This is a genomic window from Dictyoglomus sp. NZ13-RE01 (assembly GCA_002878375.1).
Taxonomy (GTDB): Bacteria; Dictyoglomota; Dictyoglomia; order Dictyoglomales; family Dictyoglomaceae; genus NZ13-RE01.
Window position 1 is genome coordinate 57672 of record NIRF01000005.1, and the last position, 43071, is coordinate 100742.

41 protein-coding genes, 3 tRNA genes, 1 rRNA gene, 2 other RNA genes, 1 pseudogene and 1 CRISPR repeat array (1 of these 49 cut by a window edge) are annotated in these 43071 nt (G+C 30.9%); all 48 genes and pseudogenes read left to right on the forward strand.

Translation table 11 applies throughout. The features are described from left to right. Positions 1-27 (forward strand) — tRNA-Met (locus tag CBR30_05195) (it extends 48 nt beyond the left edge of the window). 19 nt (positions 28-46) lie between these two features. After that, positions 47-121: transfer RNA gene (locus tag CBR30_05200), tRNA-Val, on the forward strand. 102 nt (positions 122-223) lie between these two features. Further along, the gene (locus CBR30_05205) at positions 224-943 is read left to right on the forward strand and encodes a hypothetical protein (GenBank protein PMQ01582.1); all 720 of its coding nucleotides are present in this window, start codon (positions 224-226) and stop codon (positions 941-943) included. A 290-nt stretch (positions 944-1233) separates the two neighbouring features. Then, positions 1234-1594, forward strand: an RNA gene (gene rnpB, locus CBR30_05210) — RNase P RNA component class A. Between the two features lie 99 nt (positions 1595-1693). Next, the gene (mraZ, locus tag CBR30_05215) at positions 1694-2131 is read left to right on the forward strand and encodes a division/cell wall cluster transcriptional repressor MraZ (GenBank protein ID PMQ01623.1); all 438 of its coding nucleotides are present in this window, start codon (positions 1694-1696) and stop codon (positions 2129-2131) included. Then, on the forward strand, positions 2122-3003 hold the full coding sequence (locus tag CBR30_05220; GenBank protein PMQ01583.1) for a 16S rRNA (cytosine(1402)-N(4))-methyltransferase: 882 nt from the start codon (positions 2122-2124) through the stop codon (positions 3001-3003). The genes mraZ and CBR30_05220 overlap by 10 nt, the downstream gene beginning before the upstream one ends. Beyond that, complete coding sequence (locus CBR30_05225) at positions 3000-3296, forward strand: hypothetical protein (protein PMQ01584.1); 297 nt, start codon at positions 3000-3002, stop codon at positions 3294-3296. Before CBR30_05220 ends, CBR30_05225 begins: the two co-directional genes overlap by 4 nt. Next, positions 3289-4869, forward strand: coding sequence for a penicillin-binding protein (locus tag CBR30_05230; GenBank protein PMQ01585.1), 1581 nt, complete (start codon positions 3289-3291; stop codon positions 4867-4869). Before CBR30_05225 ends, CBR30_05230 begins: the two co-directional genes overlap by 8 nt. Next, a complete protein-coding gene (locus tag CBR30_05235) occupies positions 4856-6346 on the forward strand; it encodes a UDP-N-acetylmuramoyl-L-alanyl-D-glutamate--2,6-diaminopimelate ligase (GenBank protein PMQ01586.1) in 1491 nt (496 codons plus the stop codon). The genes CBR30_05230 and CBR30_05235 overlap by 14 nt, the downstream gene beginning before the upstream one ends. Beyond that, positions 6330-7715, forward strand: coding sequence for a UDP-N-acetylmuramoyl-tripeptide--D-alanyl-D-alanine ligase (locus CBR30_05240; GenBank protein ID PMQ01587.1), 1386 nt, complete (start codon positions 6330-6332; stop codon positions 7713-7715). The genes CBR30_05235 and CBR30_05240 overlap by 17 nt, the downstream gene beginning before the upstream one ends. Continuing rightward, positions 7708-8631: a phospho-N-acetylmuramoyl-pentapeptide-transferase gene (mraY, locus tag CBR30_05245; GenBank protein ID PMQ01588.1), complete on the forward strand. Its 924-nt coding sequence runs from the start codon at positions 7708-7710 to the stop codon at positions 8629-8631. The genes CBR30_05240 and mraY overlap by 8 nt, the downstream gene beginning before the upstream one ends. After that, positions 8616-9986, forward strand: a complete 1371-nt coding sequence (gene murD / locus CBR30_05250; GenBank protein ID PMQ01589.1) for a UDP-N-acetylmuramoyl-L-alanine--D-glutamate ligase — start codon at positions 8616-8618, stop codon at positions 9984-9986. The genes mraY and murD overlap by 16 nt, the downstream gene beginning before the upstream one ends. Further along, the gene (locus tag CBR30_05255; GenBank protein PMQ01590.1) at positions 9973-11052 is read left to right on the forward strand and encodes a cell division protein FtsW; all 1080 of its coding nucleotides are present in this window, start codon (positions 9973-9975) and stop codon (positions 11050-11052) included. Before murD ends, CBR30_05255 begins: the two co-directional genes overlap by 14 nt. Continuing rightward, positions 11049-12101: a UDP-N-acetylglucosamine--N-acetylmuramyl-(pentapeptide) pyrophosphoryl-undecaprenol N-acetylglucosamine transferase gene (locus CBR30_05260; protein ID PMQ01591.1), complete on the forward strand. Its 1053-nt coding sequence runs from the start codon at positions 11049-11051 to the stop codon at positions 12099-12101. The genes CBR30_05255 and CBR30_05260 overlap by 4 nt, the downstream gene beginning before the upstream one ends. 1 nt (position 12102) lies before the next feature. Then, a complete protein-coding gene (locus tag CBR30_05265; protein ID PMQ01592.1) occupies positions 12103-13494 on the forward strand; it encodes a UDP-N-acetylmuramate--L-alanine ligase in 1392 nt (463 codons plus the stop codon). Continuing rightward, positions 13472-14362, forward strand: coding sequence for a UDP-N-acetylenolpyruvoylglucosamine reductase (locus CBR30_05270; protein PMQ01593.1), 891 nt, complete (start codon positions 13472-13474; stop codon positions 14360-14362). Before CBR30_05265 ends, CBR30_05270 begins: the two co-directional genes overlap by 23 nt. Before the next feature lie 6 nt (positions 14363-14368). Further along, entirely contained in the window at positions 14369-14950 is a 582-nt protein-coding gene (locus CBR30_05275) for a hypothetical protein (protein ID PMQ01594.1), read from the forward strand. A gap of 5 nt (positions 14951-14955) precedes the next feature. Then, positions 14956-16164: a cell division protein FtsA gene (gene ftsA / locus CBR30_05280; GenBank protein ID PMQ01595.1), complete on the forward strand. Its 1209-nt coding sequence runs from the start codon at positions 14956-14958 to the stop codon at positions 16162-16164. A gap of 62 nt (positions 16165-16226) precedes the next feature. After that, the gene (locus CBR30_05285; protein PMQ01624.1) at positions 16227-17279 is read left to right on the forward strand and encodes a cell division protein FtsZ; all 1053 of its coding nucleotides are present in this window, start codon (positions 16227-16229) and stop codon (positions 17277-17279) included. After that, complete coding sequence (locus CBR30_05290) at positions 17276-18955, forward strand: radical SAM protein (GenBank protein PMQ01596.1); 1680 nt, start codon at positions 17276-17278, stop codon at positions 18953-18955. The genes CBR30_05285 and CBR30_05290 overlap by 4 nt, the downstream gene beginning before the upstream one ends. Beyond that, positions 18949-19680 carry a hypothetical protein gene (locus CBR30_05295; GenBank protein ID PMQ01597.1) on the forward strand — a complete coding sequence of 244 codons (732 nt, stop codon included), beginning with the start codon at positions 18949-18951 and terminating at the stop codon, positions 19678-19680. Before CBR30_05290 ends, CBR30_05295 begins: the two co-directional genes overlap by 7 nt. A gap of 163 nt (positions 19681-19843) precedes the next feature. After that, entirely contained in the window at positions 19844-20080 is a 237-nt protein-coding gene (locus tag CBR30_05300; GenBank protein ID PMQ01598.1) for a hypothetical protein, read from the forward strand. Positions 20081-20246: 166 nt separating this feature from the next. After that, a complete protein-coding gene (locus CBR30_05305; GenBank protein PMQ01599.1) occupies positions 20247-20531 on the forward strand; it encodes a hypothetical protein in 285 nt (94 codons plus the stop codon). A gap of 268 nt (positions 20532-20799) precedes the next feature. Continuing rightward, on the forward strand, positions 20800-21510 hold the full coding sequence (locus CBR30_05310) for a YggS family pyridoxal phosphate-dependent enzyme (protein PMQ01600.1): 711 nt from the start codon (positions 20800-20802) through the stop codon (positions 21508-21510). Continuing rightward, positions 21507-22205 carry a DNA-binding response regulator gene (locus CBR30_05315; protein ID PMQ01601.1) on the forward strand — a complete coding sequence of 233 codons (699 nt, stop codon included), beginning with the start codon at positions 21507-21509 and terminating at the stop codon, positions 22203-22205. The genes CBR30_05310 and CBR30_05315 overlap by 4 nt, the downstream gene beginning before the upstream one ends. Then, complete coding sequence (locus CBR30_05320) at positions 22192-23220, forward strand: histidine kinase (protein PMQ01602.1); 1029 nt, start codon at positions 22192-22194, stop codon at positions 23218-23220. The genes CBR30_05315 and CBR30_05320 overlap by 14 nt, the downstream gene beginning before the upstream one ends. Before the next feature lie 3 nt (positions 23221-23223). Continuing rightward, positions 23224-24444: a hypothetical protein gene (locus tag CBR30_05325; protein PMQ01603.1), complete on the forward strand. Its 1221-nt coding sequence runs from the start codon at positions 23224-23226 to the stop codon at positions 24442-24444. Continuing rightward, positions 24441-25526, forward strand: a complete 1086-nt coding sequence (locus CBR30_05330; protein ID PMQ01604.1) for a rod shape-determining protein RodA — start codon at positions 24441-24443, stop codon at positions 25524-25526. Before CBR30_05325 ends, CBR30_05330 begins: the two co-directional genes overlap by 4 nt. Positions 25527-25528: 2 nt before the next feature. Beyond that, positions 25529-27310: a B12-binding domain-containing radical SAM protein gene (locus tag CBR30_05335; protein ID PMQ01605.1), complete on the forward strand. Its 1782-nt coding sequence runs from the start codon at positions 25529-25531 to the stop codon at positions 27308-27310. Beyond that, the gene (locus tag CBR30_05340) at positions 27303-27932 is read left to right on the forward strand and encodes a radical SAM protein (protein ID PMQ01606.1); all 630 of its coding nucleotides are present in this window, start codon (positions 27303-27305) and stop codon (positions 27930-27932) included. Before CBR30_05335 ends, CBR30_05340 begins: the two co-directional genes overlap by 8 nt. Next, a complete protein-coding gene (locus CBR30_05345) occupies positions 27922-28683 on the forward strand; it encodes a phosphatase (GenBank protein ID PMQ01607.1) in 762 nt (253 codons plus the stop codon). The genes CBR30_05340 and CBR30_05345 overlap by 11 nt, the downstream gene beginning before the upstream one ends. After that, positions 28680-28988: a divalent-cation tolerance protein CutA gene (locus CBR30_05350; protein PMQ01608.1), complete on the forward strand. Its 309-nt coding sequence runs from the start codon at positions 28680-28682 to the stop codon at positions 28986-28988. The genes CBR30_05345 and CBR30_05350 overlap by 4 nt, the downstream gene beginning before the upstream one ends. 11 nt (positions 28989-28999) lie before the next feature. Further along, positions 29000-29446 carry a tRNA-specific adenosine deaminase gene (locus tag CBR30_05355; GenBank protein PMQ01609.1) on the forward strand — a complete coding sequence of 149 codons (447 nt, stop codon included), beginning with the start codon at positions 29000-29002 and terminating at the stop codon, positions 29444-29446. A 21-nt stretch (positions 29447-29467) separates the two neighbouring features. Further along, positions 29468-29559 (forward strand) — tRNA-Ser (locus CBR30_05360). 20 nt (positions 29560-29579) lie between these two features. After that, positions 29580-29807: an ABC transporter permease gene (locus tag CBR30_05365; GenBank protein ID PMQ01610.1), complete on the forward strand. Its 228-nt coding sequence runs from the start codon at positions 29580-29582 to the stop codon at positions 29805-29807. Positions 29808-29819: 12 nt separating this feature from the next. Further along, positions 29820-30085: signal recognition particle sRNA large type (gene ffs, locus CBR30_05370), an RNA gene on the forward strand. Positions 30086-30108: 23 nt separating this feature from the next. Then, entirely contained in the window at positions 30109-30879 is a 771-nt protein-coding gene (locus CBR30_05375) for a hydrolase TatD (GenBank protein ID PMQ01625.1), read from the forward strand. After that, complete coding sequence (locus CBR30_05380) at positions 30876-31478, forward strand: radical SAM protein (protein PMQ01611.1); 603 nt, start codon at positions 30876-30878, stop codon at positions 31476-31478. Before CBR30_05375 ends, CBR30_05380 begins: the two co-directional genes overlap by 4 nt. Next, a complete protein-coding gene (locus CBR30_05385) occupies positions 31475-32383 on the forward strand; it encodes a radical SAM protein (GenBank protein ID PMQ01612.1) in 909 nt (302 codons plus the stop codon). The genes CBR30_05380 and CBR30_05385 overlap by 4 nt, the downstream gene beginning before the upstream one ends. After that, entirely contained in the window at positions 32373-34367 is a 1995-nt protein-coding gene (locus CBR30_05390) for a protein kinase (GenBank protein ID PMQ01613.1), read from the forward strand. The genes CBR30_05385 and CBR30_05390 overlap by 11 nt, the downstream gene beginning before the upstream one ends. A 115-nt stretch (positions 34368-34482) precedes the next feature. Next, positions 34483-35172: a CRISPR direct-repeat array (repeat unit 30 nt; unit sequence GTTTGTAGCTCGCCTATAAGGGATTGAAAC). Positions 35173-35328: 156 nt separating this feature from the next. Next, entirely contained in the window at positions 35329-35646 is a 318-nt protein-coding gene (gene csx3 / locus CBR30_05395) for a CRISPR-associated protein Csx3 (GenBank protein ID PMQ01614.1), read from the forward strand. Beyond that, the gene (gene cas10 / locus CBR30_05400) at positions 35639-38026 is read left to right on the forward strand and encodes a type III-A CRISPR-associated protein Cas10/Csm1 (GenBank protein ID PMQ01615.1); all 2388 of its coding nucleotides are present in this window, start codon (positions 35639-35641) and stop codon (positions 38024-38026) included. Before csx3 ends, cas10 begins: the two co-directional genes overlap by 8 nt. Then, entirely contained in the window at positions 37998-38444 is a 447-nt protein-coding gene (gene csm2, locus CBR30_05405; protein PMQ01616.1) for a type III-A CRISPR-associated protein Csm2, read from the forward strand. Before cas10 ends, csm2 begins: the two co-directional genes overlap by 29 nt. A 19-nt stretch (positions 38445-38463) precedes the next feature. After that, entirely contained in the window at positions 38464-39216 is a 753-nt protein-coding gene (gene csm3, locus CBR30_05410; protein ID PMQ01617.1) for a type III-A CRISPR-associated RAMP protein Csm3, read from the forward strand. After that, on the forward strand, positions 39213-40214 hold the full coding sequence (csm4, locus tag CBR30_05415) for a type III-A CRISPR-associated RAMP protein Csm4 (protein PMQ01618.1): 1002 nt from the start codon (positions 39213-39215) through the stop codon (positions 40212-40214). The genes csm3 and csm4 overlap by 4 nt, the downstream gene beginning before the upstream one ends. 19 nt (positions 40215-40233) lie before the next feature. Continuing rightward, positions 40234-41299, forward strand: a pseudogene (csm5, locus tag CBR30_05420) (type III-A CRISPR-associated RAMP protein Csm5). Then, a complete protein-coding gene (locus CBR30_05425; GenBank protein ID PMQ01619.1) occupies positions 41292-42584 on the forward strand; it encodes a hypothetical protein in 1293 nt (430 codons plus the stop codon). The pseudogene csm5 and the gene CBR30_05425 overlap by 8 nt, the downstream one beginning before the upstream one ends. A gap of 401 nt (positions 42585-42985) precedes the next feature. Then, positions 42986-43071, forward strand: a 16S ribosomal RNA gene (locus CBR30_05430); the annotation flags it as partial.

Genomic DNA, 43071 nt, shown 5'->3' on the forward strand with positions numbered 1-43071 from the left:
TAGGTTCGAATCCTGGCGGGCCCACCATATTTTTGAGGGGGTATGTGGGCGGATGGCTCAGTGGTAGAGCACCTGTTTCACATACAGGGGGTCGTAGGTTCGAATCCTGCTCCGCCCACCAATTTTAAATTTTATTTTTATAAACCTCATATTAACCTTTGTTGACTAATTTTTGAACCCGCATTAAAATGATACCGAAAAGTTTGAATTTGGAGAGTGTAATATGAGAGTTTCTAGTATTCCAAAACTTTTGAATATTCAAGATCAACTTCTAAAATTAAAAGAATTGGAAAAGATTTTAAAGAGTAAAGAAGATGAATTAAAAAGCTTTAGAGAAGGTGAAACCAAAAAGATAAGTAGTTTAGAAGAAGAAATCAGGTCATTAGAGAAAGAGATAAAAAACATTAAAGATTCTCAAAAAGAAAAGGAAGATAAGCTATCTTTATTGAAAGAGAAGGTTTCTCAAGAGGAGAAGAGGGCTTTATATATTAAAAATCCTAAAGAAGTACTTCATTTGGAAAAAGAAATTAATCAGCTTAAAGAGCAAATAAATAATTTAGAAGATAGTATTCTTGAGCTAATGATAACTCTTGATGAAAAAAATAATGTTCTTACGATTAAGCTAAAAGAATTAGAAGAGATTAAAAAGGAATACAGTAAGAAAGAAGAGGAGATGTTAAAAGAGGTAGAGGATTATAAAAATCAGATTCTTTTATTACTCAATCAGATTGAAGAAAACAAAAAGGATATTGAGCCCGATGATCTAATGGAGTTTGAAAATCTAAGTAAACAAAAATTAAATAGGGCAATTGCAAGAGTAGTAAACAAAGAGGTTTGTGATGGATGTAAACTTACAGTGCCTAAGTTATATCTTGATAGATTAAAGAGAGGGGAAGTTGTTTTTTGTCCAAATTGTGGTAGAATTTTATGGATGGAAAAATGAATTTAATTATTTTTTTAGTAGTAGGCATAATTTTTGTTTATTTAGTTGATAGAGTTTTAAAGTATTTTACCACTCCAAGATGTCCGAAGTGTGGGAAAGTATTATTAACAAGATATAGACTAATAAAGCCACCAACACCTACCGAAGATGGAAAAGAAGAAAAAACTTTATATTGTGAATGTGGATATGAAAAGAAAGTTGAATATAATGTACCTTATTGGAAAATAGTAAGAAAAGAAGGATTTAGAGGTTTTGAAATCATACCTTGGGTAGATCTATATAAGAAGGAGGAAGTGGACCGGGCAACCGCGGAATCCTCGAAAGAGGATTCTGAGGAAAGTCCGAACACCACAGGGCAGGGTGCTGGGTAACACCCAGTCAGGGTGACCTGAAGGAAAGTGCCACAGAAAACATACCGCCTAAGCTGAAAAGCTTAGGTAAGGGTGAAAAGGTGAGGTAAGAGCTCACCAGCAGATGGGTGACCATCTGGCTTGGTAAACCCCACCCGGTGCAAGGCCAAATAGGAGGGGTTGAGGTGGCCCGCCGACCCTCGGGTTGGCCGCTTAAGGTAATGAGTAATCATTACCTCAGATAGATGGTTGCCACTCCAATATTGGAGTACAGAATTCGGCTTATAGGTCCACTTCCTCCTTTTTTATTCTAAAAAATCCCCTATTTAATTCCATCTATAATAGTGCTATAATCAAAGGTGGAAATTGGTGGAAATGGGTGGAAGATAAAGGGGATTTTATGTTTATTGGGGAATATATTCACTCTTTGGATGAAAAAGGAAGATTAACCATCCCTAATGTATTTAGGCAAGAATTAGGTGATAAATTTTATATTACCCGTGGTTTTAATAAATGTCTTCATCTCTACACCATTGAGGAATGGATGAAATTTTCAGAGTTCCTTCTAAGTTTCTCCCCAACTGATGAAGCATCTATTAATTTAAAAAGGTTTTGGTTTTCCAGCTCTGTAGAGGGATGTTGGGATAAATTAGGCAGAGTTTTAATACCAGTTTATTTAAGGGAATATGCAGAATTAGATAAGGACGTGGTAATAATTGGGGTAGGAAAATATATAGAGGTTTGGAATAAAGAAAATTGGGAGAAATTTAAAAAGCAAGTAGATTTATTAGAAAAATTGAAAGAAATAAATGAAAAGGTGGAAAGATCATGGAAATGATACATATTCCTGTAATGCTAAAGGAGGTTGTTGATTACTTAAATATTCGTCCTAATGGAATATATATTGATGCAACGGTTGGTTTAGGAGGGCATGCTGGGGAGATTCTAAAAAGATTAAAGGATGGATTATTAATAGGTTTTGATAAGGATTCTGAAGAAATTGCTATAACAGAGAAAAAATTGAAAGAGATATCATCAAACTTCATCTTAGTAAATGAATCATATGAGAAAATTCCAGAATTTTTGGAGAAAAAGGGTATAAAATATGTGGATGGTATTTTCTTTGACTTAGGACTTTCATCTTATCAATTGGAAATTAGTAAAAGAGGGTTTTCTTTTAAAAGATTAGATGAGCCTTTAGATATGAGATTTTCTAAAGATGAAAATTTGACTGCTGAATATATACTTAATAATTATTCAGTGAATGAATTAGAGCGGGTTTTTAGAGATTATGGGGAGGAGCCTTATTACAGAAAATTAGCAATGGCAATATGTGAAGAGAGAAAGAAAAAGGCTTTTAAGAAGGTTGAAGATTTAGTGTCTGTTGTAGAAAAGATTATTCCTAAGAAAGGAAGGATTCATCCCGCTACGCGTGCCTTTCAGGCTTTGAGAATTGAAGTTAATAAAGAATTGAAGGTATTTGAAAATACATTACATAGAATCTTGCCCTTTATTAGGAAAGGTGGAAGGTTAGTAGTTATATCATATCATTCTTTAGAAGACAGGATAATAAAAAATTTTTTAAAGGATAAGGAAAAAGAGGGAGAAATGGAAATTATAACAAAGAAGGTCTTAAGACCTTCTTATGAGGAAATTAGAATGAACCAAAGGGCAAGAAGTGCGAAAATGAGGGTGGGAGAGAAAACATGAATATGAAACTAATTTTATTGATATTAATATTGATTTTCGCCTCTGTTCTTATAAATATAGAAGCATCAAAATTAAAGGAAGAAAATAGAAAGTTATTGAAATTAATACAAAATCTTGAAGAAGAAAAAATTTATTACGAGAATGCTCTGTTAAAAAGCATAAATTTAACTGAATTAGAGGAGAAAGCCCTGCGAATGGGATTTGTTTATCCAAAGGAGGCTCTAAAAATAAAAGTTAGAAACGAGAAGGTTATCAGTATAGATAAGATATATTTTGTGAAGCCCAATGAATAACAAAAAGAGATTAAGAATATTAACATTATTTTGGTTTATATGCATGATCTCTATAGAGGTCATTTTATTAACCTTTCAGGTTAATTTTAACATTTATGGAAATCAGTTTGGAAATGATATTCAGATTAATAGAGGAAAGATATTAGACAGAAATGGCAACGAGCTTGTTAGTAATTGTTATAGAAAATCTTTGGTAGTTAACCCTTTAAACATTGGGGAGAGTGAGAAAGAAAAAATAATTAGAAAATTAAGTAAAATCCTAAATTTGCCTGAAAAAGTGTTGTCAGAAAAATTGAATATGAAATCTAATTTTGTTTGGGTAAAAAGAATTTTAGGATACTCCGAGATTGAAAAGTTAAGTAATCTTCTTTCTTACAACAAGATTTTTCTTGTTGATGAGAAATACAGAAATTACCATTTGTCGGTAGCCACATCTCCTCTACTTGGTTTTGTAGGAGTAGATAATCAGGGTCTATATGGATTAGAAGCAGTATTAGATCAATGGTTGAGAGAAGGGAATAATGTTTATTTAACTATAGATAAGGATTTGCAAGCTACATGTGCAAATTATTTAAGAGAAGGAGTAGAGAAGTATAAAGCAAAAGGTGGATATATAGGCATTTTGGATGTATCTTCAGGTGAGATTTTAGCTTTTTCTATGCTTCCCGACTATGATTATAGAGAAAGTTTAGATTCACTAATAGATAAAATTCATGAAAAAAATCCTATAAATTTTATAATTGAGCCAGGTTCTGTTTTTAAGATAATAACTGCGAGCATTGCATTAGAAGAGGGAATAGTTAATCTAAATGAAACAGTTGAGTGTAGAGGTGAGGAAAAGGTTAATGGTCATACAATAAGGTGTACAGAAGAACATGGGAAAGTAAACTTGGAAAAAGCTATTGAAAAATCATGTAATATTTATTTTTATCATTTAGCACAAAAAATACCAAACTCTGTTTGGTATAAATATTTTAAGAGACTTCATATATTAGATCCGATTGATAGTGATATAAATCTAACTTTGAAAGACTCCCTCATTCCTGACATTAATAGTAGCAAATTTACAAAAGGTACTTTAGGTTTTGGACAAGGCATAGGTTTTACACCCTTGAAGATCTTATGGCTTTTAAGCTACGTTGGAAATAATGGAAATTTAAAGACTTTACATTTGATTAAAAAAATAGAGGACTTAAAAGGGAAAAATATATACAATGATAAAACAGAAGAATTTTCTGTTGTGTCTCCAGACACATCAAAGAAGATTCTTTCTTACATGTTTGGAGTTGTAGAACGAGGAACGGCGAGTAATCTAAATTTGAAAGGATTAAAAATAGCAGGGAAAACAGGAACTGCACAGGTTGCAAAGGATAATGGATATATTCCTGGGGTTTATAATCATCTTTTTTACGGTTTCTTATTTCTACAGAATAAAACATATGCTATTATTGTTATACTGTTAGAGCCTAAAATTGGTAAGTATGCAAAGGATACAGTGGTGCCAATTTTTAAAGAAATTGCTAAAAGATTAGTTATTTATGATGGAAGGTGGGTGCAAAATGAAAAATTTTAAAGAAGGATTAGATTATGTAAAAGAAGAAATTATAAGTGTAAAGGGAAAAGTACCTGAATATATTTCGGGTATTTCAGTGGATTCAAGAAACGTAAAAGAAAATTACGTATTCTTTGCTATGCCAGGACAAAAAGAAGATGGAAAAAAATATATAAAATCCGCTATAGAAAATGGGGCTATATGTATCATATTCAGCGGAGAATTGTCAGAGGATTATTTCGTGGATAACATTTCTTATGTTCAAGTTAGAGATATCCAAAAAGTTCTTGGAAGGCTTTCTGCCTGGTTTAACGACTTCCCATCTCAAAAATTAACTATTATAGGAGTTACAGGGACTAATGGGAAGACTACTGTAACCCATCTTCTATACCACTATTGGAAAACAAAGGGGGAGAAAGCAGGACTTATTGGGACCATTTATAATAAATTAGATGAAGAAACCCTTAGTACTAATTTCACTACTCCTCAACCACCGGAATTACAATCACTGTTAAAGAAAATGGTGGAAAAAGGAATTAAATATGTTTCTATGGAAATATCTTCCCATGCATTAGCTCTTAGAAGAACTGAAGATTTATATATAGATGGAGCTGTCTTTACTAATTTAACTCAAGATCATTTGGATTTTCATCATACAATGGAAGAATATTTTAGTGCCAAGAAGAAGATTTTTAATTTACTTAAAAGAGATGGTTTTGGGGTTTTAAACAAGGATGATGATTGGGTAAAACAAGTATTTATCAATAATAAAACTATTTGGTGCTCTCTTTATGATAAAGTGGATTTATATGTAAGTCATTGGGAAAATAGAGAAGAAGGTTTAAAGTTGTTAATATCTACCCCTAAAGGTGATTTAGATTTAAATTTGAAATTGAGAGGAAAGTTTAATGTCTATAATATTCTTTTAGCCACAGGAGTATTGATAGGTCTTGATGAGGATTTAGAAAACATTAAATACGCATGGGAATCTTTTAATGGCGTGCCTGGTAGATTAGAGTTTGTAGATGAAGGGCAAAATTTTTCCGTTATTATTGATTATGCCCATACTCCTGATGGACTTAACAACATTTTATCTACAGTTTCAGAGTTTACAAAGGGAAGAAAAATATTGGTTTTTGGTTGTGGAGGAGATAGGGATCCTTTTAAAAGACCAAAGATGGGAGAGATTGCGGGTAAACTTGCAGACTATGTGATAATAACTTCTGACAATCCAAGAAATGAGGATCCTTATAAGATAATAAGAGAAATAGAAGAAGGAATTAAAGGCTCTGGCTTTAAAGACTATGTTGTGATTGAAAATAGAGAATTGGCAATAAAGCATGCTATTGAAGTAGCAAAGCAAGGAGATAGTGTAATTATAGCTGGGAAAGGTCATGAGGATTATCAAATAATAGGATCAGAAAAAATACATTTTAGTGATAAAGAGGTTGCTCAAAAATATCTTAGAGAGAGAAAGTCCCATGAAGCTAAGAGTTAAAGAGATTTTAGAGGCTATAAATGGAAAACTTATAAAGGGAGATTTAGGTTATGAGGTAAGCTCTGTTTCTACAGATTCGAGAAAATATAAAGAAAATTCCCTATTTATACCTATTAAAGGTGAGAAGTATGATGGTCATGACTTTATAGATGATGCTTTAAGGAATGGGGCTGTAGGGTTTATTTTTAGTAGAAATATAAATGAAAGTGCATTTCAAAAGTGTAAATTTGCTATAGAGGTAGAAGATACTTTATCTTCTCTTTGGAAGTTAGCGGAGTATTATAGAAATAGAGAAAACTTTAAGGTTATTGGGATTACTGGTAGTTCTGGTAAAACAACAACAAAATACTTTACTTATTCTATTTTTAAAGAGTTTGCTTCTGTAAATTATAGTAAGGAAAATTTTAATAACGAAATAGGAGTGCCTCTTACCATTTTAGATACTGAAAATTCTTATGATTACTTAATTTTAGAACTTGCTATGAGAGGATTAGGACAAATTAAATTGCTAAGTAAAATTGCAAGACCAGACTTTGCAGTGATTACAAATATAGGGACTGCCCATATAGGTATATTAGGGTCTCAAGAGAATATTGCAAAGGCAAAGGCTGAAATTTTTGAATATTTAAATCCCAAGGGATGGGCACTGCTAAATGGTGATAATGAATGGTGCGTAAGAATATATGATTCTCTCAATTATAACAAGCTAAGATTTGGTTTTGATAAAGAAAATGATATAGTAGGAGAAGTTGAATATTACGAAAATAATGCAAAATTAGGAATAAAATTTCCAGATGGTAAAAAGATAAAATTGACTGTACCTATCTATCCTCAAGAAATATATCATAATCTTATCGCAAGTTTAACCCTATTTTGGCTAAATTTTCCTAATAAGATAGAGGAAATTGGGGAGAAAGTAGAATTAAAGTTTCCCCCTATGAGGCTAAGTATATTAAAGGGAGTTAAAAATTCTGTAATCATAAATGATACATATAATGCAAACCCTGACTCAGTATTGGTTGCTCTAAATTTCCTTAAGGCTTATTCACATGGAAAAAGAAAAATAGCCGTACTTGGTGATATGTTGGAGCTTGGAGATTATAGCTTGGAATTACATAGACAGATTATTTTAAAAGCTTTAGAAAGGACGGACCTCCTTTTTCTTTATGGGGAAGAGATGGAAAAAGCTTTAGCAAGCTTAAAAGAAAAATTAGAGAGTGACCGTAAAATATATTGTGAAAAAGATTTTCAAGCTCTTTTAGAAATGATTTTAAATGAAATAAGAGAAAATGATTTAATATTAGTAAAGGGCTCAAGAGGTATGAAGATGGAAAATTTTGTTAAGTATTTGGAGGAGAAAAATGAATAGTCTACTATTAATTTTTATACTTGCTTTTATTTTATCTTTATTCTTAACGAGATTTTTGATTTTTCTCTTAAAGAAATATAAGATTGGAAAGCATATAAGAAAAGAGGGACCCACAGAGCATTACAAAAAAGAAGGGACACCCGTAATGGGAGGTCTTATTTTTCTTGTAATAATGATCCCCTTTTTATTCCATAAAAATACTTTTTTCTTTGCCCTTTCTACTATATTAATGGGGCTTTTTGGCTTATTAGATGATATCCTCTTGTTAATAAATAAAGATTATGGAATAAAACCACTAAGAAAAATAATAATAACCTTAATAATTTCAATATTTCTATATATATTTGCTCCAAAGAATACATACATTTATACGAATAATCACTCTTGGAATTTAGGAATTTTATATCCCATATTTTTTGTATTGCTTTTTACCTATCTCCCAAATGCTATAAATTTAACAGATGGATTGGATGGTCTTGGAGGTGGTATTTCTTTAATCTCTTTGATTTTTCTTCTAATTTTCCTATTAATTAGGAATGATTTTATGAATGCTGTGGCGACTGTCTGTCTTATATCTGCAATTTTGGGCTTTTTATGGTTTAATGTCCATCCCGCGGAGATTATTATGGGAGATGTGGGTGCTTTTTCTTTAGGTTCTGCCCTTGCAAGCCTACTGGTTTTGTCAAAAACAGAAGCGTTATTTTTATTTGTTAGTGGTATACCATTTTTAGAATCATTATCGGTCTTTATTCAGGTAGCTTTCTACAAATTGAAAAAAAGAAGAATTTTTAAAATGAGTCCATTGCACCATCATTTTGAGCTTAGTGGCTGGAAGGAAACAAAAGTTGTAGGAAGGTTTTATATTCTACATTTATTAATATTGATAGGAGGCTTCATTTTATGGACTTATCTTTAAAGGGTAAGAGGGTTTTAGTTTTAGGTTTGGGAGAAAGCGGTTTTTATTCTGCCTTATTTTTAAAAGAGAAAGGGGCAGATGTAATTGTTAACGATATTAAAAAAGAGGAAAATTTTTTAAATCATATTCCCACATTTAAAGAGAAAGGTATAGAGTACATATTTGGAGAGCATCCTCTTTCTTTGTTAAATGAATTGGATCTTGTAGTAGTAAGTCCCGGCATACCTAAAGAAAACCCAATTTATAAGGAAGCAAAGAAGAAGGGAATTAGAGTAATAGGGGAGATTGAGCTTGCTTATAAATTTTGTAAGGTACCTATTATAGGTATTACGGGTACAAAAGGAAAATCTACGACAACTACCATGATATATGAATTATTGAAGAAACAAGGTTTTGATGTGGTTTTGGCTGGTAATATAGGAATTCCATTTATTCAAAAGGTTGATTCTTTAGATAATGGATACTTCGTATTAGAAGTAAGTAGTTTTCAATTGGAAGATATTGAGGATTTCAGACCTAAAATAGCTGGATTTATAAATTTTTATCCTGATCATATGGATAGATATAAGAGTATGGAGGAGTATAAGCAAGCTAAATTGAATATATTTAAGAATCAAAAAGAAGAAGATTTTGCTATTGGTTTTTATGATCAGTATGAGATTAGAAAGAGCCTTCTTGAACAAAGAGGCAAAAAGTTCTTCTTTTCTCTTTCTAAAATTGATGAAGGAGTTTATTTGGATGTAGAAAAAGAAAGAATTGTTTATAGATTGATGGATAAAGAGGGATTTATAAAGTTACCACTGAAGAGTCTTTGGAATAGGGTTTTATTACAAAATTTCATGGTAGCTACATTAGTTGGGCTTATTTTGGGAGTTGATGAAGAGAATATATATTGGCTTGGCAACAATTTTAATGGGATTCCCCATGCCTTAGAACTTGTTGGGGAGATTAATGGAAGAAAATTTATAAATGATTCAAAAGCAACAAACCCTATTTCTACAATATCCGCAATAAGGTCTTTTGATAGTCCTAAGATGTTGATTCTTGGTGGAAGAAATAAAAACTTTGATTTTACAGAACTATTTACAGAAATCTCAAAGAATAAAGTTAAGAAGCTATATTTAATAGGTGAGACGAAAGAGATTATGGAAGAGTTAGCTAAAAAATTTAATTTGGATTATTCTTTAGAGGATTCATTGGAGTCTGCTGTGAGACATGCTTATTTAGACTCTTCAAAAGATGATATAATTCTTCTTTCTCCTGCCTGTGCTAGCTTTGATATGTTTACTGATTATAAGGAGAGAGGAAATGTTTTTAGAAGTATAGTGGAAAGGATAAAAAGTGAGAGTAGATAAAAATATTTTTATTATTTCTCTGATTTTATCCTTATTTGGCTTAATCGCCATCTTAACCGCAAGTTGGAGATGGGCGGAATTATATCTTGGAAATAGATATTATTTCATTCAACACCAATTAATATATCTACTTTTAGGTATTGCCATTGCATTTTTTGTATATATACCATCTCTTGAATTTTGGAAAAGGGGTGCCCTTTTATTCTTCATCCTTTCTCTTATCTCCCTTTATGCAGTGTTCATAAAAGGTATTGGAGAAGAAGCAAGAGGGGTTAGTAGATGGATTAATTTAGGAATAATTCAGTTTCAACCATCGGAGTTTGTGAAGATATTCTGGGTTATATTTTTAGCCTCCTTTCTATCAAAAGCCAAAAATAACATAGAATTTGATTATATTAAATGGATTTTTATATTTCTGGCATTAATAGGAATAGCATTAGCTCTTCAACCTAATTTCAGTATGCTTTTTCTATTTATACTGACAACTTTTTCTGTTTTGTTCCTGGCTAACTATGATGCTAAGAAATTGTTTTTAATATTTGTATTGTTTGTCTCCATAGCCTTTATTTTTGCAAAATCGAAAACTTATGTCCACAACCGCTTAAGCAATGGCAGTGGCATTACATTTCCTCTTTTTAGTACATATCAACAAAGTTATGCCCTCAATTTAATAAAGGATAGTGGACTTTTTGGCAAGGGATGGGGTAGAGATCAGTATAAGATTTATTTGCCAGAATCTCACAATGACTTTATTTTTCCAGTAATATTAAGTGAAGGTGGATGGATAGCAGGGTTCCTTATAGTTTTCTCATATTTTTATCTGATATATTCTATTTTTATCTTAGCAAAAGAAGAGAAGGATTTATTTAATTATTTATTGCTATGTGGAATTTTAAGTTTATGGTCATGGCAAATTCTTTTAAATATTTCCATGACATTAGGTTTTTTGCCAGTTATGGGGCTTCCTTTACCTTTTATCAGTTTTGGAGGGTCCTCCTTGATTAGTAACTGGATATTAGTTGGTATACTTTTGAAAATTAGCTCTTTAAGGAGATGGAAGGAATGAGAAATATTATTTTTGTGGCTGGAGGAACAGGTGGACATTTATATCCTGCTATGAATTTGGCGGATTATATAATGAATAATAGTAGAGATATAAATATAATTTTTATTGGAAGAAAAAATGGTATTGAATCAAAATTACTAAAGGATAAATTTCCTTTTTATGGAATATCATTACCAAGGGCTATTGAATTAAGACCTTGGGATTATATTAAGGCTTTTTATGAGGTAGAAAAAATCATAAGAAAGTTAAAACCAGATTTATTTGTAATTTTTGGGAGTTACATTTCAGTACCTGTTTTAATTAACGCAGTATTTTGGAGATATCCTTTTTATATGCATGAACAGAATGTTATCCCCGGAAAAGTTATTAAATATTTCTCTCCTCTTGCAAAGGGAATAGCTATTAGTTTTCCTGAAACTAAAAAATTTTTGAAAAATAAGAATATTTTTTATACTGGAAATTTTGTTAGAAAGGAACAGTTGACAATAGATAAAGAGAGTTGTAAAAAAGAGTTAGGATTTAATTTAAATAAAAAACTTCTCCTCATAACGGGAGGAAGTCAGGGGGCAAGAAAAATAAATGAGATCGTGAAAAAAATAATTCCCATATTGTTAGATATGAATTGGGAAATTTTCCATCAAATTGGTGAAAATTTGTTTTCAGAATATATAAAAGATATCCCAGAAGAATGGATGTTTAAAGGATATAGACCAACACCTTTTATAAATGAGATGGAAAAAGCTATAAGAGCATCGGATCTTGCAATAAGTAGGGCTGGAGCAACAACAATATATCAGTTTCTTTATGCAGGACTTCCTGCTATTTATATTCCATATCCATACGCAAAGGATAATCACCAATACTTAAATGCTAAAATAGCTGTTGAAAAGGGTTTTGGAACTATAATTAAGGAATCGGATCTTTCTGAAAGTGTTTTGATTGAAAAGATCGTTGAATGGGGAGATAAAAAGGTAAAACCATTAAATTTACCTGATGGAAGAGAGATATTTTGGGGAATATTAAAAGATTATTTGGAAGGGAGGAATTGATTTGCTTTCTTGGGAAAAGTTCCATTTTGTAGGGATTGCAGGATCGGGGATGAGTGCACTGGCTTATATATTGGCAGAAGAAGGCTATCAAGTGTCTGGATCAGATCTTCAAGAGAACTTATCAACAATAAGACTGCGCTCTAAAGGAGTGAAAATTTTTGTTGGTCATAGAGCGGAGCAGGTAAAAAATGTTGATGTTGTTGTTGTATCTTCTGCTATTCCTGAAAATAATATAGAGGTTATTACTGCTAAAGAAAACAATATACCTATTATACAAAGGGGAGAATTATTATCACTTTTAACTAAAGAGAAGAAATCAATTTTAATTGCAGGGGCTCATGGAAAAACTACTACAACTTCAATGATTGCTCTTGTTTTAGAAAAAGCAGGATTAGATCCAACAGTTTTAGTAGGAGGAGAAGTTGAGGATTTCGGAGGAAATGCTAAGCTCGGAAAAGGGGAGTATTTAGTTGCTGAGGCAGATGAAAGTGACGGTTCTATGCTAAAACTTTTCCCATATGCATTGGTTATAACAAATATTGATAATGACCATTTAGATTATTATAAAACAATTGAAAATATTAAGACGGCTTTTTTGAAGATGATAGAGAAGGTTCCTGAGGACGGATTTGTTATTATAGGGACAGAAAGCCAATATGTTAGGGAAATTTTGCCAAATATTAAAAGGACTTATTATACTTATGGTTTAGATAAAAATAATGATTTTTATCCTGAGGTTTTAAATATTCAACCTAATTTTTCCGAATTTAAGGTTTATTATAAAGGGAAAGAGTTAGGTAAAATTAGATTGAATGTTTCAGGGCTTCATAATATACTTAATGCTTTATCTGCAATAGCTATCTCCTATGTCTTGGGAATTGATATAAATGCTGGTATTAAAGCCTTGGAATCTTTTAGAGGAGTTCAGAGAAGGATTCAATTTAAGGGTAATATAAATAATGTTCTTGTTTTTGATGACTATGGACACCATCCGACAGAGATAAAAGCAACTTTAAATACTTTGAAACTTTATGATAGAAGACTTGTAGTAGCTTTTCAACCCCATAGATATACAAGAACCTATTATTTGAGTAAAGAATTGGCGGAGGCTTTAGAATTATCTGATGTTTTAATAATTACAGATATCTATTCTGCTGGAGAAAAACCTATTCCAGGAGTTTCTGGTAAGAATATCTATGATATTTATGTGGAAAAATATCCGGAAAAGGAAGTTTACTACTGTGAGAATCTTATTGAGGTTGCTAAAAAAGCAAAAGAGATTTTAAGGGACGGAGATATATTTTTAACCTTGGGGGCTGGAGATATTTACAAAGTAGGGGAGGCTCTTCTTACAAAAGATCTAAAGGAGAATAAAGTTGAGTACTCTCATTAATAGGAAAATTAAAGGCTTAATTTTGGAAAAAGAACCAATAGCAAGGCACACTTCCTTTAAGATTGGAGGAACAGCAGATTTTCTTGTAATACCTAAAGTATGGGATGATGTTTACGAGGTTATTGATAAATGCAATAGAGAAAAGATTCCATATAGAATTATGGGACAAGGTAGTAATATTTTAGTTTCAGATGAAGGAGTAGAGGGAATAGTTATTAAAATAAATAGATCTCTTGGAAGTATAAATAGGGTAGAACGTGGAATTATAAGGGTGGAGGCAGGATGTTTAATTTCAGATCTTCTATCTTATCTTGTGAATAATAATCTGGGAGGACTGGAATTTTTAGCTGGTATTCCAGGAAATATTGGAGGTGCTGTCTTTGGTAACGCAGGTGCTTGGGGAGAGGCTATTGGAAAGTGTGTGGAAATGGTGGATATAATTGACAAGGATTTAAGAGAAAAAACCTTAAGAAGAGAGGATTTAGTATTTAGCTACAGAAGATCAAATATTAATGAGGGCATTGTTATAAAGTCGGTATATTTAAAGGTTTTTGAACAAGATGGTGGTAAGACAAAAGATAAAATATTGAGATATCTCTATGAAAGAAATAGAAAATTGCCTAAACTTCCATCAGCAGGTAGTATTTTTAAAAATCCTCCAAATCAAAGCGCTGGTTATCTGATAGAGCAAGTTGGATTGAAAGGATATAGAGTTGGAAATGTTATGGTGTCTTACGAACATGCAAATATAATTGTTAATCTTGGTGAAGGGAAGGCAAAAGATGTGATGAATATCATTGAAATTGTAAAAGAAAAGGTATATAAAAAATTTAATATTTCATTAGAACTGGAAATAAAGGTTTGGTAAAGATTTATGAAAAAGTTTTTATGTTTTTTTATATTTCTAATAATAATTTCGATGGGATTTATATTATATGTAAGGATTGATCCTTATAATGAGAATGTTTATAAGATTGTTAAGGACAAATTTTATAGAAAATTTATGATTCGTATTAATTCGCAAGAGTTAGAAAAAATTTTTATCGAGAAAGGTTTTATTATAAAGAGTATTAAAAGATATCCTTGGTCCTTAAAAGTGAGCTGGGAAGAAGAATATACTTGGATTCATATTCTATCAAAAAGTAAAGAATATTTTATAAGTCAAAAGTGCATGATCATGAAGAATATTAAAAGGCATGACAATACGATTACAGTAAAGGATTATAATAATTTGCCCATAAAGGATATTGTTCTATTAATTAAAAGCTTTGGTTCTATAAATATAAAGGAGGTTGAGCTTTTTTCAAAATATTTTGTGGTTTACTCTGATGATAAGAGAATCTTATTTGATTACAAGAATTATAAAGAAAATTTGAAAGATTTCAAAACCCTATTTAAGGAGTTAAATGCTAAGTATTTTGATTTTAGATTTAGTATTCCTGTGATTAGGGGATAAATTGAATGTCCGATATTTTTTTAGCCTTGGATTTAGGTTCTTCGAAGATTGCTGCAATAATAGGTAATATAGAGAAGGAGATAGAGATATTAGGATACTCCATTGTTCCTTCTCAGGGGATTCAATTTGGAAATATAGTAGATATGAATAGTGCGAGCTCATGTGTTTCTGAGGCAGTCGAAAGAGCGGAAAAAATGTTAGGGAAAAAAGTATCTCCAAGGGTGGTTGTAGCTATTGGAAATGAAAGTACAGTTCCCATACAGAGCAAAGGGGTTGTAATAATAAAAAATAAAAATCAAGAAATTACAAGTAAAGATGTGGAAAGAGTAATTGAAACTGCAAAAACCACTTTACTTCCTCCAAATAAAGAGATAATATATGCATTAAAGAAAGAGTTTCGAGTTGATGGACAAAATAATATAGAAAATCCTGTAGGGCTTACAGGAACAAGATTAGAAGCAGATGTTATACTAATAACCCATGATGTATCTCAAATAAGAAATGTAATAAATGTAATGCAAAGGGCAAATCTCTATATTGAAGGGTTTATACCAAAAGAAGTAGCTCTATCAGAGGCTATACTAACAGAAGACGAAATGAACTTAGGTGTGGCTTTGGCTGATATAGGTGGAGATTTAAGTCATTTAGCAGTATATAAGGAAGGTAGTCTTATTTCTACAGGAGTTTTAAGATTAGGAGGGGAAAGAATAACGAAGGATATTGCAATAGGATTAAGATTAAAACCTGAAGAGGCAGAAAAAGCGAAAATACTAATTGGATCCCTTAAAGATGTTAATAAATCATTAGAGGTAACTACTTTGCAGGGAGACAAGGTAACTATTAATTCTAATCAATTAAAAGAGATAATACAACCGAGAGTAGAGCAAATCTTGTACTATATAGATAGGAAGTTTCAAGAATTAAGTTATCCCTTAGATTTACTACCAGGAGGATTAATAATTACAGGTGGTACTGCCTTATTAGATGGGATTGAAGAATTTGCTTCAAACTTTTTAAAAATACCTGTGAAAAGAAGATGTCCGAGTATTCTTACCTCTTATATGAGAGGAAATGATGCATATTTTTTTACAGTAGCTATGGGTGCTCTTTTAAGGATTAAAAAAGATATGAAAATTTATGATAAAAAGCAACCTTGGTTTACATCTTTAAAAGAAAAATTTATGGGGTTTTTTAGACCCTTTACTGAGTCTTAAGAAGTTGAAAGGGGGAGTCAAAATTGTTGTCACAAAAACTTTTAGAGTCTCAAGATATAAATATGAAAAAGATACCGGTAATAAAAGTGGTTGGAGTTGGGGGAGCTGGAGGAAATGCTATTAACAGAATGATTGATGCTGGTGTTCATGGGGTGGAGTTTATTGCAGTTAATACTGATGTGGCTGTACTGCAAACAAGTAAAGCACCTATAAAAATACAAATTGGGGCTGAGCTCACAAAAGGATTAGGAGCTGGAGGAGATCCTAAAATTGCAGAGAAAGCAGCATTGGAAAGCGAGGAGATAATTAGGGAATATTTACAAGGTGCGGATATGGTTTTTATTACAGCTGGAATGGGAGGAGGTACTGGAACAGGAGCTTCTCCTGTTATTGCGGATATTGCAAGAGAGTGTGCAGATTTAGTTGTTGCAGTAGTAACATTACCTTTTTCTTTTGAGCTTAGAAAGAAGAGAGCAACAGCAAAAGAAGGTGTTGAGAGACTTAAAGAAAAAGTAGACTCTGTAATTATAATTAATAATGATAAACTGTTACAGCTTTCAGATAGAAATCTTCCTGTTTTAGAAGCCTTTAAATTAGCAGATGATGTTTTGAGACAAGCAGTACAGGGAGTTTCCGAAATTGTTAATGGTACAGGTATAATTAATATAGACTTCAATGATTTAAAATCTATAATGAGTAAGGCTGGTACTGCCTATTTAGGGATAGGTGTTGGAAAAGGTGAAAATAGAGCAAAGGAAGCTGCAAAAATGGCTTTAAACAGTCCTATTCTTGATATTTCTATAAATGGTGCTAAAGGGGTAATATTTAACATAACCTGTGGGAAAGATTTTAATATGAATGAGATAAATGAGCTTGCAGAAATGATTATTCAAAATGCTGATCCGGAAGCAAATGTAAAATTTGGTTTAGTAGCAAATGACGAGATGGAAGGAGCAATGAAAGTTACTATTGTGGCTACTGGGTTTGAACAGAACGAGGTATTTAAGGAGGTAAATAAAAAGGAGATTGAGCAGAATTATGCTCATTTGGTTGGAGATTTTGAATTACCTCCATTCCTATTAAAACAGCAAAACAATCCAAAAGATAAACGTTGAATTGGTACTTTATAAAGCAGATTAAAGAGTTAAAAGAGCAAGAAAAAGGATATAAACTGTCGAAAAAAGGCGGAGATGTTAGTATACTTTTGATTTTTCCTAATAGATACTCTTTGTCATTAGGAAATCTTGGATATTTAAGTGTATATAAATACTTCAATGACCAAAAAGGGATCTTATGTGAGAGGGCTTATATTCCCGATGAATTTCCCAAAAATACAAGTTTTCCTCTTTACTCCATAGAAACCCAAAGACCTGCAATTGACTTCGATATCTGGGCATTCTCATTGAGTTTTGAGATGGATTATTTCAATGTTATTAGAATTTTAAACTTAGAAAAGGTCCCGATTTTTTCTAAAGATAGAGACGAAAATTATCCTTTAATTATGGCAGGAGGAATTGCAATAAGCTCAAATCCCGAGCCTCTTGCTGAAGTTTTTGATTTAATTTTTATAGGTGAAGCAGAAGATTTCATTAAAGAATTTTCTGAGTATTTGATTTTAAAGAAAGAAAAAAATTGGGACAAAATTACTTTTTTAGAAAAAGTTTCTTCTCTTGAAGGAGTTTATATACCAAGATTTAGTACTCCTTTCTATGGTAATGATGGGAAGATCTTAAAATATGAGTCTTTACAAAGATTACCTATTAAGAAAAGAGTTAGCAAAAATTTCTCCTCCTTAGTTTCTTTTTCCTGTATTACAAGTCCTAAATCTGTTTTTCCAAACATGGTTTTATTGGAGGGAGTTAGGGGTTGCATTCATCAATGTAGATTTTGTCTTGCAGGATACTTTTATAGACCATTTAGAAGGAAGGATATTTTAACTAACATGTTTGAAATAACAAAATATTTTAGTGATAATGTTAGAATAGGTCTTATTCTTCCTTCTATAGATAAGAGTATACCTTGGAATGATTTAAAAAGTTTTATAGAGGATAATGAAATTTTACTGTCTTTATCTTCTTTGAGATTAGATCAAATTGATGATAATATTTTAGAGATAATAACTCATTCGAAGCAAAAAACATTAACTATTGCTCCTGAAACTGGAAGTGATAGGTTAAGGAGTGTGATTAATAAAAATTTTTCTAACGAAGATATAATAAATTTTGTAGGAAAATTAAAAGATTTTCATATTAAAAATTTAAAACTATATTTCATGATTGGATTGCCTACAGAAACCTCAAAAGATTTGGAGGAAATTTACAAATTAGTGGATGAAATTAGTAGTATATTAAGCAAAACTCATGTATCAATTAGTATTTCTCCTTTTGTTCCAAAACCTCATACTCCATTTCAATGGGAGAAAATGCAAGATGTTGATTATTATATAACTGCCTATAAATATTTGTCGGATAAGTTCTCAGGAAAAAGAAATATAAAAATTGAACATGAAGATGTGTATTCAAGTTTAGTTCAGGGACTTATTAGTAGGGGTGATAGGAGAATATCAATAATTTGGAATTATTTATACAATTCTAAAAAGATTTATAAAAACTTTAAAGAATTAATAGAGTTTTATTTATTTAGAGAAAGAGATAAAGATGAATTTTTCCCGTGGAATGTGATAGATATCGGTGTTAAAAAGGAGTATCTTTGGAGAGAAAGGGAAAAGGCATATCAAGGAAAAATCACTCATAAATGCTTTGAGGGGTGCAAAGCCTGTGGAGTATGTTGAGAAATAATTTTTGGGCTTCAGAATTACTTAATAGATTTCCAGAAGTATCCCATGGTTTTGTTTCAGCTCCTTTATCTTTCAATTTATCTCTTAATTTTAAAAATATGAAGTCCGCTATTCTTTTTTATAGATTTACAAAAATTCCTTTTAGGAATTGGGTGTTTGCAGAGCAAATACATGGAGATAGTTTTCGTTATATTGATGATAAAAAGAATTTAATATTTCCTAAGATTGTACATAAAACAGATGCTTTGTTAACATCTGAAAAGGGAAGAATTATAGTAATGTTTTTTGCGGACTGTTTCCCTATTTATGTATATTCTCCAAAAATTCCCTTGGTAGGATTAATACACTCAGGATGGCGAGGAGCTTTGAAAAGATTACCTTTTAAAGTAGTTCAAGAAATGTTAACACAATATGATTTACATCCTAATGAAATCTATTTGGCGGTAGGTCCAGGAATTCAAAATTGTTGTTTTCAGGTTAAGGAAGATTTCATAGAAAAATTATCTGAAGAAGATAAGAAATATTTGGAAGAGAGAGAAAATAGTTTTTATTTTGATCTACCAAGCTTTATAACTTCCCAATTTTGGGATCTAAACATACCAAAAGAGAATGTAGATCTTTCAGGAATATGTACAAAATGCAATTTAAATTTTTATTCCTATAGAAGAGATAAAACAAAAGATAGAAATATTGGTTTTATTTATATAAGAAGAGGCTGAGTTTTATGCTTAAAATTGCCTCATTCTCTTTAATATTCCTATGCTAGCATCTATTTTCTCAGTGTATTATATAGAAAATAGAATTGGGATTTGAGAGAATTTGGAAAATTGCATTAAGAATACTACTTCTAAGTAGTAATTACAATTTAAGGGGGGATTATGTATGTTAAGATGGTGGAAAGGTTATGTTGAGAATTTTAGCTTAATCAGAGTTATAGTATGGTTTTTAGTAATTTTTGTATTAATGGATTTAATACCTTTTATAAAAAATAGAGATTTTTCAATAACCTCTTTTCAGAGATTTTTGATAAAAGTTATAATAACATTTGTTATTGTGTTCATTGTAGATTTCATTGTTTATCCTTTTGAAAAATATATGTTTAAAAAATTTAAGAAATAAAAACTCTGAGCTAATTGACGGAGAATTGGAAAAAGTTGAGGGACAGCTTTATGGAAATGTTATAGATACAAAAAATTATAGTAAGAACTGTGAGTTATACTATATCTTCTAATAAGTGCTGGAATATACTTCATATACTATCTTCTGGGACTTTAGGGGGTGAAAAATGAAAATCTCTATTAACAGGAGAGAAATTATTATTAGAACTATAGAAATAATATTAATGTTTGTGGCCTTTTTATTTCTTATTAGTAAAGTTTTTAAAGAGCCAATGGATTCTGGTAGGGGGCTTATCCTTTTTATCTTAATAGTTTTAGGTAATACCTTGAATAACTTAGCTTATAGTAATGAGTTTATAGTAAAAAGTGTATTTTTGAGGTCAACAGTTTCTTTTTTGACTGGAGTAGGCATGTATCTCCTATACGAGCTTATAGTTAGTAGGTTATTTTAGTAACATTATTATGAATTAATTCAAAATGGATATTTTATACTTAGTATTTTGAATAAGGATACCATAAAAATGAAATGGCCATGTTTTTTTCGCTTCTCCTACTCAGATAACTTTAGTATCCAAGTGTCCATTAGGGGGATACCATCTCTCTTCCGTGTTCCAAAACGAAAAATATTGAAGAGTAGAAATACTTATTGATAAAATTCTATTCTATGGAATCTTTTATTTTATGGCTAAAAGTTGTAAAATTTGAGAGGATAAATGAAATATGGAAGAAGATTTAAGTTATATTAAAAGAAACTGGGAAAAAGTAAAAGAGGAGATAGATAGAGTAGCCTCTCGCATAGGAAGAGACAAAGAAAAAATTGAGGTTGTTGCAGTAGCAAAAGGCTGTCCTTCTTCCTATGTGAGGGAAGCCTTTTTATCAGGTATTAAATTTATAGGAGAAAATAGAGTACAAGAAGCAGAAAAGAAGATAAATGAGCTTAAAGATTTGCCAATAGAATGGCATTTGGTTGGGCATTTACAAAGAAATAAGGTAAAAAAGGCTGTTAAACTTTTTTCTCTAATTCATTCTGTTGATAGTGTTCCTTTAGCTCTTGAACTTAACAAGGAGGGAGAGAGATTAGGAAAAAGGATTAAAATTTTGATACAATTTAATACGTCTGGAGAGCCATCAAAATTTGGTTTTAAGGAGGAAGAATTTTTTAAAAATATAGATCTACTGATGGGATTAAAAAATTTGGAAATTTTAGGGGTTATGACTATTGGTCCTTTAACCTCTGATAAAAATTTGATTAGGGAGTCTTTTAGAAGACTAATGAAAATTAGAGAAAGATTTATGAAGGAATCAGGACTTGATCTTCCTTATATATCTATGGGGATGTCTGAAGATTTTCAAATTGCTATTGAGGAGGGGGCAAATTTGTTAAGATTAGGTAGAATAATATTTTCAAAGGAGTTTGAGGTGAAAATATGAAAAAGATTCTTCTTGTTGAAGATGATAAAGGCATTGTTAACTCTTTATCCCTTTTGTTAACTAAAGAAGGTTACCAGGTTGAGACAGCATATACTGGGAATGAGGCTCTGCAAAAATTCAGATCTTTTGAGCCTGACCTAATTTTATTAGATTTATTACTACCGGAAAAAGATGGTTGGGAAGTTTGTAAAGAGATTAGGCAAGTAAGTGATGTTCCTATTATTATGCTTACTGCGAAAGATGAAGAAGTAGACAAAGTTATAGGTTTAAAACTTGGTGCAGATGATTATATTACAAAACCTTTTGGTGCAAAAGAACTTTTGGCAAGAATTGAAGCTGTTTTAAGAAGGTATCAATCTAATATACTAAAAACTGAGAAGATTGAAGTTTATCCTTTTGAAATGGATCTAAATAAAAGGACTGTTAAGATAAAGGGAAGAGAAGTAAATCTTTCATATAGAGAATTTGAAATCTTAAAGCTATTTTTACTTAATCCTGGCATTGTCCTTAGTAGGGATAATATAATAAGACATATTTGGGGAGAGAATTTCTGGGGTGAACCTCGTACAGTTGATGTATATATACGTTGGTTGAGAGAAAAAATAGAGGAAAATCCAAGTCAACCTAAGTATATAATTACTGTTAGAAATTTGGGGTATAAGTTCCAGGGAGAGACAAAAGTTGAGGGTAGATAAAGATAAATGGGAGATATTAGCAGAAAATATTCCAATAGGAGTCATTCTTTTAGATTCGGAAGAGAAATTAGAATACATTAATAATTCTGCAGAAGTTATATTAGGTCTAAAAGATGTAGAAATAGGAAAAAAGCTTTTTGAAATTGTTCCAGATTATGAGATTGATGAGTTAGTGAAAAAAACTTTAAAAAGTAAAGAAAATAACAGTATATCCATTTACTATTGGAGCAATGAGAAGAAACTATTAGAAATAAGATCTATATATTTAGAAGACGGGAAAGTTTTTTTAATAATAGAGGATAAAAGTATATATGAAAAGCTCGAAGAAAATTATAGGGATTTTATAGCGAATGCATCTCATGAGCTTCGTACCCCTCTTACATCAATCCAAATATTATTAGATCTTTTTTCGGAAAAGAAGATCACTTTAGAGGAAATTCAAAATGAGTTTTTCCCATATCTTAAAAAGGAAATTATGCGTATGACAAAACTTGTTACAAATCTGCTTAATTTATCAAGATTAGAATCAGGAGTCGTTCAAATAAATCCACAGAAGATATTTTTAATTGATATTATTGATAAAGTTTTGGAAAGTTTGTATCCTTTAATTAAGAAAAAGGGGTTAAAATTGCACTTGGATGTTCCATCATCATTGGAGATTTATGCGGATCCACAACACTTAGAAACTATATTATTTAATCTATTGGAAAATGCAGTAAAATATACTCCTGAAAATAAACAAATTTTTATCTATTCTAATTTTGATGATAATAATATAGTTTTAGTAATAAAAGATACAGGAGTAGGGATTCCAGAGAAAGATTTACCTTATATTTTTGATAGATTTTACAGGGTAGAAAGGTCAAGAACAAGTGAGGATGGATTTAGCAGTGGTTTGGGACTTGCGATAGTAAAAAAATTAGTTGAAAAACATAATTGGAAAATTGAGGTAGAAAGTGAGTTGAACTTAGGTACTACTTTTAAAATTTTAATACCAAAGGGAAAGGAAGGATGATAAATGGTTGATTTACGTCCATTTTCTGGAATGCACTATAATAAAAATATTCCGCTTGATAAAGTTATTTGTCCACCATATGATGTTATTTCTGCAGAAGAGAAAGTAAGATTTTTGAATACTCATCCATATAATTTTATACATTTGACATTAGGCGATAAAAATCCACCTAATTATCAGGAGATATCGCAAATCTTAGATAATTGGATTAAAGAAGGAATTTTAGAAAAGGAAGAACCCGCTTTATATTTATATAAACAGAGATTTTACTGGAATGGTAGAAAGGAATCTACCTTTGGCATTCTCGGTCTAATTAAGTTGCAACCATTTGGGGAAGACATAATGCCCCATGAACAAACCTTTCAGGGTCCTAAAAAGGATAGATTAGAGTTGCTTAAACATTGTAAGGCTAATTTTGAGCCTATATGGGGCATCTATGAGGATAAAGAGGGGATTGTCTCTAATATTTGGAAAGAATTAGATAAAACGGATCCCTTTCTTAGGACAAAAGGATGGGATGATAGGGAGCACTATTTGTGGAAAATACCTGCTGAATGGCAATATAGAATTATAGAGTTTTTTAAAACCCAAAAAATTCTAATAGCGGATGGACATCATAGATATGAAGCTTCTTACATGTATTATAACGAGGTAAAAAACGAAAATGCTGGTTATGTATTAATTTTATTAACTGATCTATATGATCCTGGCGTTAAAGTATTACCAACCCATAGATTAATGAAAAAAGAGCTAAAGATTTCCCTTTTTGATATGGAAGAAATTTTTACTATCAGTGAGGAAGATTTTGATGAAGAGAAGTTAAACTTGTATTTTAATCCTGCAAAGCCACTTATTTATTACTATGATGGTAAAAAATTATACAGTTTAACTCCTAAAACGAACTATTTTTCTAAAGCTTCTGAAAAGTCGAATTTGTGGTGGGCTCTTCCTACCACACTACTACAAAAAGGAGTATGGGAAGAAATACTTAAAATTAAAGAAGGTGAATTACAGGAAAAAGGATTAATAAGGTTTTCTCATAGTTTACAAGAAGTGAAGGATTTGATCAAGTTAGGAGATTTTGGTTCTGCCTTTTTATTACCTGCTATACCTTTGGAAATTATATATGCTTTATCTATAAAAGGTGAAAGGCTTCCTCAAAAGTCTACATATTTTTATCCTAAACCTGTATCTGGACTAGTCTTTTGGAAAATGGAATTATGAGACGTAAAGAATTAAGGTTAATTATTTTACCTCTAATATTAATAGTGATTGGGCTATTTAGTATTTATAGTGCTACTATTAGTAGGCTTGTAGCTAATAATTTGTCTCCTTATCTTTTTGTTGAACGTCAATTTGTAGCTTTTATTATCGGTGTAATTCTTTCGCTTATTATAATGAGTTTTCCTTATAGGGTTTGGGAGAGGCTTTACATATTTATATACGTAATTAATATTTTCTTGTTAATAGCAGTATTATTGTTTGGAAATGAGAGATTAGGAGCTCAAAGATGGTTTTCCATATTTGGTTTTTCTTTTCAACCTTCAGAACTTTCAAAATTTTTTAATATTTTATTTTTTAGTGGATTCTTTTCAAAATTAAAAAGAGAAAAAGACGAATTGGGACTTAAGGAATTTATCATATCTGGTATTCTTTTGTTTATTACCTTTATGACAGTCTTTTTACAGCCAGATTTAGGTACATCTATAATAATTGCTCTTGAGGGTGTATTTCTATTTCTAATTGGAGGTATTCCCAGAAGATATATTATAAAGTTTGGTTTAGTAATTATTTTGTTGCTTCCTTTTTTTTGGTTCTTTTTGAAGCCTTATCAACAGCAAAGAATAATAACCTTTTTAAATCCAGAAAAGGATCCTTTAGGGAGTGGTTATCAGATATTACAAGGATTAATTGCTGTTGGATCTGGAGGATTATTTGGCAAAGGGTGGCTTTCAGGTCCTCAAACTCATCTTAATCTTATACCTGAACAGCATACAGATTTCATATTTACTGTTATTGCGGAGGAATTTGGATTTTTTGGTTCTTTAATTTTATTGATGATTTACTTATTATTCTTTTATTATTGTTGGCAACTGTATGTTAGTGTTAATGATATTTACCCTAAATTAATAGTTGGAGGAATATTATTTTCTTGGGTTATTCAAGTATTTATTAATATAGGAATGGTTTTAGGAGTTCTTCCTATTGTAGGTGTGCCACTTCCTTTTGTAAGTTTCGCAAGAACTTCATTAATAACAAATATCCTTATGGTTGCCTTTTTAGTCAATATATCTATGAGGAGCTAAATATGAAAAGGAGTTTGGACGATATTTTAATAAATGTAAAATCTCCCGGAAGATATGTAAATGGTGAATTCAACGTTATTAAGAAGGATTGGTCAGATCCAAATATTAAATTGAAGGTTGCTTTAGCCTTTCCAGATCTTTATGAGGTAGGTATGTCAAATCTTGGTTTTCAAATTATTTATCATCTACTAAATAGAAGAAGGGATGTTTTATGTGAAAGAGTTTTTGTGCCAGATATAGATATGGAGAATCTTTTGAGATACTATAAAATACCATTATTCTCCTTAGAGGGAAAAGTACCTTTGAAGAATTTTGATTGGATTGGATTTAGTATATCTTATGAGCTAAATTACTCTGGAATTTTGACAATTTTAAGCTTAGCAGGGATACCATTTTTAAGTGCGGAAAGAGGAAAAAATGATCCGTTAATCATAGCAGGTGGACCTTCTGTTCTGAATCCTGAGCCTATTGCTCCTTTTATCGATATATTTTTTGTGGGTGAGGCAGAGGAAACTTTAGATAAGGTTGTAGATGTATTTATAGAATGGAAAAATTATAGCAATGATAGAATGGAACTCTATAAAAATTTAGTTAAGTTTGGTTGTATTTATATTCCCTCTTTATATGATTTTAAAGACAAGAAGGTTTATCCTATTTATGATTGGGCACCAAAAAGAATTAAGAAGGAGATTGTTAAAGATTTAGACAATGCCTTTTTCCCTACAAAGCCATTAGTACCAATTCAGTCTGTAGTACATGACAGAGGCGTAGTTGAGATAATGAGAGGATGTCATAGAAATTGCAGATTTTGTTTAGCTGGTTATGTATACAGACCTAAAAGGTATAGAAGTCCAGATAAAATTAGAGAATATGTAAGAGAAATTATTAAAAATACTGGTTATGAAGAGATAAGTCTTTTATCTTTGAGCAGTAATGATTATCCATATATAGAAGAATTGATCGATGAATTAAATGATGAGTTTTCAAAAAACTATATTAATTTTTCTCTTCCCTCTCTTAGAGCAGATAAATTCTCTTTGGATCTTTCAAAAAAATTATCAAAGGTTAGGAAATCAGGTCTAACTTTTGCAATAGAAGCTGGAACTGAGAGACTTAGAAAAGTAATTAATAAAGGATTAAAAACTGAAGATTTTTTAAACACTGTAAAAACAGCATATTCTATGGGATGGAGAAGAATCAAACTATATTTTATGCTTGGTCTTCCTACAGAGAGTAATGAAGATATTAGAGAATTAACAAATTTGATGTGGCAAATAGTAAAGGAAAATAAGGGAATTCATCTGCATCTTGGCTTTTCCATATTTATTCCAAAACCTCATACCCCTTTTCAGTGGGAAAAATTTGAGGAAAAGGAAATTATAAAAGAGAGAGAACATATGATTTTACATGCTCTTAAGAAGGGTCCTTTTGATATTGATTTTCACGATTATAATATGAGTTATTTGGAAGCTATATTCTCAAGAGGAGATAGGAATTTATCAAAGGTATTAGAGAAAGCATGGAGTAAGGGAAGTAGATTGGAAGGTTGGAAAGATTATTTGAATATAGATTATTGGAAAGAGGCTTTTGAGGAGGAAGGAGTAGACCCCAAGGATTATCTTAGAGAGAGGGATTTAAATGAAAATTTACCTTGGGATCATATTGATGTGGGTGTTAATAAAGAGTATTTAATGAAGGAAAGAGAGAAGGCATATTCAGGAAAAGATACTCTACCATGTGAATGGGGAAAGTATTGCGAGTTGTGTGGGGCTTGCTATGGATAAATTTTATTATAGATTATCTTATTACAAAAAGGGGAAGCTTACTTATATCGGTTTTTTAGATTTGGCTAAATTTATTATCCGTTCTCTAAGGAGAACAGGCTTACCTGTGGCTTATTCGCAAGGCTTTAATCCCCAGCCTTTAGTGTCCTTTTCTTTACCAATACCTGTTGGGGTAGAAAGTAAAAGGGAATGGATTGATATTGCCTTAACTGAGAACGTAGAGGAAAAATTGATCATAGAAAAATGGAATAAGGAATTACCTGATGATTTGAAGTTTATTTCGTGTAGGTTTATGAAGGTTCCAAAAACATTAGATATTAATTTTATAAAATATGAACTTACTTTTTTCCATGTAGATATTCTTGGTCTCAAGAGGGATATTGAAAATTTTGAAATATCAGATAAATTTTATATTTTAGTACGTAGAGGAGATAAGATAAAATATTTAGACATGAAGGGGTTAGTGCAAAAGATAGAATTAAAAGATAGCGATAATATTATTGAGGCTTTGGTAAAGGTTAATAATGGTAATATATTACGAGGAGAGGAAATATTAGAAATATTTACTGTAAAGCCTATTATAAAAAGACATGTAAGAGAATTAATTACTGATGAGATATAAACTTATAATTACAGATTTTGATGGGAGTTTAGTTGGGGATAGCCTTAATATTTCTTATCAAAACATATCTGCAATCAATAGATTTAGGGAGATGGGGGGAGATATTACTATAGCAACAGGTAGAAGATGGAGTTCTATTAAACCCTTTGTAGAGCTATTGAATATTAAAATACCTGTTATATTATATAATGGCGCAGGTATTTATGATCCTACTAAAGAAAATTGGATATATAGAAAGTTTTTGCGAGTAGAATTTTTGAAAGAGATATTGAGATTTTTAAAAACTTACGAAGGGAAATGTTCATTTGGATTTTATATAAATGATGAGCTCTATGAGGAATGGAAAATTGATAAAATATTTAGTCTTTTAGAAGGTAAAGTAATAAAATTTTTTATTGAGGCTGATAGAAAGATTCTTGAAGAGATTCAAAGGGGATTGAATAAATACTTCTACGATAAAGTTACTATTGTTATCTCTTCTTATAAGTTTTTAGAAATATTACCAAAAGGTTGTTCAAAAGGTAGAGCAATGTTAAAATTGCTTCATCTTTTGAAAATATCACCTATGGAAGTTATAGCTATTGGAGATTATGATAACGATTTAGATATGTTGAAGCTTGCTGGAATAGGGATAACTCTTCCTAATGCTTCGGAAAGGGTAAAAAAGTTTGCGGATTTTGTAACTAAAAGTGATCCGGATGGTGCAATAGCAGAGATAATTAATAAATTAGAGAGAGGTGAGTTAATATGATCTTAGTTTTTTGTACAACAAAAGATTCAGAAGAAGCTTATAATTTGGCTAATTTTTTACTTGATGAAAAATTGATTGCCTGTGCTAATATTGTTCCTAATATAAGGTCTTTATATTTTTGGAAAGGAAGTAAAGAGGATACTAATGAATATCTACTAATTATGAAAACTGTTGAATCAAAGTTTCCTAATTTGGTTAAAAAAATCAAAGAAAAGCATAGCTATGAACTGCCTGAAATAATAGCAATTCCTGTTAGCAATGCAGATCCTGAATATGTAAAATGGATAGAGGAAAGTCTGAGTTAGATATTTTTTATATGAAAGAGGCTTTAAAAGAAGCAGAAAAGGCTTACCTGCTTGGAGAAGTACCTGTAGGAGCTATCATAGTTGATGGGCAAGGAAAAATAATATCAAGGGGCTATAATTTAAAAGAGAGCAAAAAAGATCCTACTGCACATGCGGAGATTGTAGCTATAAGGAAAGCAGTTAAAAAATATAATAATTGGCGATTAGAAGATTGTACTTTATATGTAACATTAGAACCATGCGTTATGTGTTATGGTGCAATTGTTCAATCACGGATTCAGAAAGTTGTTTTTGGAGCATATGATAAAAAATTTGGAGTTTTTGGCTCTACCATTAATCTGAATGAGCTTAATCTTTTTAATCATAAAGTTAATGCAATGGGTGGAATATTGGAAGAAGAAAGCTCGGAGCTTTTGAAAAAATTTTTTAAAAATCTAAGGGATTTTTCAAATAAATAGATTTATGGTAAAATTATCTACGGAGAGGTGGCTGAGTGGACGAAGGCGCTCGCCTGGAGAGCGAGTAGACCGCGAAAGCGGTCTCGTGGGTTCGAATCCCACCCTCTCCGCCATTTAAATTTTGGGGTATTTTATGGAAAGTATAAGAAGCATTATTAGTACGGGAACAATTATATTGAGTTTTGTTTTGGGATTTCTCTCTGCATATGCTGTAGTAAGAGAGATAAATTTCTCTTTGTTTTTGAAGAATGATAAGAGTGTTGGTGCTCTTATCGCAAAAGCAATATTATTCATTATAATTTGGGCATTTGTAGGACAGTTTTTAAGTTTCATTTTTGTTTTAATTAAATTACAGGAGTAAAATCTCTCAGGGCTATGCTTAGGTGGGGAGCTAGCGGTGCCCTGTACCTGCAATCCGCTATAGCAGGACCGAAAGGCCACCTGAGGCTTTGCCTTGTAGAATAGGAGGGAGTATGGGAACGATGATAGTCAGGAACTGTGCAATGGGAAGGCTTCAAACCCCGCCAGGTCCGAAAGGAAGCAACGGTAAGAAGCTCTTCTCATGTGCCGCAGGACTCCTGACTGGAGTTCACCGCTCCCTTACTATCTGGAAGGCATAAGTCGAGGGTGGAGGCATAGCCCTGAGAAATTTTAGAGTAGAAATGTTTATAGATCTACATACTCACTTAAATCAGTCACCATTATTAGAAAGATGGAAAAATATTTATCAAGAGGCTAAAGAAGCTGGTGTTCTTGGAATAGTAGTAGTAGGATACGATTTTGATTCAAGTAAAATAGCCTCTGAAATATCATCCCAAGAAGATCTTATATTTTATTCAATTGGTATTCATCCTCATGAGGCTGACTCTATAAACTACGAGTCTTTTCCATGGGATAGGCTTATAGGGGAAAAGACATTAGCAATAGGTGAGATAGGATTGGATTATTATAAGATGTATTCTGATAAAGAATCTCAGAAAAAATTATTTAGGGAAGGAATAAATTTTGCAAAAAAATATAAATTGCCTATTATTGTGCATTGTAGAGATGCATATAAGGATTTAGTTGAGATTATGAGAGAAGAGAAGGCTTGGGAAGTTGGAGGAATAATGCATAGTTACTCGGGAAGTTATGAAATAGCAAAAGAACTTGCGAACTGGGGATTTATATTTTCTTTTTCAGGACCAATTACTTATCCTAATGCAAATAGACTGAGAGAGGTAGTAGAAAAATTGCCTTTAGATTTAATAGTTTTGGAAACAGATTGTCCTTATCTACCTCCCCAATCGATTCGGGGTAAAACAAATGAGCCAAAATATCTTATAGAGATTGCAAAAAAGCTTAGTGAAATTAAAAAAATTTCTTTAGAAAAATTAGAAGAAAAATTAGAAGAGAACATAAAAAGAATTTTTCCTCAATTTTTTAAAAAATGAGTACAGTTTATGTATTAGGAGAAAATCTATACCTTAATATAACCAATCAGTGTACAAACCGATGTACCTTTTGTATTAGAAACTTTACTGATAGAGTTGGAGATAAAGTTCTTTGGTTAAATTACGAACCCACCTATGATGAAATCACTAAAGAGTTGGAGCAATATTTACCTTTAGATAGATTTAAAGAGATAGTATTCTGTGGATTTGGCGAACCTCTTCTAAGAATAAATTTATTAAAGAAGTTAGTAGAATTTATTAGATCTAAATCAAGTGGTGTAAAAATCAGAGTGGATACTAATGGACATGCAAATATATTTCATCAAAGAAATGTAATTGAAGAATTAAAAGACTATATTGATGCTATATATATTAGTCTGAATGCTGAAAATGAAGAGAAGTATAATAAAATATGCAGACCCGTTTTTGAGAGTGTTTACAATGATTTATTAGAATTTATAAAACTCTCTAAACTTTATATAAAAGAAGTTAAAGTTAGCATAGTAGATTTACCAATTGTTGATAAAAAATCTTGCGAAGAGATAGCAAAAGAAATTGGTGTTCCATTATATGTTAGAAGTTTTGTTAAAACCTTATGATTCCTCTTTATATTGGATCCTATAAAAGTGGAGAGTTAGATAAAAAAATTGAAGAAGCTTATGAGAGGCTTCATGCATGTGATATATGTCCAAGAAGATGTGGAGTAAATAGAATTAGGGGAGAAGTAGGTTATTGTAAAGCAGGTATTAATCCAAAAGTTTCTGATTATTTTCCTCATTTTGGAGAAGAGAAAGTATTAGTGGGAAAAAGGGGTTCTGGTACCATATTTTTTACTTTTTGTAATTTAGGTTGTGTATTTTGTCAAAACTACACTATAAGTCACTTAGGTATAGGTGAAGAAATTACTGTTGAAGATTTAGCCAAAATTATGTTATATTTACAAAAAATGGGTTGTCACAATATTAATTTAGTTACGCCAACACATTTCGTGCCACAGATTTTGAGTGCATTGAAGATAGCAATAGAAAAAGGATTGAATATTCCTATAGTCTATAATACGAGCGGGTATGAGAATATATCTACATTAAAATTGTTAGAAGGAGTTATTGACATTTATATGCCAGATATAAAGTTTTTTGATCCAAAGGTAGCAAAAAAGTTTTCTAATGCAGAAGACTATCCAGAGATTACAAAAATGGCTTTAAAAGAAATGTATAGACAAGTAGGAGACTTAAAATTGAATGAGAAAGGTATTGCAGAAAGAGGGCTCATAATAAGGCACTTATTATTACCAAATAACCTGTCTGGCTTGGATGGATGGTTAGATTTTATAAAAGAGGAACTTTCTACAAATGTGTTTTTAAATATTATGGACCAGTATAGACCATTATATAAAGCTTATCAATATCAAGAGATAAATAGAACTATAACTTGGAAGGAATATAAGCACGCCATAGATTTAGCTTTGCAAAAGAGCTTTAGGAATTTATATGATGAAAAATAAAAAATTTTTAAGAATTTTAATTTTTTCTATAATATTAATCCTTACTTTAATATTGATTAATTTGGATTTGATCCAAAATTTGGAAAATAGAAGTATAGATTGGAGATTTAAATGGAGAGGCGAGATAGCGCCACCAGACGATATAGTGATAATAGGAATAGATGATACATCTATTAATGAGATTGGAAATTGGCCATGGAGTAGAAAAGTTCATGCAAAACTTTTAGATATTCTCAAACCCTTAAAACCAAAACTTATAATAATGGATATAATCTTCGATACAAAAACAAAAGATGATGATTTACTCTCACAAAAAATAAAAGAGAATAGAGTTATTTTAGCAAACTATTTGCAATCTCTAACTGACCCGAAATTAAAAGTCTTGATTTACCAGATAAAAGATTCAGTGCCAACTATAAAAAATAGTGCTTTGTATAATGGATTGAGCAATTTAGTATTAGATAAGGATGCAGTTGTAAGAAGAAGTAGACTATACATGGAAGATCTTAATGGCATCAGATATTATGCTCTCCATACTTATGCGTATTCTTATTTGAATAGAATGCCAGTTGACAAAATCTTACAAGAATTTCCTACAGAGTTTTACATTAACTATTATGGAGGTACTTCTAATATAAAAACGCTCTCCTATTCTTCTATTCTAAATAAGGAGATTGATTTGAGTGTATTGAAGGATAAAATTATCTTTATTGGCTCTGTCTCAGAGCTTTTAAAGGATTCTTATGTTACTCCCTTTTCTGATTATAAAAGATGGGGAAAAGTATATTTGTCAAATATGCCAGGGGTTGAAATTCATGCGAATATACTTTCCAACATGTTGTATAAAAATTATATAACTTCTATTCCTAATACTCTAAAATTGTTTTTATTCGTATTTTTACTATCAATTAGCTTCTTCCTGCAGAGGAAGAATATATTTTTTAATCTCTTCTTAATATTAGCTTTAGGGATTTTTTACTCTTTTATAAATTTCTATCTTTTTAGAATGAGAATTTTGCTTCCATTTATTTTACCACTCTCTGAGTTTTTCCTTTCTTTTATAGGGAATACCATATACTTTGCCATATTACCAAAAGAAAGTTTAGAAGGATTAATTATCAAGAAGAGATATAAGTTGATTAAAAAATTAGGTTCTGGAGGTATGGCAACTGTTTATTTAGCTAAAGATCTGACAAATAACAATCAGGTAGCTGTTAAGATCCTTCATCCTCAATATTGCGAGGATCCCCAAGTAGTAGAAAGATTTTTAAGAGAGGCAAAAGCATCTTCTGAGTTAGATCATCCCAATATAGTGAAAGTTTTTGATAGTGGAAGGGAAGAGGATTATTATTTTATTGTTATGGAATATGTTCCCGGAAAGGATTTAAAAAAGATTTTAGAAGAAAAAGGACCATTGTCTTATGTATATGTAAAGGAAATAATTAAAGAGGTAGCAAAGGCATTAGATCATGCAAATCAAAAGGGTATAGTTCATAGAGATATAAAACCTCAAAATATAATGATAACCCCTACAGGACAAGTTAAACTTATGGATTTTGGAATTGCTCATATTGGTGGCTTATCTACTTTAACCCAAACAGGAATATTTATGGGAACTCCTCAATATGCCTCTCCTGAACAAGCAGAAGGATCAAAAGTAGATATAAGATCTGATATTTATTCATTAGGGGTTGTAGCCTTTGAGTTATTAACAGGAACTTTGCCCTTTGAAGTAGGAGAAACTACAATATCTATCATATTTAAAAAATTACAAGAAGAATTACCCGATGTGAGGACATTTAGAAAAGAAGTTCCTGAGGGGTTTGCTAAAATAATACAAAAAATGACTGCAAGATTTCCAGAAGATAGGTATCAGTCTCCAAAAGAGTTAATTGAGGATTTAGAAAGAGGTTATCCTCTAAAACCATATGAAAAGAAAAAAATATCTTCTCAAGAGACAATTATAAAACCAAAAGAAGAATAATTATTTTTTTCTGTCGACCTCCAATCCTCCAAAAAACCCCGGGGTACGACAGAAAATTAAAATTTCTAAGTTTACCTCTTTAAATCTAACAAATCTTGATGTATAATATAATCAAAATTGTAGATCTCCTATAAGGGTATTAATTTTAAATTGTAGATTTTTTGCCATATTAACGTGTTTGTAGCTCGCCTATAAGGGATTGAAACAAGGTTTGAATATCCCGCCAAAAACTGCACACCGTCCCTGTTTGTAGCTCGCCTATAAGGGATTGAAACGAATGCATATGAGGGGCATTTTTTGAGTGGGGTCTCGTTTGTAGCTCGCCTATAAGGGATTGAAACCTTCTTCCTGGAGATATATCACTCCCTTACTCCAGGTTTGTAGCTCGCCTATAAGGGATTGAAACTACGACAAGGCGAGAGTAGTAGCGGAGTACGTGGAGAGTTTGTAGCTCGCCTATAAGGGATTGAAACAGAGTATATTTGCAGTATGTAGTTTTGGAAGGAGTTTGTTTGTAGCTCGCCTATAAGGGATTGAAACAGCTCCTCCTTTATTTGCATGAATAAATCAAAGTCAGTTTGTAGCTCGCCTATAAGGGATTGAAACTAAACCCTCTGCCTTGATATACCCAGCAATTTGGAAGTTTGTAGCTCGCCTATAAGGGATTGAAACACTGTAATAGAGACAAAGTATAAGAGAGAAAATAAAGTTTGTAGCTCGCCTATAAGGGATTGAAACGAAAATGTTTATTATTGTGATACAGACAGTTTATTTGGTTTGTAGCTCGCCTATAAGGGATTGAAACAAGTAATGGGAATATTTCGAAGAACATCACTGCCACTTATTGATCCCTCATTAAGAAATTTATATTTTTACATGTGTGTGATATAAAAATAATTGATATAAGAAATTGAATAAAGAATAGACATTTTTTATATCTTAATGATAAAATATAATTATAATGGATAAGTTGGTAAACTTTGGTATTATCGAGAAAGAAAAGTACAGTATTTTAATCATCAATCTTAGTGAGAATATAGAACCTTCTATATTAAGAGAACTCGAATTACCCAAGATAAATCATAGAAAAGGACTTATTATTACTGGAAGAGCACCAATATGGCTTTATGCTTTTTTAGTTCATTATTATCATCCAACTCCTTTTATTGCTTTGTATGATCCAAGATTAGGGGCTGTTGTAGTTCAATCCCATGTCAAGGATTTAAAAGTGGGAGATGTGTTAGATATATCATTTGATGGGAGGGATAATTTTGGATGATATAAAAATTTTACTATCTGCGTTATTTCACGATTTGGGAAAGGTTTTGCAAAGAACTAACGAATATAATTTAAAAGATCTTCCGCCTAAATTTCAAAATGTAAAATACTCACATGAAGGACTTTCAGGTTTCTTTTTAAATACTCTTGTAAAAAATGAGAAAGATATAACACCATTTTTAAAGGAAAATATCACTGAGAATGTAATTGATTTAGTGTCATTCCATCATAATCCTCATAATGAATATGGCATAATTATTCAAGTTGCGGACTGGCTCGCTTCATCTGAAAGAGAAGAAGATGAAACACAGAAAAATTTTTATGTTCCTCTTTCATCTATATTCAAAAAGATAGATGAAACTGCAGAAGATGTCTATTATCCTTTAGATAACTTAAATAATATTTTCCCTGTGAAAAGAGACGATCTAAGTATAAGAGTAGGAAAAGATGATTATAAAAATTTAATGTCACAATTTTTAAGATATATTCCAAAAGTAAGAGATATTGAACAACTTTTAACATTGTATGAATTTTATTTTTCCCAAGTTCCAGCTCAAACAACTAACTATAATCCAGATATTTCTATATACGATCATTCTCGAATAACAGCAGCATTAGCTCATGCAATTTATAAAGATTATATATTTGGAATTTTAAGTGGTGAAGAATTGTATAAATTGCGGGATGTATTGAAGAGTAAGAATGGTGAAATTTTAAATAAAAAGCTTTTTACTCTGGTTTCTGGGGATCTTTCTGGAATACAAAGTTTTCTATTTAATGTGTCATCTGAAAGTGCTGGAAAAATGTTGAAAGGCAAATCTGTATTTTTAGACCTCCTCACAAGATATACTGCTAAGTATTTCTTGGATAATACGGGATTTACTAAGATAAATTCAATATATGTAGGCGGCGGAAATTTTGACCTTTTATTATCATACATTCCAGAAGACAAATTAAGCAAACTTAGGGAATATATAGTGGAAAATTTATGGTATTTAGTGGAGGGAGACTTATATCTTGGGATAGAATGGATTTATCTATCGGTAAATGACTTATTCAATTTCATAGATAAAAAACGAGAATTGATTGATAAATTAAATGAGAGAAAAAAGAAAAAATTTAGTGAACTTACAAGATTTTATGAACTTCTTTTTATTCCTAAGAATGAGAATATTACCGATGGTAACTATTGTACGATCTGTGGTAAGAAAAAGGTATTTGATACAGAATCACAAGATAGATGGTGTGCTACTTGTAAGTCTTTTGTTGATTTCACAGGAGAATTAAAAGGTAAGAAATACTTAATTGAGGAAAGAGTCTCATCAAGTAAAACTCCGGAGACAGTATGGGATTTCTTTGAAGTTTTAGGATATGGTATTTCTTTTTCACAGTATAATTTCCAAGGTAAAGATGCTAAGGTTTATACAATAGAAGATATTTTTATAGACGAAAATTTTATTCCTCATGGTTTTCTCTTAGGAAGCTTTAATATAGTTGAAAATAATTTTGAAAAGATAGCTGATAAAAATATCAAAGAAAATTATGGCGATAAAAAACTTGCATATTTAAAAATGGATGCGGATAACATGGGAAGCATATTTAAAAAGTTGGCTGATATTGAAAGAAATAGAGAAGGATTATCTCTTACCAGGTATGGAGTATTAAGCAGAAGAATAGAGCTTTTCTTTGGAAAATATGTTTTGGAGTTAATTAAGAATAATGATAAATTTTATCCCGTATATATTGGTGGAGATGATTTATTTATTATAGGTACTTATGATGATATAAACAATCTGGCAAAAGAGATACAAAAAAGATATAAAGAGTATACTGGTCATGCAAACATATTTACAATATCAGCTGGAATTTATTATTTACCTTACAATTTCCCACTAATAAGAGGAGCTCATATTGTAGAGGGGGCATTGGAAAAAGCTAAAAATTTCAAATATCCTGAGGAAGAAAAACCAACAAAAGGGAAAATATGTGTGGAAGGTGAAGTATTAACTTATATAGAGTTTTCAGAAGCTTTAAGCATTGCTGATAAGTTAACTGAAAGTATATTAAATAAGAGTGAGAAAAATAAATCGTCAAGAGCTATTATCTCAAAAATAGAAAACTCTATTAAAGGCTTTAACCCTTTATTGGAACAAAGTCTAAAAGGAAAAATAACTCCCCCTGCAATTTGGAGATTTCTTTATTATCTTAGGGATTATAAAAAAATTGCATGTGAATTAGAGAAAATTATCTTGAATAATGTTTTGGAAAGGGGTGAGAAAATAAGAAATCCTCGTTTAATTTTGGTTGCTACTAAATTAGCCAAAATGAAAACACGAAGGGGGGAAACCCAAAATGAAGGAAACAAATCGAAAGGAAAATAGATCAGAGGTAAGTTTAGAAGATAGTTGGCGTAATGAAGTTAAAACTGCTCTTGGAGAAGATTATGTCAATAGTATTTTGGAGCTTGGAAAAGATATAGAAACCTTTAAGGAGTTTAATCAAAAGGTTCAAGAGTTTATAAAAGAAAGTGCCCAAAATATATCATCTTCTCGTATGAGAAAAATATATGAGCTTATAAAAAAATCAAAAAATTCTTCTGATCTCCTAATGGCAATTCCTTACATAGCTTATATGGTAGGTAGAGAGGAAAATAAAAAAAGAAAAGAAGTATTGGGAGAGCTTTTTGTTATTTTAAAAGATGTAATTACAAAAATGAATGATGAAAAAGAGCATTTGAAAAATATAAAAAAATTTACAGAAATGTTAGTGGCTTATCAAAAGTTATATGGTAAAGACTAAAATCAGGGGGGATTAAAAAATGGCTAAATTTAAAGGTAAGTTATTTATTGAAGGCGATATAATTTTACAAACGGGACTTCATATAGGAGGCTCTAAAGAAACTGGAGAAATAGGTGGTCTTGATAATCCAGTTATAAAAACAGTAAAAGGTGTACCTTATATTCCTGGTTCCTCATTAAAGGGTAAGATTAGATGCCTCTTAGAAAGAACAGAAAATATTGAATCTAAAAAGAATGGAGAGCCATGTAGTTGTGGAAAATGCAATATTTGTTTACTATTTGGCTCTCATTCTTCTGATAAAAAGACTTTATCAAGACTTATTATTAGAGATTCCTATTTAGATGAGGAACATTTTATGGCTGAGTTTGGTGATTTTCTTGAGGGAGAATATACAGAAGAAAAGACGGAGAACATTATAGATAGAATAACGGGTACGGCTCAACATCCCAGAACTATGGAAAGAGTGCCAGCAGGTGCTAAGTTTAAATTTTCGAGTAGTATTAGTTTTTACGATGGTGATGATATTAACGAATTGGTAAAAACATTTATAGAAGGAATAAGGATGCTTGAGGATGATTATTTAGGTGGAAGTGGTACCCGTGGTTATGGTCAAATAAGGTTTGAGAACATGGCTTTTTATGCAAAAAATATTGAAAGTTACTCAAAGGATAATAAAAAAGATGAAATTGAAACTTATAAAAATTTGAATGATGTTAATATAGATAACATTGTAAATAAACTTAAAGAAAAACTGGAGATGAATCAAAGATGAAAGTCGATGTTTATAAACTATTTAAGGATAGTCCTATTTCACTGCATGTAGGACTTAGAAGGATGGATAGAACATCTACTGAGATTCATTCGGACACTTTATTTTCTGCATTAAGTAACTCCCTAATAAGACTTTTTGGAGAAGATCGATTTGAAAATTTTGAGAAAAAATTAGTTGTATCCTCTATTTTTGTAGGAATAAGAACTCCAGGAAGGGATATACTTTTTCTTCCAATGCCAGATTTTATGATAAAGTTACCTGGAAATGAAGGAGAACAGTATAAGAAATATAAAAAAATTCAGTGGATATCGAAAATGGCTCTTGATAAGCTTTTGAAGTTTTTAAATAAAGAGGATTTTAGTATTTACTTAAAGGAATTAGATTTTTTCAAATTTCTCAATGATAAGTTTATAGTTTCAAAGGAAGAATTTGAAGAGATAAGAGAAGAAGTTTATTTCATGGATACCATATTAGAACCTAAAGTTAACGTTGATAGAGAAACAAATGGCTCGAATAACCTATATTTTCAAGAAAATTTAGTGCTTTATGAGGTAAAAACTTCGCAAGGAATTTTGATAAAACCCTTCTTATATTTTCTAAAATATCGGGATATTGAATTAGATAAGATATTTGTGCCGACTTTAAATTTATTTATCGAAGAGGGCGTTGGTGGAGAAAGAAGTACTGGAAAAGGTAATTTTGATTACTACGAAAGAGACGAATTGGAAATTCCTACTGAGGGTAGTTTTGAAATAACATTATCTTTAACAATCCCAAAAAGAGAAGAAGTAGATAATCTTGTCTATTATCAGCTTGTTAAAAGGGATGGCTTTATATTTTATCATGAACCTAAAGGCTTTAAGAAAAAAACTCACTACAAAGTGAAAGAAGGAGCATTAGTTAAGTCTCCTTATGAAGGGCAAAACATTGATGTATCTCCCAGAGAAGATATGAGGGTAATTTCTTATGGAAAAAATTTAGGTTATAAATTTTCCTAAAGAAAAGAGGGGATTTTTGATGAAGTTAACTATTGTACCCATAACTCCAACTATAATAAGAAGTGGTGAAGATATTTCTACAGTTTCGGAGTGTGTTATAGTAGATAAATATCTTAAAATCATAGATAAAGAAAAATTGCTTGATTACTTTAAAACAAATAAAAAAGGAAATTTTAAACCAACTTTCAAATCTTCTTATTAATGGGGAAAATATAAGCATTTTTTTACAAAAACTTAATGTAAACATTGATAGCATAACTAAATATTCATTGGAAATAAAAAATAAAATAGATCCCTCAAAAAGGAGAAATATATATCTTCCTATTACCTCTGCAAATAGAGTTTTTATTCCTGGAAGTACCATTAAAGGTATAATTAGAAGCGCTCTTTTGTTCCATTATTTTAATGAGAATAAAGAAAAAATTAACGCAATAATTAATAATGATAAGAAATCTACTTATATAGGAGAGGATGTTTTAAGAGTAAAAAGAGGAAGAATTGATACTGATATAATGAAATATATAATAGTAAGAGATAGCAATTTTATAGAATTTGAGAAGCTTAAAGTTTATGAAATAATAAGAATTCCTAAGGCAATTTCTCAATATATAATTGCAATTCCAAACTCCACAAAGGATTTTTCTGCTAAATTTCATACAGAAGTCTTGGTTAAAACTTATCCAAATTTTGAAATACCTAATTATTGGCGAAAATTTTTCAATTCAGATCCAGAAAAGAATTTGTGGAATTCTTTGAAATTATATGCCCAATTGTTAATTGATAAAGAATTTAGATTGTTGGAAAGACTTAGTGATAAAAATAAAAAAGTTTTTGCTGATCTTTTAAAGCATCTGACTGAAATCAAGAAAAGAATGGAAAATACTCAAGAAGATACAATATTTCTTCCTATTGGATTTGGTAAAACTTATTACTTTAATTCTTTAGGTTATTTTCTTCCTAAAGAGAAAATCCCTTTAAAAACAAAAAATAAAAGCCTTAATATTTTCCCTTCTACAAGATGGGTTGTTCAAATAAATGATAAGTTTTATCCTTTAGGGTGGTGTAAGATAATTAAAAATGTCTAAGTTTATTATCTCTTTGGTAAGTGATGGTGGAAGAGACTGCAAATATTATATAGATAATAGTGAATACAGTGGAAAGTCTACAGTCGAAGCTATTGCACAATACTATTTATCTAAAAAAGAAACATTTAAAATTCTTTTATTAAAACCAGAATCGCTTGATGAGCAATACTCAAAAGAGCTCGTAGATAGATTAGTAAATTATGGTATAGAGAGAGGAAATGTTATTACAGAAGAATTTCCTGTTAATGGGTACTATAATGATAAATATTATGATGTTGATAACATTGTTACAGCAGACTTTATATTTTTAGCTTTGCATAAGCATGTTGAAAAAGGTTTCAAAGAAATAATATTAGATGTCTCAAGAGGTCTAAATTTTCTTATATTACTTACGGTTGAGGCATATAGAAGGTTTATTGTATCAAAAGAAGCCTACTCCTTTTCAGACTATAGAAGCAAGTCAAAGATGGAATCTCAAAATTTACCAAAATTTTATTATATCTATTTAACCCCAAAAGACAGTTTTAATTATCATATTGTTTTTGAGAATGCTAAAGCTCCATTTTTTGTAGATTATTTTCAGAATTACGATAAAATCCCTTTTAACTTTGGAAATAATAAAGAATTATATAAAAACTTTAATTTTGTAAAAGAAGATATAATAAAACATGTTAATAATTGTATCACTACAATTAAAAGGGGATATGCTTTGGCTTTTCTAACAGTAATTCCTTGGGATAAGATTAGGAAATCTATCGATTTATCTTATAAAGAATTAACTTTGGACTCTTTTAAAAATTTGCTTGAAAGTTTAACTGTAATATCGGAGAAAAGGAAAACTATAAAATTGAAAATGAATTATCCACTTGGAAACCTCTGGATTTATATTAATTTTTTAGAATTTTTGTATTCTATTTATGAAAAGTACAAGGATAAAATAGTAGTAGAGAATAATAGGAAATGGGTAAACATTGAGACCTTAGAGAATTTTTGCGAAAATATTATTAAAGAGGTTTTTAAAGAAAATAGTGCAGAAACGATTCTTGCTAATGAGTTAGAATACTTTAAAAGAAAATTTAATGGAAAGAATGATATGTATAGAAAGGGAAATCCTTCGAACTATCAAAGAAATTTTGAGGCTCATGCTGGACTTATTTTAGAATTTTTAGCAGAAGATCCAATTAATTATAGAGTTTCTTATAAATTTGGTGAAGTATTGGAGAAAAACTCCAATAAAGAAGTAACTGAATATATAAATGATTTCCTAAAGATATGGAAGAAATGATTATAAATAATTCGTAAGTACATTTTTCTCATAAAAAATAAAGGGTACTAGACTGTGGAAAAACATGGTGTCCCCCTAAGAGAAAATTATAATGTTTTCTTTATAGCTATTCTTCCTAATAGCATTAAACCAAAGAAAAGGATATCATAAAAATGAAAGGTGCCATGTTCTTTTTTTACTCCTCATACCCTCATAACTTTAATATCCATTAGGGGGATACCATCTCCCTTCCGTGTTCCAAAAAATTGTGGATACCCTCTTGTCAAAATTAAGGGTATATGATAGAATTAACGTGCCTGCGGGAGAGAAGCAGGCGGATGCACCTTAGAAAAGGGGAAGAAGGAAGAAGGAGATAAAGAGCGAGGAAAAGACCTTCCAGAAGGGATAGGGAATAGATCCGGATGGAGGGTTTGATCCTGGCTCAGGACGAACGCTGGCGGCGTGCCTAAGGCATGCAAGTCGAGCGGTAGCTCCTATTGGTTTATGC

What these genes read in the sequence shown, in the direction of transcription:
- CBR30_05205 (PMQ01582.1), top strand. Translation starts at nt 224, where the DNA reads ATGAGAGTTTCTAGTATTCCAAAACTTTTGAATATTCAAGATCAACTT.
- mraZ (PMQ01623.1), top strand. Translation starts at nt 1,694, where the DNA reads ATGTTTATTGGGGAATATATTCACTCTTTGGATGAAAAAGGAAGATTA.
- CBR30_05220 (PMQ01583.1), top strand. Translation starts at nt 2,122, where the DNA reads ATGGAAATGATACATATTCCTGTAATGCTAAAGGAGGTTGTTGATTAC.
- CBR30_05225 (PMQ01584.1), top strand. Translation starts at nt 3,000, where the DNA reads ATGAATATGAAACTAATTTTATTGATATTAATATTGATTTTCGCCTCT.
- CBR30_05230 (PMQ01585.1), top strand. Translation starts at nt 3,289, where the DNA reads ATGAATAACAAAAAGAGATTAAGAATATTAACATTATTTTGGTTTATA.
- CBR30_05235 (PMQ01586.1), top strand. Translation starts at nt 4,856, where the DNA reads ATGAAAAATTTTAAAGAAGGATTAGATTATGTAAAAGAAGAAATTATA.
- CBR30_05240 (PMQ01587.1), top strand. Translation starts at nt 6,330, where the DNA reads ATGAAGCTAAGAGTTAAAGAGATTTTAGAGGCTATAAATGGAAAACTT.
- mraY (PMQ01588.1), top strand. Translation starts at nt 7,708, where the DNA reads ATGAATAGTCTACTATTAATTTTTATACTTGCTTTTATTTTATCTTTA.
- murD (PMQ01589.1), top strand. Translation starts at nt 8,616, where the DNA reads ATGGACTTATCTTTAAAGGGTAAGAGGGTTTTAGTTTTAGGTTTGGGA.
- CBR30_05260 (PMQ01591.1), top strand. Translation starts at nt 11,049, where the DNA reads ATGAGAAATATTATTTTTGTGGCTGGAGGAACAGGTGGACATTTATAT.
- CBR30_05275 (PMQ01594.1), top strand. Translation starts at nt 14,369, where the DNA reads ATGAAAAAGTTTTTATGTTTTTTTATATTTCTAATAATAATTTCGATG.
- ftsA (PMQ01595.1), top strand. Translation starts at nt 14,956, where the DNA reads ATGTCCGATATTTTTTTAGCCTTGGATTTAGGTTCTTCGAAGATTGCT.
- CBR30_05285 (PMQ01624.1), top strand. Translation starts at nt 16,227, where the DNA reads ATGAAAAAGATACCGGTAATAAAAGTGGTTGGAGTTGGGGGAGCTGGA.
- CBR30_05295 (PMQ01597.1), top strand. Translation starts at nt 18,949, where the DNA reads ATGTTGAGAAATAATTTTTGGGCTTCAGAATTACTTAATAGATTTCCA.
- CBR30_05300 (PMQ01598.1), top strand. Translation starts at nt 19,844, where the DNA reads ATGTTAAGATGGTGGAAAGGTTATGTTGAGAATTTTAGCTTAATCAGA.
- CBR30_05305 (PMQ01599.1), top strand. Translation starts at nt 20,247, where the DNA reads ATGAAAATCTCTATTAACAGGAGAGAAATTATTATTAGAACTATAGAA.
- CBR30_05310 (PMQ01600.1), top strand. Translation starts at nt 20,800, where the DNA reads ATGGAAGAAGATTTAAGTTATATTAAAAGAAACTGGGAAAAAGTAAAA.
- CBR30_05315 (PMQ01601.1), top strand. Translation starts at nt 21,507, where the DNA reads ATGAAAAAGATTCTTCTTGTTGAAGATGATAAAGGCATTGTTAACTCT.
- CBR30_05325 (PMQ01603.1), top strand. Translation starts at nt 23,224, where the DNA reads ATGGTTGATTTACGTCCATTTTCTGGAATGCACTATAATAAAAATATT.
- CBR30_05330 (PMQ01604.1), top strand. Translation starts at nt 24,441, where the DNA reads ATGAGACGTAAAGAATTAAGGTTAATTATTTTACCTCTAATATTAATA.
- CBR30_05335 (PMQ01605.1), top strand. Translation starts at nt 25,529, where the DNA reads ATGAAAAGGAGTTTGGACGATATTTTAATAAATGTAAAATCTCCCGGA.
- CBR30_05340 (PMQ01606.1), top strand. Translation starts at nt 27,303, where the DNA reads ATGGATAAATTTTATTATAGATTATCTTATTACAAAAAGGGGAAGCTT.
- CBR30_05345 (PMQ01607.1), top strand. Translation starts at nt 27,922, where the DNA reads ATGAGATATAAACTTATAATTACAGATTTTGATGGGAGTTTAGTTGGG.
- CBR30_05350 (PMQ01608.1), top strand. Translation starts at nt 28,680, where the DNA reads ATGATCTTAGTTTTTTGTACAACAAAAGATTCAGAAGAAGCTTATAAT.
- CBR30_05355 (PMQ01609.1), top strand. Translation starts at nt 29,000, where the DNA reads ATGAAAGAGGCTTTAAAAGAAGCAGAAAAGGCTTACCTGCTTGGAGAA.
- CBR30_05365 (PMQ01610.1), top strand. Translation starts at nt 29,580, where the DNA reads ATGGAAAGTATAAGAAGCATTATTAGTACGGGAACAATTATATTGAGT.
- CBR30_05375 (PMQ01625.1), top strand. Translation starts at nt 30,109, where the DNA reads ATGTTTATAGATCTACATACTCACTTAAATCAGTCACCATTATTAGAA.
- CBR30_05380 (PMQ01611.1), top strand. Translation starts at nt 30,876, where the DNA reads ATGAGTACAGTTTATGTATTAGGAGAAAATCTATACCTTAATATAACC.
- CBR30_05385 (PMQ01612.1), top strand. Translation starts at nt 31,475, where the DNA reads ATGATTCCTCTTTATATTGGATCCTATAAAAGTGGAGAGTTAGATAAA.
- CBR30_05390 (PMQ01613.1), top strand. Translation starts at nt 32,373, where the DNA reads ATGAAAAATAAAAAATTTTTAAGAATTTTAATTTTTTCTATAATATTA.
- csx3 (PMQ01614.1), top strand. Translation starts at nt 35,329, where the DNA reads ATGGATAAGTTGGTAAACTTTGGTATTATCGAGAAAGAAAAGTACAGT.
- csm2 (PMQ01616.1), top strand. Translation starts at nt 37,998, where the DNA reads ATGAAGGAAACAAATCGAAAGGAAAATAGATCAGAGGTAAGTTTAGAA.
- csm3 (PMQ01617.1), top strand. Translation starts at nt 38,464, where the DNA reads ATGGCTAAATTTAAAGGTAAGTTATTTATTGAAGGCGATATAATTTTA.
- csm4 (PMQ01618.1), top strand. Translation starts at nt 39,213, where the DNA reads ATGAAAGTCGATGTTTATAAACTATTTAAGGATAGTCCTATTTCACTG.
- CBR30_05425 (PMQ01619.1), top strand. Translation starts at nt 41,292, where the DNA reads ATGTCTAAGTTTATTATCTCTTTGGTAAGTGATGGTGGAAGAGACTGC.